Origin of the sequence: Saccharopolyspora hattusasensis (assembly GCF_050972075.1) — a bacterium.
Lineage (GTDB): Bacteria > Actinomycetota > Actinomycetes > Mycobacteriales > Pseudonocardiaceae > Saccharopolyspora > Saccharopolyspora hattusasensis.
On the sequence record NZ_JBPCDC010000001.1, the window covers coordinates 3,282,459 to 3,336,999 of the forward strand.

A 54,541-nucleotide genomic window follows, 5' to 3' on the forward strand; every position below is an offset into this window, starting at 1 on the left:
GCGGGCGGCGCGCGGGTGATTTCCATCCCGGGGCACACCGATGGGAGCATCGCTGTTTATTTGTCAAAGAGCCGAATTCTCTTCACTGGGGACACGATCGCCAACGTTGGCGAGCTGATGCTCGGCACGTTCAACGTGGATCGCGCGCGGACCATCGAGTCGTTCCACTGCCTCGCCGAACTCGACACCGAGGTCGCCTGCTTCGGCCACGGGGAACCGATCAGCAGCAAAGCCGGTGCGGAACTCCGTGCAGTGGCGCAAAAACTCACGACGTCGCCCACAACAGTTCGGCCTTCACCGAAACGACACCTCCCTACAGTTGCTGGTCATGGACACCATGACGCCCGGCAACGACGCCCGAACCAATAGCAGTGCTGCGGTCGACCACGTGACCATCGCGCCGAGCATCCTGTACTTCGGGACGCCGGTCGTGCTGTTGTCGACCGAGAACTCGGACGGCACGGCCAACCTCGCGCCCATGTCGTCCGCATGGGCGCATGATCAACTTCCCGGCACCCGAGCAGGCGTCCGCCGTTGAGCGGCTGGCGCCCCTGACCGGCCGGAACCCGGTTCCGGACCAAAAGCGCGGCGTGTTCCGCTCCGAGCCGGAAAAGTTCGGCGCCGCCGGACTTCGCCCGGAGCCGTCCGACCTGGTGCACCCGCCCCGCGTCGCCGAGTGCCCGGTTCAGCTTGAGGCCCGGGCGACTCGGGTGCAGGCAGATGCCGCCGAGAACTTCCGCATCATCGAGGCGCAGGTGCTGCGGGTGCGCTGCGACCCACGCCTCGTGGTTCCCGGCACCCACCACGTCGACCCAGCGGAGTGGGGCCCGCTGATCTATAACTTCCGCCACTACTTCGGGCTCGGCCGGGAATTGGGGCACAGCTTCCGTTCCAGACCCCGCGGCCAGAAGCGGAGAACACCCAGTCGTATCCAGTGTTTCGCGCGCACGAGGCGGAGCGCTCAGGCCGCGATCTCTGCCATTTCGCTGATCGCCTCCTCCACCATTCGCCTGGTGTGCCGCAGTTCCCGGCTGTCCAACGCGTCCCGCAGGGCGCGCAGATCCCTTTCGGTGACCGGTCGTGGTCGGCCCAGCTTGTCGAGGCTTTTCAACAAGCCCAGCTCGGCCAGCGCGGCACCGCGCGGTTCGTTGATGGACCGGAACATGTTCTGCGCATCCCGGTAGGTGCGTGCGGCCTCCCCGTACCAGCACGCGCGGAAGAGGACATTGCCGCGCATCTTGCGGTTGTAGGCCAGGGCGCTGGTCAGGTCCATCCGGCGGCAGATCTGCTCGGCCCGCGACAGCAGGCGCAGCGCCTCGTCGTGCTCCCCGCGTAACGACATGACGTCCGCCAGCCCCCGCAACGCCCAGGCGAGGCCCCGCTCATCCCCGCCCGCTTCGGCGATCTCGGCGGCCTCCTCGAACCGCCGCCAAGCGGAGTCCAGATCGCCCGCGTTGCGGTCGAGCTGCGCCAGGCCTTCCAATGCCCACACCGTGTGCCGGCACTCGCCCCGCCGACGGGCCTCCGCCAGCAGCTCCTCGTGGAGCACGCGGGCCTCCTCGTAATCCCCCCGGATCCGCAGCGTTTCGGCGATTCCGGCGACCGAATAGCCGTACGCGATCAGCTCACCGGCCTTCTTGGCCAGGTCCCGCGCGGAGCTGAGCCAGCGCACCGCGGCGGTCATCTGCCCGCGCTGCCGGGCCAGGGTGCCGCCGCTCCACAGCGCCCACGCCATCGCGCCCTGCTCGCCCGCGTCGCGGGCCGCCCGGTAGCTCGCACGCCACGCCGCGTCCGCCTCGTCAAGCCGGCCGAGGCGCCGGTACGCCTCCGCAACCGCCAGGCGCGCCTGCGCGAGCTCCAGCCCGGAGCCCTCGTCCACCGCCTGCGACTCGCGTTCCAACGCCGCCGCCAGCACGTCCTCGTAGGCCGTGTTGACCGACATGTCCCGGAGCTGCCCTTGGTACTCCGGTGCGAACGCCTTCCCGTACATCTCAAGCCACCTCGCCATTCCTGCCGCTCTGGTGCTCAAGACGCACCAAGTCTGGATTGCGGCCGTGCCCTCCGCCGGTCCCCTGGAGCGGAGGGCACGGGCCTTTTCGTACCCCCGAACGACATCCAAGTTACGGCTCGGCGGGGGTCCGGCGGCTCAGCCGAATTGGCAGCCCAGATCAACCGATCGGCCAGGAAAGAAGCAACCACTCCTAGTACTTTTGGCCGAGATCGACGTCGGTCAGGAACGATCCGAATGGCCGGGACGTTCGGCGGGTGGCAGCTGGCAGGCCGGGGTGGCACCAGGCAGTCGGAAGCGGTTCGCCGCGACCCACCGATACGCCCGATCAGCCAGCAGCCGCAGCACCGGGGCGGACATGCCCCAACCGAGCACCGGCCACGGCGCGCGGCACTCCTTGAGCAGCTCCGCGACCGCGGCCGCGCCGCCGAACACCCGACCGGACGTGGCCACCCACAGCACCTCGTGCCGGGCCCGGTCCGCGGTTGTCCGCATCGCCGCGAGATCTGCCTCCTGCCAAGCCTGGATGCGTATGCGGACCGGCAACCGCTCCGCAAGCCGCACGCTACGCGTGCAGAACCCGCAGTCGCCGTCGTAGATCAACACCGGCAGCTCACTCATGGCCTCGCGTGTCCCTTTCCACCGGGCCCGCCAGGTGCGGCGGGTGCACCCACCAACAACGGTCGCAAACGAGGCCGGTTTCGGCACAGCGGGTATGTGTTGCCGAGCAGCATCAGTGCGGTGATCATCCTGGTGAAGCGGAAGTCACGTCGAGCAGCAGACCCCCCGGGGGCGGTTTCGGAGCTCCGCTGCGCGACGCTGGCGCCGGAGCGCGAATCCGCGGATCAACCCGGTCGGCCGGGAAGTCCCAGCCGACCGGTCGGCGCTCAGTCCAGGTCGTCGTGGCGCATCAGCAGGCGACCGGCCTCGGTCAGCGAGCCGGACAGAGACGGGTACACCGAGAACGTGTTCGCCAGGTTGTCCACCGTCACCTGGTTCTGCACCGCGAGCGCGATCGGCAGGATCAGCTCGCTGGCGTTCGGCGCCACCACGACGCCACCGACGACCACGCCGGTCTGCGGGCGGCAGAAGACCTTCAGGAAACCGCGCCGCAGGCCTTCCATCTTCGCCCGCGGGTTGGTGGCCAGCGGCATCATCACGGTCCGCGCGGGCACGTCTCCGCAGTCGATCGCCTGCTGGCTGATCCCGACCGTGGCAATCTCCGGGTGCGTGAAGACGTTCGCCGCGACGGTCTTGAGCTTGATCGGCGTGACGCCTTCGCCGAGCGCGTGCCACATCGCGATGCGGCCCTGCATGCCCGCCACCGATGCCAGCAGCAGCAGACCGGTGCAGTCGCCTGCCGCGTAGACGCCGGGCACGTTGGTCCGCGATACCCGGTCGACGGGGATGTAGCCGCCGCGGTCGGGCTCGATGCCCACCCGCTCCAGGCCGATGTCGGTGGTGTTCGGCACCGAGCCGACCGTCATCAGCGCGTGGCTGGCCTCGACCTGTCGCCCGTCTGCGAGGTGGATAAGCACCCCCGAGTCGGTGCGCTCCACCTTCTCCGCCCGGGCGTGCTTGACGACCTCGGTGCCGCGCTCGGCGAAAACCTCTTCCAGCACCGCAGCGGCGTCCGCGTCCTCGTGCGGCAGCACCCGGTCGCGGCTGGAGATCATGGTGACCTTGACGCCCATCTCGGTGTACGCGGAGGCGAACTCCACACCGGTCACACCGGAGCCGATCACGGCCAGGTGCTCAGGCAGTTCGGGCAGGTCGTAGAGCTGCCGCCAGGTCAGGATCCGCTCCCCGTCGGGCTCGGCGCCCTGGAGGATGCGGGGCGTGGCGCCGGTGGCGATCAGGACGACGTCCGCGGCCAACTCCTCGAAGCCGCCGTCAGCGAGGTCGACGCCGATGTGGTGGACGGCCATGCCCTTGGTCGGGTTGGTGAACCGCGCGCGGCCGGGCAGGATCTTCACGCCCTCGCGGCGGACCCTGGAGCGGATGTCGGCGGACTGCGCGAGCGCCAGGCCCTTGACCCGGCCGTGCACGACCGCGACGTCGACGTCGGAGTCCTCGCTCTTGGTGCGGATGCCGAGATCACGCGCGTCCCGGAACGCGGAGCGGGCGCCCGCGGACGCGATGAAGGTCTTCGACGGCACGCAGTCGTAGAGCACGCACGCCCCGCCGAGGCCCTCCGGCTCGACCAGCGTGACGTCCGCCCCGTTCGAAGCCGCGACCAGCGCCGCCTCGTAGCCCGCGGGGCCGCCTCCCATGATCACGATGCGGGTCACTTCGCGCTCCTCCTCGGTCCGCCTGCCTTGTGGGCGCCGAACTCACCGTACGCTGCGACAAGTCCAGTCATTTCGGGTGGTACCGCCCGAGTTGACCATCGTGGCGCAGACCACCCGCGGTCATCCCGCGGGGAAGACGTGATCGGCCCGGACGTCACAGTTACCCACATTCGTGACGTAGTCCGCTCCGCCGCACGGGCTGTCGATCGCTACCCTGTTGGGCGTGCCTCTGTACGCCGCGTACGGATCCAACATGGATCCGGCCCAGATGATGAAGCGCGCCCCGCACTCCCCGATGGCGGGAACGGGCTGGCTGGTGGACTGGCGGCTGACCTTCGGCGGCGAGGACTACGGCTGGGAAGGGGCCCTCGCCACGATCGTCGAGCAGCCGGGTTCGCAGGTTTTCACGGTGCTCTACGACGTCAGCCCGGAGGACGAGCAGCAGCTCGACAACTGGGAGGGCGCCGAGCTCGGCATGCACAAGAAGCTGCGGCTGCGGGTGCAGACGCTGGACGGATCGGTGCTGGCCTGGCTGTACGTGCTGGACGCCTACGAGGGCGGGCTGCCGTCGGCGCGTTATCTCGGCGTGATGGCCGATGCCGCCGAAGCGGCGGGGGCTCCCGAGGACTACGTCGAGAAGCTGCGCAAACGGCCGTGCCACAACGTCGGCCCGTGAACACCGCGTGACGTCCACCCCGAATATCACGTCTCACGTGTGATAATCACTCCGGTTGCACACGTGCGGTGAGGGGTGTCCGTGGCCGAGAACGGCGGCATGCCGGTCAACCAGCAGGACCGGCGTGAGCAAATCCGCCAGGAAGTGCTGGCCAGCGGGTTCGTCCGAATCGAGGGGCTGCCGCCAAGCACGGCGTCAGCGGGATGACCATCCACCGCGACCTGGACGTCCTCGAACAACAAGGTTGGCTGCGCAAGGTGCGCGGCGGCGCGACATCGACGCCGACCGCGCTGCTGAGACCTCGGTGCGGGCCCGGATCGCCGACGCGGCCGACGAGAAGGCCCGCATCGCCAAGCACGCGGTGCGACTCGTTTCGCCTGGTCAAGTGGTTGCGCTCGACGACAGCACCAGTGCGCTGGCGGTCGCCGAACGGCTTGCCCCGCTGGGTCCGCTCACCGTCGTGACGAACTTCCTCTCCGTGATCAACCTGCTCAGCGGCGAACCCGGCCTGCACCTGATCGGACTCGGCGGCGACTACCAGCCGCCCTACGACGCGTTCCTCGGCCTGCACACGGCCAGCATGGCCCGCACGATGCGCTCCGACGTGCTGTTCATGTCGACCACCGCGGTGGTCGAGGGGCACTGCCTGCACCGCTCGCAGGAGACGATCCAGGTCAAGCGCGCACTGATGGAGACCACTGGCAAGCGGGTGCTGCTGGATCACTCCAAGTTCGACCGACGCGCCGTGCACGAGTTGGCGCCGTACCGCGGAACTCCAGCCACGCTGAGTCGTTCCACATCGCGGTAGGACACGTCAGCGTTGGCACGGTGGCGGAGCACCAGGGGCAGACGCGATCGAAGCCCGAGTCGCCGAAGCTCACAACGAGTCGTGCGGGACGGCGGGTTCGTCTTTAGGGCCGCTGACGACGCGACCTGGCATCGCGACATGCTCACCTTCACCGCCCCACATGGCCCCGGCCAGCGGTGGTGACATCGCCTGGACTGCACGCATCGTCGCGGTCCTCGAAGAGGACGAGCGGATCCGGTCCGATTACCAGTTCCCCGGGTCGATCGCACCGCGGGAGCGCGAAAACCCGTGCCATTGCGAAGGATTTCCTGCGTCGACTCGGAGAAGGAGATCCGGACGGATCGCCGAGCGGTTCGCCGAGCAGGTCGACTGGGTCCTGGGCTGCCGGCCTGCGGTCATCCGGCGGTGCCCTGGATCCGGGCCTCACCGCCGCCGAAGCCCTCGCCGAATCCTGATCAGGTCGCGGAGATCCAGCCCCGGGTGCGGAGCTCGTCGAGGAAGCGCCGGTAGCTGTCGTCCAGTTGGGGCACCTCCGCCGGCACCGGCTCGACGAGTTCGCCCCCGGGCACCATCGCGGCTGCCGCCGTGCTCAGGTCCGGGTAGACCGAACCGCTGGCCGCCAGCAGCGCCGCACCAAGCGCGGTTCCCGCGCCTCGGACGCGCAGCACCGGGGCGTCCAGGACCGACGCCCGGATCCGGCACCAGGCAATGCTGCGGGCGCCGCCGCCTGCGGTGCGCACGGCGCCTTCCGCCGGGGCACCGAGCTGGGCCAGCCGCTCCAGCGCGAGCCGCTCGCAGAAGGCGACGCCTTCGAGGCGGGAGCGGTACTCGTCGATCCGATCCTTCGGCGCGCCCAGCACGAACCGAGTGGCGTGCTCGGCGACGAACGGGAACCGCTCCCCCTCGCCGCGCAGCGGGTAGTTGACCACGCTGGCCGGTCCCCGCTCGGTCGCCGCCGCGTCCAGGCTCGGCAGCTCAGCGGTGTCCAAATCGGACAGTGCGGAGCCGCCGATGTTCGCCGCGCCGCCGGGCAGCCACATCCCGTCCGGGTGCAGGTGGCTGTACACCGCACCAGCCGGGTCGTGCACGAGTTCCTCGGCAACTCCCTTCAGCACCAAGGTTGTCCCGAGGACCGTCACGAAATGCCCGACGTCGACTGCTCCGCAAGCCAGCTGACCCGCGCAGCCGTCGGTCATCCCGGCGCGCACCTCGCAGCCGACCGGCAGGCCGGTCTGCGCCGCTCCTCTCGCGTCGACGGCGCCAAGCACCGCCGTCGGGCGCACGACCTCCGGCAGCAGGCGGTCCGGCACGCCCAATGCCTCGAAGATCTCGGTCTCCCACTCGCCTGCCACGGCGTCGTAGCCGCTCTTCAGTGCGTGGCTGGAGTCGGTGGCGACGGGGTGCCCGACCAGCTTCCAGGCGATGAGGTCCGGGGGGTGGCAAACCAGCGCTGTGCCGTCCGGGAGGTGCCGCGCCAGCCAGCCGATCCGGGCCAGCCCGGAACCCGCCGACGGGGTGATCCCGGTGCGCCGCCAGCGGTCCGCGCCGACCTCGGCGGCGATCCGCGCTTCCGCTTCGGCGCGCCGGTCGTCGTACATCAGCGCAGCGGTGAGCGGTTCGCCGTCGCCATCGACTGGGACGACCGTGCCCGAGGTCGCCGAGATCGCAAGCGAGCGGATCTCGGTGCTGCGCGGCCCCAATGCCGTCGTGCATTCGGCGAGGCAGTCGCGGACCGCGGGCCACCAAGTGGTCGCGTCCTGTTCGGAGCGTCCACCGCGCGACCGCACCGGCTGCGGCAGTGGCCGGGACGCCGAGGCCACCACCCCGCCGGCCGGATCGTGGACCTGCACCCGGACGTTGGCGGTCGCGACGTCGACACCCGCGACTAGTTCGGTCATCGGCGAGCCGCCAGCGCGGTCGAAAGCTGTTCGCTCATCGGGCCTCCTGCAACCTCTCCAAGGCATCGGGCAGTTCGGCCAGCGAGTACACCGCCACATCGGGTTCGGCGAACTGCTCCGGCGTCGGTTCCGGCGGAGCTTCGCCGCGCACCACCCACACCGTGCGCAGCCCGACGCGGTGCGCGCCGCGCACGTCCGTGTCGAGGCGGTTGCCGACGTGCGCCGCGTGCTTCGGCTCAACGCCGGCTTCCCGCAGGGCGTGCTGGAAGATCCGCGGGTCCGGCTTCTCCGCGCCGACGACCTCCGAAACCGCCCAGATGTCGATGAAGTCGGCCACGCCATCCCGGCGCAACGCGTCCACGACGACCGCCCGCTGGTTGGCCACGACCGCGAGTTTGTAGCGCCCGGCGAGCTGCCGCAGCGTCGGGAGCACGTCGGGGTGCAACGCCGATGGCGGGTACTCCCAGTAGCGCTCGGCGCGGTCGGACAACCGCTGCCGGTCCTGCGCGGTGAGGAACCGCTCGGCGACCGCGGTGCGCAGGGACCCGCCCTGGGTTTGGCGGCGCTCGTCGTAGACCTGCTGGAACTCGGCTTCCTCGATGCTCCGGCCGTCTTCGGCCGCCAGTTCGCGCGCGGCACGCAGCAACGCGTCGCGGTAGGCCTTGTCGTCGTAGATGGGGCCGCCGACGTCGAGCAGCACGAGTTCAATGCGGTCGGCTCCCGATTCGGAACGGGGTTGATGCGGCACGTCGCGTCCTTCCCGGTCGTGGTCCGCAACGGGGACCTTGGTGTCACGTCCCATCGCCAAAATAACATCAATCTTGAAATTTTTAACACTCCAGGCTGTGATATTTACGGGTCGAGTCGACCGAGTCGACCGAGTGCCGTCCGAGCAGGGTCGACACCTCCGGCATGGCGGGGGTGTTCGCGGTTATGCGGATCTCGAGGAGCGTTTCGGTAAGCGGGACGCCGTGAGTGTTTTTGGGTGCTATGGCACCCAAAAACGCTCACGGGTGTTCTTCCGTCACGGGCACCCGGGCGACACCAGCACCAAGGACAGCGGGCACTCCACACCGTGGTCACAAGACCATGCTGGACCGAGGTGCCCAACTCGTGTTGTTCCCAGATCTCCACGACCGTTCGGGAGATCACCGGATCAGTCCGGCTTCGGATGACATGACCAATAATGGCCACTCACCCTAGGAACGGTTGCCGGTCGTCCGCACCACCGATGAACAGGCCGGGGCCCGGGGCGCGGCCGGGACCGCGCACGCGCTGCTGGCGGGGCGCGGCATCAGCGAGGTGGCCCGCGACCTGGTCGGGACATCCGATCCGTTGCACCCAGGCGAGGCCAACCGCGCTTTACGACGACGCCTACGCGCGGTTCGCCGGAGTGCGCGAGGCCGCCCAGGCAGCCGGTCGGTTGCGGCGCGCGAGTTGATGTCCGGGGGCTCATCGCGCACCTCCGACCAACTCGCCGCGCGGCCTCGACCAGGCGAGCTGGAGCAAGGCGGCGGCCTGCCGGGTGCCCCGGCGATCTCTGCGCCGAGCGAGCCGTTCGGCGACGAGCGCCCGAAAGCGCTCGGCGGTGTCGCCCAGCTGGGCTAGCGCCTGTTCAAGGCAATCCAGCGCTGGGCGCTGCTCGCCGGTGCACAGCAGCTCGCAGATGGCGACGTCCAACGCCTGGGTGCGCAGTCCGTCGAGCTCGACGACGTCGCACTCCCGGACCCATGCCTGGTGGATGACGAGGTCCGGCTGGGAGCGGAGTTCGCGGTCGTAGGGGATGGTCACGTGCACAACACCGCCGGCTGCGGAATCGCAGCCGTGCATCGCCGCCGCAGTCGCGCCGGACAGCACGGCGTGCGGCCCGGCGCGCAGCAGCGCGGCAGCTGCGCGGGTCAGCTGGTCGTGGACTCGGGCGGCCGGGATGACCACCCCGTACCAGGGCTCCACCCAGTCCCCTTCGTCGAGACCGGCCGCGAGCTCGGCGCAGCCGAGCACCTGCTCCGCGTCGCGGTGGGTCATGGCACCGTGCAGCGAAGGCCAGCTGCCCGGGCCGTCGTGTTCGGCGGCCTCCGGCGGCCGCACTTCGGGGGAGATGATGTTCGCGGTCATGCCTTTAAAGAGGCGGGAACCCCGCGAACAGATACAGCCGCGACCGGATACACCTCAATCAGGTGGAATCGGCCGGGATCATCAGGACTCCGGCGAAGCGGCCCGGAGCTCGTAAACCCAGTGCGTGCCGTCGGCGTCGACGGCCAATCCGCCGCCGGTGATCCCGGCCAGCTCACCGGTCCCGCGCAACGGCATGATGGTGAAGAACTCCTTGCTGCCGTTGCTGCGGTCGCTGCGGGAAGTGGTCGCCGAGTGGGCAAAGTTGAACGCGCCCTCGCGCCCCGCGGCCTCGCGCCTCGCGGCCCCGCGGCCTCGCGGCCCCGCGGCCTCGCGGCCTTGCAAAGAAAAGAACCCTCGAAGGACTCCATCGCCACGTAGGTACCGGCGGGCCCTTCGCCTGGTCAAACGCGGCGGTGAACAGCGTCGCCGAGCGGCCGACGAACACGGCCTCCCGGTGGGTGGGAGCGGAAGGCCGTGGCGGTCAGCGTTCCAGGCTGGTCAGGGCGGTGTTCACCATTGCCCTGATGCCCACGAACAGCGCTCGCTCGTCCAGCGCGAACGTCGGCTGGTGCAGGTCCTTGACCCGACCGACCCCGGAGTGCACGCCCAGCCGGGCGAACGAGCCCGGCACGTGCTCCAGGTACCAGCCGAAGTCCTCGCCGCCGGACGACTGCGGCGTGCTGGCCAGGGCGTCTTCGCCGAGCCCCGCCGCGATCCCGGCCCGGAACACCTCGGTGCTCTCCGCTTCGTTGACCACCGGCGGCACCCCGCGCCGGTGCTGCAGGTCGAACCCGACGCCGAGGGGTGCCAGCAGGCTGTGCACGAGTTCGTGCACCAGCGGCTCCAGCTTCGCCCAGGTGTCGCGGTCGCCCGTTCGCAGCGTTCCGGTGAGCACGCCGTCCTGCGGGATGGCGTTCGGCGCCTCCCCCGCGTGCACCGCGCCCCAGGTCAGGACGGTCCCGGTGCGCGGATCGACCCGGCGCGACAGCAACGTCGGCAGGCCCGTGATGACGGTGCCCAGCGCGTGCACCAGGTCCGCGGTCAGGTGCGGGCGCGAGGTGTGCCCGCCGGGCGAGGTCAGCCGGAGTTCCAGCAGGTCGCTCGCCGAAGTGATGGCCCCGACCCGTGTTCCGACCTGGCCCACCAGCAGCCGCGGGTCGCAGTGCAACCCGAAGATCCGGTCCACTCCGTCGAGTGCGCCGGCGGCCAGCACGTCGAGGGCGCCGCCGGGCATCACTTCTTCGGCTGGCTGGAAGATCACCCGCACCCGGCCGGACAGGTTCGGCGCGACGGCCAGCGCCAGCGCGGCACCGAGCACGACCGTCGTGTGCGCGTCGTGCCCGCAGGCGTGCGCAACACCGTCCACTGTGGATGCATACGGCAGTCCGATGGCTTCGGTCAGCGGCAGCGCATCGATGTCGGCCCGCAGCGCCACAGTGCGCTGACCGGGCCTGGTCTCGCCGCCGATGTCGCAGACCAGGCCGGTTCCCACCGGGAGGATCCGGGGGCGCAGGCCGGCCCGGGTGAGCCGCTCCGCGAGGAACGCGGTGGTCTCGTGCTCGGCGCGGGAAAGCTCCGGATAGGCGTGGATGTGCCGTCGCCAGGCCACCACACGGTGCGCGTTCTCGTCCAGCCAGGCATCCAGCCAGGACGGTCCACGACCAGCACCGAGGTCGTCCACGGCGGATTCCACCCTGGACATGGTGCTGCCGATGGGCGCACTCGGCCCGTCCACACCCGCCGCGACGAGGGTGCCCCGGGCGACGGCGGAGCGCTCCGCCGCATCCCAATCCACCTCTTCCACCGCAGAACCACCGTTCCGGGACTGGCCCGGCTCCGGGCCACGAGAATCCACCACGGTCACGCCACGCCTCCCGACGCGCAGAACTCTTCCGACTAACTCCGACCGGACCGGTCGCGCACGGCCGCCAGCAGGCGATCTCGTTGCGCGCCGTCCAATGCGGCGGCCACCGCGGTCCAGGCCATCGCCACTGCCCCGTCGAGCACCGCTCCATCCGCGGCCGGGGTCGCGCAGGCTGCGGCGAATTCCGCCTGGTGGTTGACCGCGTCGCCGCAGTCCACCGCGATCATCGGATGGATCGCGGGCAAGGCCTGGGTCACGTTGCCCATGTCGGTGCTGCCGATTACCCGGCCCTGCTCTTCGCCCCGGTCGAGCGGTTCGCGCCCGAGCTCGGTGATCGCGCGGCGGTACGCCTCCGACAGCCATCCATCGGGGCTCAGCTCCGCGTAGACCGGGGAGATCTGCACGACTTCGTGCTCACATCCGGTCGCCGTCGCACCCGCCTCGAAGCAGGCCCGAATGCGGTTCTCCAGGCGCTGCAGGGAGCGCGCTTCGGCAGCACGCAGGTTGTAAACCGCCGCAGTGTGCGCGGGAACGATGTTCGGTGCCGCGCCACCTGCTGTAACGATACCGTGCACCATCTGCCTCGGCTCCAGGTGCTGCCGCAACAGGCCGATGGCGACCTGCGCGACCGTCAGCGCGTCGGCCGCGTTGCGGCCGAGTTCCGGGGCCGCCGCGGCGTGCGCCTCGCGCCCGGTGTATCGGACCTCCAGGTCGGTGATGGCCAGCGAGGCCGGGCGGCAGACCTCTTCCGGACCCGGGTGCACCATCATCGCCAGGGCGACGTCGTCGAAGACGCCGCGTTCCAGCATCAGCACCTTTCCGCCGCCGGTCTCCTCCGCCGGGGTCCCGATCAGCCGCACCGTGACGCCCAGGTCGTCGGCGATCTCTGCCAGCGCGAGCGCGGCTCCGACTCCGGCGGCGGCGATGACGTTGTGCCCGCAGGCGTGCCCGACCTCGGGCAGCGCGTCGTACTCAGCGCAGATGCCGACGACCAGCTCGCCGCTGCCCGCCTCGGCGACCAGTGCGGTGTCCAGGCCGGCGACCGGGGTTCGGACGGTGAAGCCGTGCCGGGCGAGCAGGTCGGCGACCTTGGCGGCGCTGCGGTGTTCGGCGAACGCGAGCTCGGGCTCGGCGTGGATGCTGCGGGAGAGCTCGACCAGCTCCGCTTCGTGGCGCTGCACCGAGGCGCGGCAGTGGGCGTGCGCTGCGGCGGAACGTTCGGCATCGGGGCGCGGGAGCGGGGTGGTTCTCATTTGCGCCCATCCTGCATCATCCGGATCCGGGGCGCGGGCTCGATGCGCGGCCGGGAGCCCACCGGTACCCACACTGCGACGAACGGGTGGCGCCGATTCGGCAGTACCGAAGAATTCGAGTCCCGGCGATATTTACATATTGTTAATCGAATGCGCCGGCAACAACCCGGGTCGGCTGCCGAGGCGGGTCCCGCGGTCTGGGCAGTGTCCGAGGTCACTTCGAGCGACCGTACTCGCGCGATCTCCAGGAAAAGGTGTGGGCCGACACCGGTCGGGGGGCTTCCCGGTGCCGGCCCACGTCGGTGGGGGGCTAGATACCCCTTGGCTGGTGCACTGGAGCCGCCGTTACCCCTGGCGGGGCCGGGTCCGCGCACGCGGCCAGTTGTGAAAATCCCACAGGTTCGGCGCTAGGTCTAGTCCATGGCGAGAATTGGCACGAAATAATCCCGCAAAGAACCGACCACCCCGCCAGGTTTTATCGCCTTCTGCTACTTCTTCCACTTGACGAAGAAGACGGACTTCTTCCTCAGCTTGCGGGATAACAGCACGAGCGCGATCAACACGACGCCGGTGACGCCGATGGCGAGGCGCTGCCGCTCGTCGGTCGGCGGCTGGGCGGATGGAGCGGGCGGCGGGCCCGGTTCCTGGGCGAGCACGACCACCGGCGCTTCGGTGGGCGCGGCTCCGCCCTCCGCCAACGCGGGCGGTGCGAACAAGAGGAACAACGTGATCGCGAGGCCAGCGAGCACGCGGCCGGTCCGCCACATTATGGCTCCACACCCTTCTAACGCCGCGTCCGTTGACCACACAGTCAGGCGGTCACCCATGCAGGTCTATTTGATCATATTCGACTCCGAGAGTGATCAGTCCCGCGCGAATTGTGCCGGATTGGCGCAGCGCGACACGCCTGCGTACCACCTGGGTCAGCGAACCCGCCGCTCCCGCTCGATGCGGTCGCCGAGCTCGTCCACCACCAGGGTTTCCCGGTCGATGCTGTCTGCGCGGTACGCCGCCCGGCCGACGAGCTGCGCCAGCACCGGCGCGGTGAGCATCTGGAACAGGCCGACCAGGATCAGCCCCGAGGCGTAGATGAAGTCGAGCTGCACCGCGGTGCCGATCAGGATCAGGATCAGCCCGAGGGTCTGCGGCTTGGTCGCCGCCTGCAGCCGGGCCGTCACGTCCGGGAAGCTCAACACCCCGATCGCGCCGAACAGGCAGGACAGCGCGCCGCCGATCAGGCACACCGCGGAGAACACGTCCAACCAGCTCATCGGTACGGCTCCTTCTTCTCGATCAACCGCGCCGCGCTGACCGAACCGATGAAGGCCAGCAACGCGAAGGCGGCCAGCAACGCGATGTTCGAGCCGTCGCCCAGCCAGCCCATACCGACGCAGGTCCCCGCGACGGTCAGCGTGACGAACACGTCGACCGCCACGATCCGGTCCAGGGTGGTGCGGCCGAGCAGCAACCGGACGACCACCAGCAGGCCGGCCACGCACAGCAGGCCGACGGTGATCGCGAAGACCCAGGCCATGCTCACCCCTCCTGTCCGCTAACCAGCGCCAGCTCGTTCGCCGAGCCGACCGCCTGCACCACCCGCCGCTCCAGCGCCAGCACGTCGCGCCGCACCGATTCGACGTCCTCGACCCGCATGCCGAGCGCGTAGACGTAGCAGATCCGGTTGACCCGGTCGATCTGCAGGACGAACTGGCCGGGCGCCAGCGAAACCGCGTTGGCGACCATCGCGGTGATGTGGTCGGAGTCGGTCCGCAGCGTCACCGCGACGATGCCCGACTTCGCGTTCGGCCCGTGGCGCAGCGCCTGCCACGACACTCGCGCCGTGGAGCTCACCAGGTCCCAAGCCAGGTAGCCGACCAGTTGCAACAGCCGCAGCGGCCGCACCTTGATGTTGGTGCTGATCGGCGGCAGCGGGAACACGGTGGACACCAGCAGCGCCACCACCAGGCCGAAGAACAGCGTGCCGAGGTCGAAGGTGCCCCAAAGCATCACCCAGACCAGGGTCAGCCAGGCCACCAGCGGTAGCCGTTGCACGAGCCGCCGCCGGCGACCGATCGCCTGCTCACTCACTGGCGACACCTCCCAGCACCGCCGTCCGATAGGTCTCGCCGTGCATCAGGTCGGTCGCCGCCCGCCCGCTGACGTCGGCCAGCGGACCCGCCACCACGGCGATCACCACGCTCGCCGCCACCAGCACCCCGCTCGCGAAGACCATCGGCCGGTTCGACGTGGCAGTGCCGACGACAAGCTCGTCGGTGGGATCGGGGTCCGGCTCCGGCGCCTTGACCTGGCCCCAGAACGCCCGGGTCCACACCCGCGCCATCGCGTACAGGGTGAGCAGGCTGGTCAGCACCGCCCCGCCGGTCACCGCGTAGGCCGTCCAGGTGCCCGCGCCGGCACCGGCCTGCAGCAGCGCCAGCTTGGCGACGAAGCCGGAGAACGGCGGCACCCCGGCCAGGCTCAGCGCAGGCAGCGCGAACAACACCGCGATCAGCGGCGCGGCCTTCGCCAGCCCACCCATCCGGGTCAGCGCCACGGTGCCGGTGTGCCGCGTGATCAAACCGCTGACCAGGAACAACGTGGCCTGCACGGTGATGTGGTGCACCACGTAGAGGATCACGCCGGTCAGCCCCACCACGTCGTATACGCCGAGCCCGAACAGCATGTACCCGATGTGGCTGACCAGCAGGAACGACAGCAGCCGGTTGAGGTCGTTCTGCGCCAGCGCGCCCAGCGCGCCGACGATCATGGTGATCAGCGCGATGCCCAGCATCAGGTTCCAGCTCTCGGAATGGCTGAAGACCAGCGTCTGGGTGCGGATCAGCGCGTAGATGCCGACCTTGGTCAGCAGTCCGGCGAAGACCGCGGTGACCGGCGCGGGCGCGGTCGGGTAACTGTCCGGCAGCCAGAAGTGCAGCGGCACCATCGCCGCCTTCACCCCGAAGACGATAACCACCAGCAGCGCGAGCGCGACCTGCAGCCCGTCCGGCAGTTGCCGCACCTTCTCGCCCAGGTCGGCCAGGTTGACCGTGCCCGTGGACGCGTACACCAGCGCGATCATCGTGATGAACAGCAGCGACGAGGCCAGGCTGACGATCGTGTAGGTCATGCCCGCCCGGATCCGGGTGGCCGTGGTGCGCCGGGTGATCAGCACGTACGACGAACTCAGCATGATCTCGAACGCGACGAACAGGTTGAACAGGTCGCCGGTGAGGTACGCCAGCGACACGCCCGCGCACAGCATCAGGTACATCGGGTGGAACGTGGTGCTGGAGCGCTGGCGACCGTAGTCGGTGATGCGCTGGCCGATCGAATAGATCAGCACCGCGAAGGTCACCACCGACGAAACGACCAGCAGCAGCGCCGAAAGCCGGTCGGCGACGAGGGTGATGCCGAACGGCGCGGGCCACGCGCCCATCTGCAGCACCACCGGGCCGTAGCGGTCCGCGACGTAGAGCAGCACGGCCGCGTCGACGATGATCCCGCCGAGCACCAGGAGCCCGAGTGCGCGCTGCAGGTCGGCGAACCGACCCAGCGCCAACGACAGTCCAGCAGCGGCCAACGGCAACAACACGGGCAAGGCCACCAGGACTGTCACTGCGTGGCCTCCTTCGCCAGTTCTTCGGTGCTGTCGTCCTCGGACTCGGCGAGGCGGCGCTCCATCCGCTGGATGCGCCGGTCCTCCACGTCGTCGCGGACCTCGTCGTGGCCGAGCAGCGTCCACGACCGGTACGCCAGCGCCAGCAGGAAGGTGGTCAGCGCGAAGGTGATCACGATCGCGGTGAGCGCCATGGCCTGCGGCAGCGGGTCGGCCATCTCGTCCGGCGGGGTGGTACCGATCATCGCGGCGCCGGCCGGCGGGCCGCCGGCGGTCTGCAGCAGCAGGTTGGAGCCGTGGCCGAGGATCACGATGCCCAGCAGGATCCGCATCAGCGAGCGCTGCATCAGCAGATAGAAGCCGACCGAGTACAGCACGGCGAGCACGACCGCCATCGTCAGGTTGACCGTCATCGCTGCCCCCTGGCCGCCGCTTCGACGTCGGCTTCGATGCCCGAGCCCAGGGTGCGCAGCAGGTCCAGCACGACGCCGACGATCAGCAGGTAGACCCCGCTGTCCAGCAACACGCTGGAGACGAACTTGATCTCACCGAGCAGCGGCACGGTGAACTTGTAGATCGCAGTCTCCAGGATCTGCCCGCCGAAGAACAGCGGCAGGAACGCGGAGCCGGTCGCGATGGTCATGCCGAGGCCGATGAGCACCGGCGGGCGCATCGAGACGACGGCGCTGTCGTCCATCCGGCCGCCGGCGAGGTAGCGCAGCACGAACGCCTGCCCGGCGACCAGGCCGCCGCTGAAGCCGCCGCCGGCCCGGTCGTGCCCGGCGAACAGCAGGTAGATCGACAGCACCAGCACCGTCGGGAACACGATCCGGGAGGCCAGCTCCAGCAGCACGGTGCGCTGTGTCCCTTCGCGGGGGAAGCCGGACAGCAGCCAGCGTTCGCTCGGGGCGTCCCAGCTCGTCCAGGCGGGTTTGGGCTTCGTCGGCGATGTCATTCGCGCACCTCCTCCTGCTGCTGCTCGGCAAGGGCCGGGATCTTGACCCGCGTCGCCGGTGCCACGCGGGTGCTGCGTCTCCGCCGTTCGTGCCGGGACGCCAGGATCAGGCTGGCGACGCCGGTCGCCGCGACGGCGAGCACCGAGATCTCGCCGACCGTGTCGAAGGCGCGGAAGTCGACGATGATCGCGTTGACCACGTTGGTCGCGCCGGCGCCCTTCTCGGCGTTGGCGATGAACTCGGCGCTGGCCTCCGACGGCGCCTGCCGGGCCGCGCCGAAGACGACCGCGGCCAGCGAGATGAACACTCCGGCCGCGCCGGCGATGATCGCCTTGGGCACCCGCAGCGCCCGCGTGGTCCGCGTTTCGGACTGGGTGAAGCGAACCGGCAGCCGGCGCAGCACGAACACGAACGCCACCAGCGTCAACGTCTCGACCAGGAACTGCGCCAGCGCAAGGTCCGGGCCACCGTCCACGATGAACAGCCCACCGATGCCGTAGCCGACGACGCCGACCAGCAGCACCCCGGTCAACCGGCGGCGCGAGCGCAGCACCGCGATCGCCGCCACGACCACCACGATCCCCAACGGGATCTGCAGGAGGTTGTCGTAGAGGCGCAGGTCCGCCGGCACGCTGGCACGCATTAACAGCGCCGAGCCGGGGATCGCCAGCACGGTCAGCAGGATGATGCCGAGGTAGGTCGGCAGCGAACCGACCTGCAGGCGACCGGTGACCCCGACCGCGATCCGCTCCAGCAGAGCCATGATCCGCTCGTACCCGCGCTGCGCGTCCAGCAGGCGCGGCAGCTCGTTGCGCAGCGCGGTCAGGCGCGCCCGCCCAAGGTGCAGCACGACACCGCCGGTGACCGCGATCGCCGACAGCAGCAGCGGCAGCGTCAATCCGTGCCAAAGTCCCAGGTGGTAAGGGTTGTCGCCGGGCGGGAAGGCGCTGGCGTAAGCGCTCGCGAGACGGTCGGCGATCGGGAACCCGATGCCCAGGACAACGCCTGCGAGCGCGGGCAACCCGGCGGGCACCAGGGCCTCGAAGCCGGCCGGCTTCGCTTCGGTCGGCGCGATGTCCCGTTTCGCCGCGAAGGCGCCCCAAAGCAGCCGGAGGCTGTAGGCGACGGTCAGCATCGAGCCGACCACCAGCACCATGTCCACCAGCAGTTCCGGCTGCGTGCCGCCGAGGAAAGCGCTGAACGCCGCTTCCTTGCCGACGAAACCGAGCATCGGCGGCAGCCCGGCCATCGACGCCGCGCCCAGGGTCGCGATCCCCGCCAGCCACGGCATCCGGCGGCCCAGCCCGGACAGCTCCCGGATGTCGCGGGTGCCCGCCTGGTGGTCGATGATGCCGACGATCAGGAACAACGTGGCCTTGAACAGGCCGTGCGCCAACAACATCGTGGTCCCGGCGACCGCCGCCGTGTAGGTACCGGTGCCGAGCAGCACCATCAGGAAGCCGAGCTGGCTGACCGTGCCGTAGGCGAGCAGCTTCTTCAGGTCGTACTCGTGCAGCGCCCGCCAGCCGCCCAGCAGCATGGTGGCCAGGCCGAACACCACGGTCGGCAACCACCACTGGGGCATGCCGGTGAACACCGGCCCCAGCCGGGCCACCAGGAACACACCGGCCTTGACCATCGACGCGGCGTGCAGGTACGCGCTGATGGGCGTCGGCGCCACCATCGCGGCGGGCAGCCAGTTGTGGAACGGCAGCTGCGCGGACTTGGTGAACGCGCCGACCAGGATCAGCACCGCTGCCACCGCGACCGAGGTGCCGCCGGGCGGCTTCGCGATCAGCTCGGAGATCCGGTAGGTGCCCGCGGACTCGCCGAGCACCACGAAACCGAGCAGCATCACCAGCCCGCCCAGGCTGGTGATCATCAGCGCCTGCAGCGCCGACCGCCGCGACTCGCGGCTGATCCCGGCCTGCCCGACCAGCAGGAACGAGCAGATCGTGGTCAGTTCCCAGAAGACGTAGACGGTGATCAGGTGGTCGGCGAAGACCAGCCCGAGCATCGCGCCCGCGAAGGCCAGCAGCAGCGGCGCGGAACGCCTCGCGGCACCGCCGCCGCGGCTGAAGTACGCGTCGGAGTAGATCAGCACCAGCGCGCCGATGCCGGCCACCAACACGGTCATCAGCAGCGCGAGCGGGTCCAGCCGGAAGCTGAACTCCAGTCCGATCAGCGGCGCCCACGCGACCGTCTCGGTGATCACCTGCCCGGCCAGCACCGGTTGCGCCTGCGCCAGCACCCACACCAGCGCCGCCGCCGGCGGGACGGCCGCGGTCAGGAACGCGGCACGGGTGCTGCGCCGGGCGAGAAACGGGAGCGCGAGAGCCACCAGCAGGTGCACGATGACGAACGCGAGCAAAGGCACCTCCTCGACGCCGATTGGTCGTGGTCACCCGGACCCGCCGACACCCGGCCACCGGGATTGTTCGCCAACGCCACCGCAGACGCACCGCGACGAACGATGTCGGCGGCGTGCAAACGCTGCGAATATCGGCTTGAGGAAGGCTCGGGCCACCGATGCACAGCGAGGTCCGATCGGAGCCCAACTTATCCGAAACGCCCCAGTCCGAGCCAATCCGCCACCGGCGGCGTATTGGCCGCTCGGAGGCCTTTTTTCGTTGCGACGAAATGACCTTGGCGACATCCGGGGAGGCATCGCCGCGACCGTCGGCGTGGGATTGTTCACTTTTCGTAACGCCGATACCGCCACGCTGGGTGATCGTCTCGGGGTGCCGGGTAATCGTCCCAGCTGAGCAACGATCCTTGCCGGTTCCGCCTCGCCCCTCCTGCCGACCATGGAAAATATGGCCGTGCCCACGGATAGCTACGAGCCCGACACCCTGGCCGGCGCCGGCCGGCTGATCGCGGACCGGTACCGCTTGGACAGCAAGCTCGGCGGCGGTGCGATGGGCACCGTGTGGTCCGGCACGGACGAGCTGCTGCGCCGCCAGGTGGCGATCAAGGAGGTCAAGCTCCCGCCGGGGATGCCGGACGAGGAGGCCGCTGAGCTGCGCGAGCGGGCGCTCCGGGAAGCCCGCGCCATCGCCGTCCTGTCGCACCCCAATGTCGTGACGCTCTACGACGTCGCCCGCGAGGACGGCGAACCGTTCGTCGTCATGGAGCTGGTGCCGTCGCAGAGCCTCGCCGCGATCCTCGGCAAGCACGGCGCGCTCGACGACCACCAGCTGGCGATGATCGCCGACGGCGTCGCCTCCGGGCTGGAAGCCGCGCACCGGGCGGGCATCGTGCACCGCGACGTCAAACCCGGCAACGTGCTGATCGGCGACGACGGCCGGATCAAGGTCAGCGACTTCGGGATCTCCCGCAACATCGCCGAGCACACCATCACCAGCACCGGCATCCTGCTCGGGACCCCGGCGTTCATCGCGCCGGAGGTCGCCGCGGGCGAAGCCGTCACCGCCGCCGCCGACCTGTGGGGGTTCGGCGCGACGATGTTCGCCGCAGCCGAGGGGCACACGCCCTACGACGTGCAGGACGATCCGCTGGCCACCGTGACCGAGGTGGTGCGCGGTCCCGTGCCGGTGGTCACCAGGCCAGGCCCGATCGGCGACATCGTCCGGGGCCTGATGGTCAAGGACCCGACGCAGCGAATGCCGTTGACCGAAGCGCGCCGCCGGATCCAGCACCTGCTGCCCGAGCCCGGGAACCGCCCGTTCGCGATGCTGCTGGACCCGGATGCGCCGACGGTGAAGGTGCGGCAGCTGGTGTCGTCGTCGCCGCCGATGCAGCAGCCCTCGATCGGACCTGGCTCGGTGCCGCTGGCCCAGGATCCCGGCCTGCCGCCGTTCGCGTTGAAGGATCCGCCGCCGCAGGCGCGCCGCAGGTCGCCGTGGGCGGTGCTCGCGCTCGGCGTCGTCGCGGTCGTGCTCTTCGCCGCCGCACTGGCCGGGGGTTTCGCCGCGACCCGGCTGGCCGCGGGCGCGTCGGTGCTGCCGGATTCGGTGCCGCCGCTGGTCAAGCCCGGTCAGTTGTACCTGATCACGCACCACGACATCGCGAAACACACGGCCGCCCCGAACGCCGAGGAGTTCAGCATCAAGGCCCCGGGCGATCCGGGCTGGCGGCTGTTCCACAGCGAGCGCAACGACTTCGCCAACAGCGCGGTGGTGTCGTTCGTGTCCCCGGACGGCACCACGGAGATCGCCGTGCAGCGCTACGGCGGTTTCTTCCGCTCTGGCAAGGAGATGTCGGACTACGAGGCGGCGCTGCAGAACTCCGCCGCGGGTCCGTCGGGGGTCGCCGTGGAGTCCGCCGTTCCCACCGGCCAAGACCAGCAGCGCCTGAGGTACCGGACGACCGAGAAGTCGCTGATCGGCTCTCCCACCGAGGGGCGGCAGCTCGGCACCACCGCGGAGTTGATCCGCCACGGCAACGACCTCTGGATCGTGCGGGTCACGGTACCGAGCCGCCAGGCGCGGACCAGCGAACCGATCCTCAACCAGATCCAGCCGACCCTGCACATCGGTCCATGAGGATGTTCCCGCAGCCCATCTGCCGTGAGCTGCGGGAATGTCCTCATCGGACGTCCAGGCCACCGAACACGATCCGCAGGGTCCTCGCGAGTTCGCCGTGCCCTGCGTGTTCGTGCTCCGGGTGCGGGACCACCGCGTGGTCGAACCCGCCGAGGAGTACCTGGAGTACCTGCGGGGACGGCCAGATCGTCGAATCCCGCGACTACGTGGACCACTTCGCCTTCGCCGAGGCCAGCGGCGTGCTCGACTCGCTCCCCGCGGGCTGAAACGCCGCCGAGCGGCTCGGCACGGACTAAGCTGCGCGCCCGTGACGCCTACGACGACTTCTGACCCGTCCGCCGCCGCTAGCGCGGCCGCCGCCAAGCTCGCCGAGATCACCGGCATCGACCGTCACGACATCGTCGTGGTGCTCGGTTCCGGTTGGCAGCCTGCCGCCGAGGAGATCGGCCGGCCGGCCACCGAGCTGAGCATGTCCGACCTGCCGGGCTTCGCCGCGCCTGGCGCGATCGGGCACAGCGGCAAGATCTGGTCCGTGCCGGTAGGCGACAAGCGGGTGCTGGTCACGCTCGGGCGGACGCACCTTTACGAGGGCAAGGGCATCGAGCCGGTGGTGCACGGCGTGCGGACCGCGGTCGCCGCCGGGTGCCGGACCGTGGTGCTCACCAACGCCGCCGGCGGGCTGCGCGAGGGCATGCAGGTCGGTCAGCCGGTGCTGATCAGCGACCACGTCAACATGACCGCACGGTCGCCGCTGGTCGGCGCGAACTTCGTGGACCTCACCGACCTTTACTCGCCGCGGCTGCGGGAACTGGCCCGCGGCATCGACTCCTCGCTGGAGGAGGGCGTGTACGCCGGGCTGCCCGGCCCGCATTTCGAGACGCCGGCGGAGATCCGGATGCTACGCGGGCTCGGCGTCGACCTGGTGGGTATGTCCACGGTGCTGGAGGCCATCGCGGCCCGCGCCGAAGGCGCCGAGGTGTTCGGGCTGTCGCTGGTGACGAACCTGGCTGCCGGGCTGTCCGGGCAACCGTTGAACCACCAGGAAGTCCTGGACGCGGGCCAGGCTTCGGCCAGCCGGATGGGCAAGCTCCTGCGCTCCCTGCTGGAAGCCGCGTAGGGGCAGCTTTCCGGGCTCGTCCCGAGTGGCGGTGCGGGTGGCGGTACCTCAGATGCCGTCCGGACTCCGGGATCACCGATTCGTGCATGCCCAATACGCGGATTCAAGGACCGAACCGGCTTACGAGCCGACGCCGCAGCGCCCAGAATCACTGACGGAACCATTCATGATGCAACGGAGCTCTGGAGGCGGCGTGACGCTGGATGCGCAGGTGCGCGAGGCCGCTCGGCGCTGGATCGCCGACGACATCGACGCGCGAACGCAGGCCGAGTTGCAGCAGTTGCTCGACGCCGACGCCCCGCAGCTCGCGGACCGGATGTCCGGCATGCCTCAGTTCGGCACCGCAGGCCTGCGCGCGGCGGTGCGCGCGGGTGCGAACGGCATGAACCGCGCCGTGGTCGTGCGCACGACTGCGGGCCTGGCGGCCTGGTTGACCAAGCACGGTCACGCCGGCGGTGTCGTGGTGGTCGGTCGCGACGCGCGGCACGGCTCGGAGGACTTCGCCGCCGACGCCGCCGGTGTGCTGGCCGCCGCCGGTTTCGACGTGCGGATGCTGCCCGAACCGCTGCCGACGCCGGTGCTGGCCTACGCCGCCCGCGCGCTGCACGCGGTCGCGGGCATCCAGATCACCGCATCGCACAATCCGCCGCACGACAACGGCTACAAGCTGTACTTGCAGGGCGGCATTCACCTGGTGAGCCCGACCGACACCGAGATCGAGGCGGCGATCGCCGCGACTCCGGCGGCGAACGCGGTGCCGCGCGAGGAAAGCTGGTCGATCTGCGGGTCCGCACTCGACGACTACCTGGCACGGGTGTCGACGCTGCCGCGCGGCAACGCCCGCAGGCTCCGGATCGTGGCGACCGCATTGCACGGCGTCGGCGCGCAGACGCTGCTGCAGGCATTGCATCGCGTGGGATTCGACGACGTGCGCCTCGTTGCGTCCCAAGCGAAACCGGACCCGGACTTCCCCACCGTCGGCTTCCCGAACCCGGAGGAACCGGGGGCGACCGACGCGCTGCTGGAACTGGCCGCCGAGGTCGGGGCGGACCTGGCGATCGCGCTGGACCCAGACGCCGACCGGTGCGCGCTCGGTGTCGAGGACGACGGCGCCTGGCGGATGCTGCGCGGCGACGAAACCGGCGTCCTGCTCGCCCAGCAGATTCTGTCCACACTGGACTCCGACAGGGATCCAGACCCGTTGGTGGCGACCACGATCGTTTCGGCGACCATGCTGCGCTCGATCGCCGCCGAGTTCGGCGTCCGCTACGACGAGACGCTGACCGGGTTCAAGTGGTTGGTGCGCGCCGGTGACGGCGCCGGAACCGGACTGGTCTACGCCTACGAGGAAGCGCTCGGGCATTGCGTCGATCCGGACGCGGTGCGTGACAAGGACGGCATCTCCACCGCCGTCCTGGCCAGCGACCTGGCCGCCACTGCGAAAGCATCCGGGCGCAGCGTTCCGGAGCTGCTCGATGCGCTTTCCGCGAAGCACGGTGTGCACCAGACCGGCCAGGTTTCGGTGCGGGTCACGGATCTGAGCGCAATTCCGCGAATCATGCGGCGGCTCCGCGAACAGCCGCCGACCAAGCTCGCGGAGACCACTGTGGACGTGGACGACCTGTTGCCAGGAACCGATGCCCTGGTGATCACCGGGACGGGTGGGCTGCGCGTCGTCATCCGCCCGTCCGGGACCGAATCCAAGCTCAAGTGCTACCTGCAGGTAGTCGAGCACGTCGGCGAACTCCCGCTGGCGGCGGCGAAACAGCGGGCCGCGGACCGGCTGGACGCGCTGAAGCAGGCGGTTTCCGATCTGGTGCGGGGGGACTGACGATGCCGAGACTGCTGATCGTGCACCACACGCCGTCGCCGGGCATGCAGGCGATGTTCGAGAAGGTCGTCGCGGGCGCCACGACCGACGAGATCGAGGGCGTCGAAGTGGTGCGGCGAGCGGCGTTGAGCGCCACCGCCAGCGACGTCCTCGAAGCCGACGGCTACCTGCTGGGCACCCCGGCGAACCTCGGCTACATCAGCGGCGCGCTCAAGCACTTCTTCGACACGATCTACTACCCGTGCCTGGATTCGACGATCGGTCGGCCGTACGGCTGCTACGTGCACGGCAACGAGGGCGTGGAGGGCGCGCTGCGAGCGATCCGGTCGATCACGAAGGGTCTGTCGTGGCAGCAGGTGGCGGAACCGGTCACGGTGCTCGGCCAGCCGGACAAGGATGCGCTGGAGGCCTGCTGGGAACTCGGCGCCACCGTCGCGGCCGGGCTGATGCCCTGAACAGCCGCGACGACGTTTCCGCGCTCACATCGACCGCGCAACGGCGCCCCGTCCGGAGCTGGCGGGTGGCGATTTCGCGCGAAATCGCCACCCCCACCGCGTGCCGGGCGGCGATTTCGCGCGAAATCGCCGTGTTCCGCGACCAACCCCAGTTGATCTTGGTCCGCCCGGTCGGAGTAACCTGATCGTGTCGTCGGGGCGCGCCCCTTGACGGCAGTGGGGCGCCCCGGGCAAAGCCCGCCTTCCCTCATCAACGTGCGATGTTCGGGGCGCCCCGCACCTCGCTCATGGTAATCGACCGACCGGTCCGAGCAGCTCAGCAGGTCGATCGAGGAGAACTGCGCAGGACTCCGGCAGCATTTGTCCAGCCGCAGGGGTTACCCTGCGACAGTGAGTGAGGAAGCGATCCGACTCGAACTCGACGACTCCGGCGTCTCCGTGGATCTCCCACAGCCCCCCGGTCCGAACGATCAGGTTCAGGGCGTTCCCTACCGACCTGTCGAGTTCCGTGACGACGACCTGCCGGCCGCCCTGGAGCGGTCCGCCCAATGGCTTCGCGAAGCCCAGAACTGGCTGGGTGAACCCATCGATGTCATCGCAGTCCACCTGGACTACGACGATCGCGAAGGCGTCCCCTACTACGACCTCAAGTTGCTCTGCAACGAAGAGGATCTAGCAGGAGCACCGATCGCCCTGCGGAGATTGCAGAGCGGCGCCGTCGGCTGAGACCTGCGGCACGTACCGCCGTGGTCGGCCGACCACGGCGAGCAGTGCCGGAAACCAACGGACCTCGGCCGCAGAACCGAACGAATTGATCGCGATGGCCCGCCCGGCCCCCGGGCGGGCCATCGCCGTTTACAGCTCAGCACCGGGACCCCGGGCCACATCACCGCGCCAACAACGCGCGGCGGGAAACCACAGTTTCAACTGAAACTGTGCAGCCATCGCCCGCGGCCGCCACCCTCAGCGGCGAATCACATTGCGCGCCACGGATTCGCGCACCGACGGGAAAGTTCAGACCTTGGGCTTGGCCCAGCGCTCCAACTGGTCCGCCACTTCGGGGAGTTCTCGCTGGTCGCGGCCGACCTCGCGGACCAGCACCAGGGCCGTCTCGTCGTCGGCTTCCACCCACCAGCCGTTCACGTCGCACATCGCCACCGCGGCCACCCAGCCCAGCCGCCAGTTGCCCTCGGCCAGCGGCCGGGTGCGCACGATCGAATCCAGCAACGCGGCCGACTTCAGCCACAGCGTCTCGTAGGCGGGTACGCCGAGAACCTTCGCGCGCGGGCGGTACGCCGCCGCGTCTAGCAGTCCGCTGTCCCGCACCAGCAGATCGCCGTCGGCCACAGCCGTCGCGAGCAGGAGCAGGTCGGACGTGTCGAGATATACGGTCACCGGTCAATAGTTGATCATGCAGGACCGAGCTTGTCCAACAAGCCCTGATATCGCGGCAGGACGCGTCGCATGACGTCGTCTAGCTGCTGTTCCTTCTGCTGCCGCGCCCAGCGCTCCGCTAGCGCGCTGCGCACGACCTCCTGCTTGGACCGTCCCTCGGCCGCCGCGAGCTCGGCGAGCCGCTGGTTCTCTTCCTCGGTGAGGCGCAGGGTCATGGCCATGCGGTAGATGGTATCGCGCTGATACCACTCGTCAAAGGCGATACTTTCGGTCGATGGCGAGACCGCGAGCGCACGACGAAGCCCTCCGCACCCGCCTGCTGGACCGGGCCGGGGAGCTGCTCTCCGCGCACGGCCCAGAAGGGCTCAGCCTGCGCCGGCTCGCCGCGGACGTGGGCACCTCGACCACCGCGGTGTACTCCCTGCTCGGCGGCAAGCCGGGGCTGGTCCGCGAGCTGTACGTCGAGGGGTTCCGGCGGTTGTGCGACCGGATGGAGCGGGTGGCTCGGACCGGCGACTCGGAGCACGACCTGACCGCGCTGGGCCACGCCTACCGGGACAGCGCGCTGGCCAACCCACACTTCTACTCGATCATGTTCGGCCACGCGGTGCCCGACTTCACCCCCGACGAGCAGGCGTGGGAGCAGGCGCTGCGCAGCATCCAGCCGCTGCGGGACGCCATCGGCAAGGGCATCGAGGACGGGGAGCTGATCGACGCCGACCCGGCCGAGGTCGTCTTCGCGGCCTGGGCCCTGGTGCACGGCCTGGTCTCGCTGGAGCTGAGCGGTTCGGCGCCCACCGAAGACGAGCGCAGCGCCCACTACGACCAGGCACTGCGCAATGGTTTCGCCGGTTGGCGGCGCTGACCCCGAAGCGACGGGGGGTTCCTCCGGGGCCAGCGCGTCGTGAGCCTCCAGGCCTGGTCAATGGCCACGAGCGCCCACGACTGCCTCCGGGTCGTGCCGGTTCTCGCCCGGTGCAGGGGCGTTCGGGGTTCCGCCGCCCGCACCGCCGCGCGGCACGCTCCGAAACGTCCTCAGCCGAGCGCGTTGTGGATGGCGGTCATGAGTTCACCCTCGGGGGTGTCGCCGTCCATCGACCAGACCATCGCGCCGCCGAGGCCTTGCTGCTTGAGGTACTCGACCTTGCGGGTGATCTCGGCCGCGTCGTCGAAGGTCCAGAACGTGGTTCCGTCGTAGAGCCAGGCGAAACCGGCCTTCTCGTCGCGGTGCAGGGTGAACGAGCCGGCCTTGGCCTTGAGCACCTTGTAGTCCTCGAAGCCGGCCTCGTACTTTGCCGGGGCGGGACCCGTCGAGCTCTGGAACAGGCCGTTGTTCTGGTTCGGCACCCCAGTCCAGCCGCGACCGTAGAACGGCACGCCGAGCACTAGCTTGTCGTTCGGCGCCCCGGCTGCACGCCAGGCCTTGACCGTCTGGTCGATGCTCCACTTCTCCGGCGACGGGTCGCCATCGGGGCTGAAGATCGCCGACTGGTGGTTGGTCGTCGGGTCGTAGGCGCCGTGCAGGTCGTAGCCCTGGATCGTGCCGAAGGTGAGCAAGTCGAAGACCTTCGGCATCTCATAGCCGGCCTCGATCTTCTTCGGGTCGGCGGGCAGGAATGCGCTGATGTCGTAGGTCTTGCCGAGCTCCTGGCCGACGTCGTCGAGCTGGGTGCGCCATTCCTGCAGCAGCGCGGTGTAGTTCTGCTTGTCCGCCGGGTCGACGACGTTGCCGGGGCCACCCTCGGAGGCCGGCCACTCCCAGTCGAGGTCGACGCCGTCGAAGACGCCCGCGGCGATGCCGTCCCCGCCCTGCGGTTCGCCGATCTTCGGCAGATTGCCGCGGATCCACATGTCGATGCAGGACTTGACGTGGGCGGCGCGCGATTCGGGGGTCGCCGCGGCCGCGTGGAAGTTCTTCGACCAGGTCCAGCCGCCAAAGGAGATGTAGACCTTCAGGCCGGGGTGCTTCGCCTTGAGCTGCTTGAGCTGGTTGAGGTTGCCCGCCAGCGGCTGGTCGTAGGCGTCGGCCGTGCCGTTGACGGTCTGCTCGGCGGTGAAGCGACGCTGGTAGTCGGCCCAGGCGTCGCCTTCGCCGGCCTGGTTGACCTGGAAGCACTTGCCGCCGGCGTCGAGGTTGCCGAAGGCGTAGTTGAGGTGAGTCAACTGCCCGGCGGCACCGGAGGTGTCGAGGTTCTTGACGAAGTAGTTGCGGTCGTAGATCGACCACTGGGTGAAGTAGCCGACCTTGCGGGCGGCGGCCTGCGGCTGGGGGGCGGCCGGGGTGTCTGCGGCCCCGGCCGGGGCGGCCAGCGCGGGCAGCCCCAGCGCGAGGATCGCGGCGAGCAACACCGGCAGTCGGAACGGGAAGCGGCGTCTTACGGACATGGCGACTCCTGCGTCATCGTGGGATCGCTCAAGATGGTTTAGACCATATTCGGATTAGGTCTAGACCAGATAGCGCCCGTTTGGCCGCAAGCCGCTGCTGCGGGCGGCTCACGACAGCACCCGCGGCGAGCACCCCACGAATCCCGGAAATCCCAGGTAGGACCGGCCGCGACACGACGTGCCGAGGCATCTCCAGGGCTTCCAGCCTTAGGAAAAACCGGGAAATTCCCGCTGCGGCGCGGCAGCGGCGTTCCCGACTTCGGGCAAATCGGGAACGCTCATCCTCCGCGCGATCTTGGAGTCGTCAGACCGCGCCGTACTCGCGGTCACCCGCGTCGCCGAGGCCCGGGACGATGTAGCCCGACTCGTTTAGCCGCTCGTCGACGCTCGCGGTCACCACCCGCACCGGCAGCCCGGACTCCTCGAGCCGGCGCACGCCCTCCGGGGCGGCCAGCGTGCAGATCGCCGTGACGTCGGTGGCACCGCGGTCGGTCAGCAGGCTGATCGTGTGCACCATCGAGCCGCCGGTGGCCAGCATCGGGTCCAGCACGAACACCGGACGCCCTGCGAGGTCGGCGGGCAGCGACTCCAGGTACGGCGTGGGCTGCAGAGTGGTCTCGTCCCTGGCGAGGCCGACGAAGCCCATCTGCGCTTCCGGGATCAGCCGGTGCGCCTGGTCGGCCATGCCGAGACCGGCCCGCAGCACCGGAACCAGCAGCGGCGGGTTCGCCAGCCGGTAGCCGTTGGTGCGCGCCACGGGCGTGTGGATGGGCTCCACCGCCACCTCGGCGCCCCGCGTCGCCTCGTAGATGAGCATCAGCGTCAGCTCTTGCAACGCGGCGCGGAACGCGGCGCTGTTGGTACGCGCATCGCGCATTGTGGACAGCCTTGCTTTCACCAGGGGGTGGTCCACGACCCGTACATCCATGACCGACAACAGTAACCGCCAACCCTGGGCGACACGTTGCCGCTGCTCAACAACGTGTCCACGGTCGCACCCGACCTCAGCCGGGCGTCAACCCGCCGTCACCGTCAGCAATTTCCATTGAAATCGAAGGTCCAATTTCAATGGAAATTGCGGGTTGTCCACAGTCACCGGTGCGTCGCGGCCCGACACGCCGGAGGCTGTGGACTACGAGCGTTATTCAGGCAGCGTGATCACCTCAAAATAGAGCAACGACCCCAACCGGGGTAAGATCGTTTTCTCCCAAAGAAGACGACTTAAAGGTAGGGCCGTTGCGTTATCAGCCTACTACAGGGCTTGCTACTGACCAGATCGAGGAGCTTGTCGTGCGTATCTGGCAGATCGTCCAGTGTCGCGGCAAGCAACCGTGGCCTCTGACAGTGGGACTATATCGGGCTGTCGTGATCACTTTGGTGTATGTCCGACAGAATTTAAACCAGGCAGCTGTCGGCGATTTATTCGGCCTCAGCCAGCCGACTGTATCGCGGATCTATCGAGGGATTCTCCCCTTGATCGGGGAGGCATTATGTCTGCACATTCCAGATCTCGAGGATGCCATCCGTGGCCGACTCGTCCTGGTCGACGGAACCGATGTCCCGACCGGCAACCGCGCTGGTCACGAGGTCAACTACTCCGGCAAGCGCCGCCGCGCAGGCCTCAACATCCAGATCGCAGCAGATACCGATGGTGACCTGTTGGGAATATCCGCGCCGATGCGCGGCTCGATTCATGACCGCAAAGCATTCGACGAGTGCGGTTGGGAAGGTCAACTCTCGGACACCCCTACTATCGCCGACCCCGCATACCAAAGGGACTCACGCGATCACTCCACGCAAGAAACCCAAGGGTGGTGAACTCTCCACAAACGACAAGGCGAACAACAAGACCATCTCCTCAATACGCTCTGCCGTCGAGCGATGCATCGCCCACGTAAAGAACTGGAAAATACTCGCCACCGGCTATCGGGGACGCCTCGCCGAACTGCCTACCATCATCCGCATTATCGCAGCGCTCGAATTCTACCGCCTTGGGTAGTAACGCCCGTGAATAACGCTCTACTTCTTCGATTTCAATGGAAATCGAAGGTCCGATTTCCATTGAAATTGCGCCGGAACCTGGCGGGGGCGTCAGTGCGGGGTGGCGGCGATGCCTTGGACTAGGATGTCGAGGCCAAAATCAAAGCGCTCTTCCTCGTCGCCGGACATCAGCGCCGGGAGCATCGAGACCATCGTCGGGAACCGGTCCGCCGGCAGTTCCGAGAAGTATTGCTGGACCATTTCCATCCGTTCGATCCGCTCCGCATCACTGAGGCCGAAGTCCGCGCTGCGTTCCATGGCGACCGCCGTGCCGAACAGGGCGAGGATGTCGACGGCAGCCTGGAGCAGATCCGGCTGGTCACCGGCGTGCCCGGGCTGGACGTCGAGATCCTGATGACGGACACCACGGTGGCGACCATGCGGGTGGCCGACCGGTTCAGCTCCGGGCGGGTGCACCTGGTCGGCGACGCCGCGCACACCATGCCGCCACAGGGCGGGATGGGCGGCAACACCGCGCTGATGGACGGCTTCTACCTGGCGTGGAAGATCGCCGCGGTGCTCCGGGGCGAGGCCGGGCCGGGACTGCTCGACAGCCACGACGCGGAGCGACGGCCAGTCGGCGAGCTGATCGCGGAGAACCAGTACCGGAACGCCATCGTGCGCAACCGGCCCGACCTGGCCCGAGAAGGAGACGCGCCGCCGATCGAAGACCCGGCAGTGCTGCTGTTCGGCTACCGGCACAATGGCGCGCTCGTCCGGGAGCCCGGCGACGAGGGCGAGCTCCTGGAGGACGCGACCCTTCCGACGGGCCGCCCGGGCTCGCGGGCCCCGCACGTACGACTGTCCACACCAGATGGAGAGCTGTCCACGATCGACCTGTTCGGCCGGAGTTTCGTGCTGCTGACCGGATCCAGCGCGTGGGCCAGGGCCGCCGATGAGGTCGCCGCCACCCTGGAGGTCCGGCTGAAGCCGCAACTGATCGGTGGCGAAGTCACGGCGCCTGGACCGGGCCGTACGGGGTCGACGCGGACGGGGCCGTGCTGTTCCGCCCGGACCGCTTCATCGCGTGGCGCAGCCAGGGACCCGGCACCGCCCCCGACCTGGAGAAAGCCCTCCGCGCGGTCCTCGACCGCTGAAAGCCGCGGGTGGGTGTTGCAGTTTCGGATGAAACTGCGAACCAACACCGTCAGCTCGGGGCCTGGTTCGACGCCAGTTCCCTGAACAGTTCCCAGGTTCGGCGCTCGTCCCCCGCTGAACCGATCGCGGTCTGGGTAAACGTCCGCCAGATCTCCAGCGGCCGGACGACCGACGACCTCGACACTGAAGCCGTTGCCCCGGCCGCGTGCGCCTTCGACATGCTGCGCACCGGCCTCGACGACGTCTGCGACCAGGCGTGACGGGCACCTCTGGGCAACCGAGGAGGCTGTGTTCGGCGAAAACGGCTGAACCGAAGTACTAGATCAGTCTCGATCCCCGCCGTTCGTCCGCCAGTAGCCGTCACCAATCGATCACGTTCCGTGATGGGCTTAATTTTGCAACAGGCTCCGGGTTGCTCGAAGGTGCCCTTCACCGCGTCCTGCTCACGGGTGCAGGACGACCTTGGTGTAGCCCTCGATGCGTTGGTCGAACTTCCGGTAGGCGTCCGGCGCCTCGGACAGGGACAGCTCGTGGGAGACGACGAAGCTGGGCTTGGCGCGGCCCGCGATGATCATGTCCCGCAGCTGCCGGTTGTAGCGCTTCACGTTGCACTGCCCGGTGCCGATGACCTGGCCCTTCTCGAACATCCGGCCGATCGAGACGAGCAGCATCCCCTTCTTTGCCTCCTCGCTCGGCCCACCGGGGTCGGACGGCACGTACAGGCCCGGCACGCCCAGCCGGCCGGTCGCGCGCACGGTGTCGATCAGCGAGTTCAGCACGACGGCCGGTTCCTCCTTCGAGCCGTCGCCGACCTGCGCCTGGTAGCCGACCGCGTCGACGCCCTTGTCGGTGCCCTCGCCGTTGGTCTGCTCCTTGATCATCTCAACCGGGTCACCCTTGGAGAAGTCGATCGGGATGGCCCCGATCTCCTCCGCCTTCGCCAGCCGCTCCGGCACGCGGTCGACGCAGAACACTCTCGCCGCGCCGCGCAGCAGCGCCGAGTAAGCGGCCATCAGCCCGACAGGTCCGGCCCCGTAGACGACGACGCTCTCGCCTGGCGAGACCTGGGCGAGCTCGCAGCCGTGGTACCCGGTCGGGAAGATGTCGGCCAGCAGCACGAAGTCGGCCTCGTGGCTGCCGTCGGCCGGCAGCGTCAGGCAGTTGAAGTCGGCGAACGGCACCCGCAGGTATTCGGCCTGCCCGCCGGTGTAGGGCCCCATCGCGACGTAGCCGTAGGCGCCGCCGGCGAAGCCGGGGTTGACGGTCAGGCAGAACCCGGTGTTGCCCGCCATGCAGTTCTTGCAGAACCCGCAGGCCACGTTGAACGGCATCACGACCCGGTCGCCGCGGTTCAGGCTGGTCACACCGGAGCCGACCTCCTCGATGATGCCCATGTTCTCGTGCCCGAATACGATGCCCGGTTCGGCAGCCGTCCGGCCCTCGTACATGTGCAGGTCGGAGCCGCAGATGGCGGTCGAGGTGATGCGCACGATCACGTCGTTGGGGTGCCCGAGCGTCGGCCGGTCCACCTCGTTGATCGCGACCGAGAATGGTTCCTGGTACACGACTGCTTTCATCGTTGACCACCTCCGGGTGGAAGACGCGCGAAATCCATCTGCATGCCGACCAGGGACTACCCCGAGCGGGAAGACCTGAGACTCGGACGGGCGTCACCCGAACGAGGGTCCTACGGGGAGTTGCCGGAACTTCACCCACCTGCGGGTGATCTTCGGCTAACTTCGATCAAGTCCGCAGGTGCGAGTTCGGGGGTTCCGGGTCATGACACTGCTGGTCAAGATGCCGCTGGACGACGGCTGCGAACTGCTCATCGAGGCCGCAGACGGTCAGGGCGCGATCCCGGTCGGCGGCGCCGGGAAGGTCGTGCAGGCTTCCGAGACCGTGCAGAAGGCGATGGGCAGCATCCGGTCCGCCGCCGAGGCGGTGCTCGGCGAGCTGCGCGCGATGGAACAGCCGCCGTCGAAGATCAGCGTGCAGTTCGGCATCAAAGTCACCGGGGAAGCCAACCTCGCGGTCGCCAAGTCGACGGGCGAGGCCAACTTCAACGTCTCCGTCGAGTGGAGCGACTCCAAGTCGAGCAAATGACCGGCCTGGCGGCCGATCCGCTCGACCCGGCGGTGGTCGCGAGGGCCAGACCGTCCTGGGCGCGGGGTTCCTGGCCGCACCGGGCGTGGTCGCCACCTGCGCCCACGTCGTCGGCGGAGCGACGCCGGTCGCCGATTTCCCGTTGCTGGGCAGCCACGACCACGCCGTCGAAGTGCTGTCGCAGGACGACGACCTGGACGTCGCGATCCTGCGGCTGGCGAACGCACCATCGGGGGCGCTGCCGGTTCCGGCCCGGATCACCGGCGACGTCCGCGACCACCGCTTCCGGACCTTCGGCTTCCCGCGCGACATGCCGGACGGGATCTGGGTGACCGGCCGCCTGGTCGGCGCGCAGGGCCCGGGCCGCATCCAGATGGCGGTCGACCCGGACCGCTGGCGCATCAAACCGGGCTTCAGCGGAGCCCCGGTCTGGGACGAGGAGCTGCGCGGCATCGTCGTGATGGTCGCCACCACCTCGGCCCGCAGCGGACCACGGCCCACCTGGTACCGACGACGGCGCTCGGCGATGCCTGGACGACCCCGGACCGCAACCCGTACCGGGGTCTGCAGCCGTTCCGGGAAGAAGACGCCGCCCTGTTCCACGGCCGCGACGACGAAGTCGACGAGTCCGAGGGTGGCCGGAGCCATTACGGGCCGATGCTTCCGGCCGATGCCAACGGGATCGAGTTACCGCGGGGTTCACCAACCGTGTCATCGCGCACTCTAGCGACAAGCTGGAGGGCTCCTCCTACACGCGGCACGACGCGCCCGATCGCGGCGCGTGCCTCGTCGACGGTGATGACTGGATCTACGTGTCAAACTCCGAGATCGAGCCCGGCGGCGGGGTCGGGGCAATGCGGTTCGACGTAGGCGGCAACATCGTCGACGCCTACCGGATCCTGGAGGACACGCGGCGCAACTGCTCGGGCGGCGCAACCCATTGGAACACCTGGCTTTCCTACGAAGAGGTCGGCTACGGGTACGCGTTCGAGACCGACCTGCGGGGCGCCGGGGAAGCGGTGCGCGGGACGCGATGGGCAGCTTCAACCACGAAGCCGCGGCGTGCGACCCGGTCCGCAAGGTGATCTCCCTGACCGAGGACGAGCCTGATGGCTGCTTCTACCGGTTCCGGCCGAACAACTGGGGCGACCTCGGAGCGGGTGGACTGCTGGAAGTGCTGGTCGCAGGCGAGTAAACGTCGGGGCAGGTGACTTGGGTGGAGGTCCCGGAGCCAACGCCCGCCGAACGTGACACGCCGACCCGCGAGCAGGTCACCGAGGCGAAGCACTTCGGCGGCGGCGAAGGCTGCTACTACGCCTCCGACAGGTGTTGGTTCAGCAACACGGGCGACAGCCGGGTCTGGCAGTTCAACGTCGCCGACGATACGTTTGGACTCGCCTACGACGGCGGCGGCTGCCTGGGTGCCGTTGACACCTCACCGGGAGCGCCGTCGGCGACCTGTACGTCGCCGAGGAGGGCGACAACATGGAGATCTGCATCATCACGCCGGACGACATAGTGGCCCCGATGCCGCGGGTGAACGGTTACGACTCATCCGGGCTGACCGGTCCGGCGTTCAACCCGGCCGGTGACCGAATGTACTTCTCCTCGTAGTACGGCCGGTCCGGCGAGTTCTCCGACGGCGACACCTACGAGATCACCGGACTGTTCCGCCGCTAGATGCACGTGAGTACTTCTTGTCGCTATAGCGCCATGCCTTTATTCAGGACATCGTGAACAGTTGATGTTTCAGGACATCGTGAACACTGACCGGCCTGTCGGCGTGATCATCGGGTGTTGCCTGGTGATCGTGCTGGGATGGGCAGAACAGGGTTTTCGGTGGATCCCGAGTTCGTCGCCGCGGTCGCGCGGGCCGCACAGGGCGAGAAGATCAACATTTCGCGGTTCTGCCGCGAACATGGTGTGTCGCGGGGTGTGTTCCACAAGTATGTGGCCCGGTTCCGCGCCGAGGGTGCCGAGGGGTTCACCCGCCGCAGCACCGCAACCCTGCGAAAGTGGCTGGCCAAACAACCCGCACCCGAAACTCTCGAGGCGCTGCAGCACCTTCTGGACCTCTACCGCCAGGAGTACAACAACCGGCGTCACCAGGGCATCGACGGCCAGACACCACAACAACGCTACGACGCCACCACCAAAGCCGCGCCTACCGGCGGCCCTGCCGCCAGATCCGGCATCACCCACCGCCCCGTCTCCACCACCGGCGTCTTGGCCTTCTCTGGCTGCTCCATCGTGCTCGGCCAAGCCTGGGCCGGGCACACCACCACGATCTACTGGCAGGGCGACCGCGTCACCATCGTGATCAACGGCACCGTCGCCCGCCAGCTCACCCTGGACAGATCGGTACGCTACCAACGCCTCACCAACCACAACCTGTCCACGACGTGATGAAACACATCTGTTCATGAACTCCTGAAACATGACATGTCGCTATAGCGCCAATGCCGCTTAGCCTATTTTGATCATGATGCTGTGGGGGTGAGTTGGATGCTGGGCGGGCTGTCGTGGCGGGTTCCGGTGTCGGTGGGTTTTTTGACTCGGTAGGCGTTGTGGCGGCCGCGTTTGATCACGCGGGGGTAGCTGCGATGGCGGCGGCGGGGATTGAGGTTGCGGGCGGCGGTGATGTCGGAGGTGATAGCGGCCAGAGATCGTTTCTGGTGTTCAGGGGGAAAAAGCCGCCGGATCGGCGATCCGGCGGCGGACGATGCGGACGGTGCGGGTGAATTTGACCCGGTCGGGGTCGATGTCGGCTTCGGTGGCCGCCCGGCAGATCAGCGCGCTGATCGCGTAGTGGGTGAGCAGGTAGCCGTAGAGCTCCTGGCGGACCATGTCGGGGCTTTTCGACCGCAGCACTCTTCCCGGTCCGCGCAGGACGGTTTTGATCTGTCCGTTGGCGGTTTCGTGTTATCGGGTAAGGCCAGCGGGTTGCCCCGCTGGCCTCCCCTCAGCACTGCCCGTGCGGCTTTCACCGCGAGTCAGCGCAAGCAAGCCGCGAGGGCGGTGTGGGAGTGCAGGCTGTGCGGCTGCGCTGGCGAGCGAGGAGTTCGCGCTGGCAGGCCGCGTGGACGAGGCGGGTGTGGTCACCGTCTGGTGAGCTGGGCCGTCCGTGATGGGTGAGGTAGTTGGCGTTGATCGCCCGTCGGACGACGTGCTGCCACCACCGTTCCCATTCGTGGGGGGACTGCGGTTGGTCGGCGGTCAGGATCGGTCCCCGGCAGATCGGGCAGCGGCCGTCCTGCTTGGTGAGCAGGCGCAGCGTGTAGCTGTCCAGCGGGGGTTTGACGCGCCGTCGCCGGTTGGCCCAGTACTCGGCCAGGGCAGGGTCATCTGGGGATGCCGCGCCCTTGACCATGGTGTGCCGGACGATGCCGGTCCAGGAGGGTTTCGCCAGGTAGGTGCCGCTGGCGGCGTCACCGAACACCCAGCGATCGTTTCTGAACTTGTTGTATTTGCCGAAGTAGCGGGCCACGATCCATTTCTTCGGCTTGTTGGCGTGGCTGAAGGTTGCCCACTTGTAGCAGAGCACCCACAGATAGTTGTCCAGACTGGAAAATGTGCTGGACGAGACCACGCCCCGGTAGTAGGCCGTCCAACCCCGGGTGATGGGGTTGATCCTGGCGATGACCGCAGCCGCGTTCGCCCCGCGCAGGGCGCGGAACTCGGTGCGGAGCCGTTCCCGGATTCGCTGGACAGCCGCTTTCGATGGTTTGATCAGCAGCTTGCCGTGATACCGCCTGATGTTGAAGCCCAGAAAGTCGTACCCATCATCATCGATGTTTACGATCTTGGTCTTTTCCTCATTGAAGCTGAGACCCCTGGGTGCCAACCATTCAGCGATTCTGGCCTTGATTTCCTGTGCCTGCCGCTGGCTGTGGCAGAGTGCGACCAGGTCGTCGGCGTACCGAATTACCATCGGTGAGCCCGGTTTGATTTTCCTCGCCTCGCTGGTGCCGGCGGGGTAGTATTGGACTCCGGCTGCTGTTTCCAGCCCATGCAGAGCGACATTCAGTAGGAGTGGGCTGATCACGCCACCCTGGGGTGTGCCCTCATCGGTTGGCGTGAACCCTTTTCCTTCCTCGATCACACCGGCTTTCAGCCATTCCCGGATCAGGTCCCTGGCCGGGAAAGACCCGAGTGCTTCCAGTAGCCGGTTGTGGTCGATCTTGTCGAATGCCGCTGCCAGGTCCGCGTCCAGAGCCCAGACCCGCTTGGTCTTGGCGGAACAGCAGGTCTGGAAGATCGCCCCGATCGCGTCATGGCAGCTTCGCCCCGGTCGAAACCCGTAAGACTTGGGTTCGAACTGGGCTTCCCACTCAGCTTCGAGTGCATTACGGACCCTGCCTTGATGGCAGCGGTCCGCGATGACCGGAATTCCGAGCGGCCTCAGCTTTGCACGGTTTCCCGCCTTGGGTATATAAACCCTCTTCACCGGCCGGGGACGCCAGGTTGCGGCTTCGCGATGCACCCGCACCGCCAGCTCCATCCTGGCCTGAGGAGTCAAGGCGACCTCCGCATCGACCCCGGCGGTTTTGCGTCCCGCGTTCAACTGCGTCGCTTGCCGCACGCTGACCAGCGTGTTGCTCCAGCTCCGCAGCATGAGTTTCTGCAGGTTCCTGACCGTGGCCAGGGAACCCTCCCGCGCCGCCTTGAAGATCCGCTGCCGTAGCCGCCGTACGTTTTCCTCGTGCAGGCGCCAGTCAATGGCGGCCCAGTCGAGGGTCACGTCCTTGGGTCCGTTCACCATCGGTGTCTAACTTGTCCTTCGGTTCCAGGGTTTCGGCTGCTTGTCTTCAAAGGCTCACCTGCCCACGTCAGCGCCTCTTTCAAGGCCCGGGCACCAGGCCCGGTATCCGGCCAGTTATCCAGTGGCGGCGGCCGGGAGGTGCCGTCGTGTTGCCGCTGGTTTCCTGTTGACTTTCGTCCACCGCCACCAGGGTTTCTCCCGATGACGATGACGCCGTTATCGGCATGACCGGCTTTTGCTTCTTGGGCATCTTGTTCCCGGCAGAGGATTCCGCCTTCCTCGCGGTTGGCCTACCTGCCCGCCCCCAGGCGATCAGGACTCTGCCGGGGTTTCCATGTTCCGCACGTGTGAGATGCGGCCGGGGTGGGTGCCTCCTATACTCCGGGGCGGTGGTGTCCTCCCGATCAGCGCTGGGTCTCCGATCGGCACCTGCCGTTTCTCAACGGCCAGCCCTGTCATCCGCCTGACACATTCCACCGGCGGAAGCCACTATTACGAAGCATGCGGAGATTCACCTACATTCACCCGTCCGGCCTTCTCCTCGCCCGCTGCCGCTGGGTGGAACAGCAGCAGCTTCGGCTTTTACCCTGGGCTTCACACCCCGCGGTTACCCACGACGCATGCCAAGGCGGAGACGATCCCGCGGACACTGGACCGGATCACGTCTTCACTAGGGGAACCTCCAAACAACGTGACCACTCACATCGTGCGACCTCACGTCGCACCCCAGCGGTCGTGGTAGCTCTCGGCCAACGCCGCCGCCGGCGCTGCGGTGGGGTCGGTGATAGTGGTGATCAGCCGGATCAGTTCGCCCTTGCCGTTGCCGTCGCGGTCGGGCACCGTGTATTCCACGACCCGCACAATCCTGGCCTGATCAGGAGGGAGATCCTCGCCGCGGGCGGCGGCGTCGATGAGCGCTTGCCGTGCCCTGCCCCGGATTTTCGCCTCGATCAGCACCGAGCGGTAGGAGCCGTCATACAGCGATCCCAGCACCGGCAGCCTCGTGTTGGACTTGACGCGCCACAATAGTTCCGCACCCGTGTCAGCCGCGGTGCACCAGTCCTGCCAGGTGTAGAAGTTGCGGTCGGCGATCAGCAACCAGCCAGGCTGCAGGCGCCCGTACAACCGTCTCGCCAGGGTCTGTTCCCCGCTGCCCTTGCCAGTGACCCCACCGATTTCAGCGTCCACCATCGCATGCGAGCCGCACTCGCTGACCGACACCACACGGACCTTCGGAAACGCCGACCGGCTCTCCCCCGAGCCGCCGTATCCGAACTCCGCGCCGTTGGCCTTGGTGTCCGGTGCATCCCACTCGAACCCGTCGATGGCCATCAACCGCCACGGCCCGAGAAACGCACCCCGGGTCAGCTCCCCGGCCACCGGGACCGCGACCCGGGCGAACAACTCCGCAAGCGGCTCGGCCCCCAACCGCTGACGAGCCTGGGTGATCCCACCCGAAGTAGGCAGACTCCACTGCTGATCCCAGCAGCCCCACGCCGCCAGCGTATCGGTCAGCCGGGCCGCGACTTCCTCATATTGATCGGGAACTTATAGGTGTGATCTTCGTTGTTCTGGCATGATCGCTGGTGTGCGGGACGCGCGGAGGTTGTCGCCTGAGGCGCAGGAGGATTTGCGGCGCAGGGTGGTCGCTGCTGTTCATGGTGGGATGAGTCAGGTCGAGGCGGCCCGGGTGTTCGCGGTGGCCCCGCAGTCGGTGTCCAGATGGGTGCAGGCGTGGCGGAAACGTGGCTCGAAGGGTCTCACCGGGCGTCGCCGGGGTCGCAAGCCCGGCGAGCAGAAAGCGTTGAGTGCCCGCCGGCAGCGCAAGCTGCGGTATGCGGTGGCCGAGCACACCCCGGCCACGTTCGGGCTGACCGGCCTGGTGTGGACCCGCAAGACGGTGGCCGAGCTGATCCGGGTGCGTCACGGCATCGTGTTGAACCTGCGCACCGTCGGCAACTACCTGCGTTCCTGGGGATTGTCGCCGCAGAAACCGATCCGCAAGGCCTATGAACAGGACCCCGAGTCGGTGCGCCGATGGCTGGAGGAGGACTACCTGGCCATCGCCGCCCGCGCCCGCCGTGAGGGCGCACTGATCCTGTGGCTGGATCAGACCGGGATCCGTTCCGATGCCACCGTGGCCCGCACCTGGGCACCGGCGGGCCAGACACCGGTGGTGGGCAAAACGGGCAAACGGTTCAGCGTGAACGCGATGTGCGCGATCGGGAACAAAGGCGAGCTGTACTTCACCGTCTACACCGGCTCGTTCAACGGCAAGGTGTTCCTGCGGTTCCTGGACCGGCTGACCCGCCATCTGGACCGCAAGGTCCACCTGATCGTTGACGGACACCCCGTCCACCGCCGCAAGACCATCCAGCAATGGATCACCAAGCACGCTGAGGCGATCGAGATGCACTTCCTGCCGGGATACAGCCCCGAACTCAACCCCGACGAGATACTCAATGCCGACCTCAAACGCACCGTTTCCACCAGCACAGCCCCGAAAACCCGCGACGAGTTGAAACAAGCGGTACGTTCCTTCCTTCACCGCCTCCAGAAGCTGCCCGACCGAGTTCGCTCCTACTTCGGCAAACCCGAAGTTCGCTACGCCGCCTGACATCACACATTTGCCACCCGGATCAATAATCCTCCGTGGCGAACAACGCCATCGCCATCACGAAATACACCATGACGTGCGGCGGAAGCTTCCCATCCGAGCGCTTGGCCTGCCGCCCCGCCGCGACGATCACTTCATCGACCACATCCCGAGGAACCGACGAGGCCAGCACCCCCAGCGAAACCAGATCCGTCAACCGGGCACCAGCCACCACGCCATCATCCACCACACCCGAGATCATCCCCGTCACCAAGGGCAAGATCAACTCAAGCTATTGATGCGCAGGGCAAATATGTGATGTCAGGCGGCGTAGCGGACTTCGGGTTTGCCGAAGTAGGAGCGAACTCGGTCGGGCAGCTTCTGGAGTCGGTGGAGGAAGGAGCGGACCACTGTTTCCAGCTCGTCGCGGGTTTTCGGTGCTGTGCCGGTGGACACGGCGCGTTTGAGGTCGGCATTGAGGATCTCATCGGGGTTGAGCTCGGGGCTGTAGCCGGGAAGGAAATGCATCTCGATGTCCGAGCGGTGTTCGGTGAGCCACTTCTGGACGGTCTTGCGGCGGTGGACGGGGTGTCCGTCGACGATCAGGTGGACCTTACGGCCGTGATGGCCGGCCAGGCGTTTGAGGAAGGGGAGGAAGACCCCGGCGTTGAACGACCCGATGTAGACGGTGAAGTACAGCTCGCCCTTGTTGCCGATCGCGCACATGGCATTCACGCTGAACCGCTTGCCTGTCTTGCCCACCACCGGCGTTGTGCCTGTCGGGGCCCAGGTGCGGCCCACAGCGGCGTCCGAGCGGATCCCGGTCTGGTCCAGCCATAGCACCGTCGCGCCTTCGCGGCGGGCGCGGGCGGCGATGGCCGGGTAGTCCTCTTCCAGCCACACCCGCACCGCTTCGGGATTCTGCTCGTAGGCTTTGCGGATCGGTTTCTGCGGTGACAGCCTCCAGGAACGCAGGTATTTGCCGACCGTGGTCAGGCTCAACACGATGCCGTGCCGTACCCGGATCAGCTCGGCCACGGCCTTGCGGGTCCACACCAGGCCGGTCAGCCCGAACGTGGCCGGAGTGTGCTCGGCCACCGCATACCGCAGCTTGCGCTGCCGGCGGGCACTCAACACTTTCTGCTCCCCGGCCTTGCGGCCCCGGCGACGCGCGGCAAGACCCTTCGAGCCGCGTTTTCGCCACGCCTGCACCCATCTGGACACCGACTGCGCCGACACCGCGAACACCTGCGCCGCCTCGGCCTGGGTCATCCCACCATGGACAGCCGCTACCACCCTGCGCCGCAGATCCTCCTGCGTCTCAGGCGATAACCTCCGCGCATCCCGCACACCAGCGATCATGCCAGATCAACGAAGATCAGACCTTTGAGTTCCCGATCAATAAGCGGCATTGCGCTATAGCGCCAGAAAGTAATCACGGGTCCTGACCAGGGGAAACCCGGCCCCAGCTCGATGTCGACAGGGCACGGGGGTGTTCGTCGATGCCCCACAGGAGCCGGTGGCGGCCCACGTACTCCGCCACCGGTTCCTCTGGCCACCGCATCTCCTCCTCCGGCGGAAGTTCTTCCGCGGTTTCCATTGAAACTGTGGGATCCTCGAGACCTGCCGCAGTTTCAATGGAAACCGCGGGAATCCTGGGGCCAGCCGCAATTTCGCGAGAAATTGCCCATCCCCCGGGTGAACGTCAATTTCTCGCGAAATTGACACGACTCCGGGTGAACGCCGCCGGGCGTTCACGTGGTGGGGATGCGGGTGAAGGGTTTGCGCCACAGCAGGGCATAGCGCCAGAAGAGGCGGCGGCGTACCTGGGCCCCGGGGAGGATTTGCGCTGCCGCGACGTGGATTTCGTGCTGACGCAACAACCACGGGTGGTAGTGAGCGTTGTGATCCCAGACCAACGCCCGAGGCAATCGAAGCCTGATCACACTCGCATGGTAACGATCATCTGGCTGGGCAGTTTTACCTGAAACTGCCCAGCCTGGCCCCCACCGTTCGCGTTTCAGCCCGCGTGGACCGGGCGAACCGCCGGGCCACCGACTGATCACTCGAACGGGCGCATTCGGAGCAAATGCGGGATTCCAGCGCGGTTTCGGATTCCTAGTCCGAGCTGTAGAGGTCCGGATTGCCAGCAAGCGCGGCCACCATCGCCGCGCGTGAACAAACGCCTAGCTTGATGAAAATTCGCCGCATGTGGGCGGAAACCGTGTAGAGGCTGATGTCCAGCACCGCCGCTATCGAACGGTTGGTGTAGCCGAGGCCGACCATCCGCGCGATCTCCCGCTCCCGCGGGCTGAGGACCTCGTCGACCTTCGGCACAACCGGCAGCAACAGGCAGCGCATGCCGAGCTCCGTCATGTCCAGCAACGGTTTTCGCCCCACCCTGGGCGATCCGTCGAGCTCGCCGACCCGCCGCACCAATGCGCGCACCAGGTGCTGCACCAGTTCGTCCGAACCGAGGTCGTCGCGCCGCTCCGGCCCCCGCCACGGCGGTTCCGGTTCGGGCGATCCTCGGTGGATTCGCGGAATTGACGCGGCAGTCGAATCATTCGGCATGTACCGGCCTCCCCAGTCCCGGCCGCGGACGGCGGATCGCGCCGCCTCACAACGGCCCGTTCCCCCTTCGCAGGCCGGTCACGGTTTCGCCGCGGCGCATACCAGCAAAGCCAACATCGACCGTCCGCGCATCGTCGATTCGAGTGACATCCAGGTCAACTAACCCGGACGGTGGGCACTTGAACGTGCGACTAGCACCCGAATGCTCGCTTGCCTTGGACTGTTCGCACGCGCTCACCGACGGCCGGCTCCCGAAAACGCCGCCGGACGCGGTGCAGGACAGGAGGATCCGCCATGAGTCGCTACCGAGCCGTCGACGGCGAGCTGGAGGACGAGCTGGCCCGCGAACTGGAGGACGAGTTCGAGGATGAGGACGAACTGGAGGACTTCGCCCAGGAGTTCGAGGACGAGCTGGAGTTCGAGGACGAGTTCGAAGACGAGCTGGAGGGCCTGGTCCGCGAACTGGAGGACGAGCTGGAGCTGGAGTTCGAGGACGAAGACGAGGACGAGGACGAACTGGAGGCCGAGTTCGAGCAGCTGGTCCGCGAACTCGAAGCCGAGTTCGAGGACGAGGACGAGTACTTCGCCGACCCGGTCCGCCGCGTCTACTCCGACGCCGAGACGATGGCCAAGCTCGCCTTCGAGGCCGAGCGCGCCGAAACCGAAGCCGAGGTCGAAGGTTTCCTGGGGGCGCTCGCACCGCTGGCGATGAGCCTGGCGCCGAAGGTCTTGCCACTGGCCAAGAAGTTCGCTCCAAAGATCATCAAGGGCGTCACCTCGATCGGCAAGAAGTTGTGGCGCAGCCCCACCACCCGCAAGATGGTGCGCCAAGTGCCCAAGATCGCCGGGCGCACGGTGCGGGACATCGGCCACCGCTACGCGAACGGGCAGAAGGTCACCGGCCGGCACATAGCCCGCTCGCTGGCCGGGCACACCGCCGACGCCATCGGAGGCGGCCGGGGCCGACGTCGTCGCTCGGCCAACCGCCGGGGACGCAGGCCCGCCGCCAGTCCGGTCCGCCGGACGAACCGGGCGACCCAGGTCCGCCGGGCGCAGGCCGCCCGCTCGAGGACGGCCCGCGCCCGCAGCGCCGGCAAGGCCCGTAGTCGGGGGAAGGGCCGTGGCCGCCGTCGCTGAGCTGCGGTCGGCGCCGGCGCGCGCCCGGCCGACCCGGCGACTCGATCGCGGAACAGAACGACTGCTAGCCGACTGGGTGCGCATCCAGGCCACCAACGTCGAACGGCACCTGGGCGCGCTGCGGCCGTTCAGCTGGGCGGAGTTCGGCGACCCGGCCACCGGGCCCAGCCGGGCGCACCTGGTGGCCGTCAACGAAACCATGTCCACCCTGCGAGAACCGCTCCACGAAGCAACCCGCGCGGTCCGCCGCGCGGCGGAAGCCGCCGCGGCGCATCCGGATCCGCGCCGGTTGCGGGCCCTGCTGGACGCGAAGTCCCGGTCGCAGCGCTGGGTGCGTGACACCGAGCGGCTTTGGGACTTCTACCTGGAGCTGTTCAACCAGCGGCAGAGCACGTTCGCCCCGTGGCTGGTGGCGGCCGACCGCATCGCCCTGGACTGCTATCAGTACGCCTACCTAGGGATCGGGCGCTGGCGTTCGATCCCGACGCCGCCGCCATTCTGCTACCTGGAACCCAGCCACGGCCCGGCGACGTCTCGGCGCGGCATCCCGCTGCAACGACTGAGCAACCGGCTGAACCCCTTCCCGCTGATCCAGCTGCCCTACCACCGGCTGGTCAACCCGTGGACGCTCGGCGCGGTGCTGCACGAAGTCAGCCACAACCTGCAGAACGACCTCGGGCTGGCGAGGGCGATCCCGATGCAGGTCGCGGCCAGGTTGACCGAGCTCGGGCTGCCGCCCGCGGTTGTGTCGGTCTGGGTGCGCTGGAACCGGGAGACGTTCGCGGACCTGTCCGGCCTGCTGCTCGGCGGGCCGCTGGTCGTGGGCTCGCTGTTCGACGTGATCGCGCGGGACCGGCGGCAGACGATGAAGTTTCGGCGCGCGGCGGTGCATCCCGTGCCCTACCTGCGCGGGAAGCTATCGATCGAGCTGCTCGCCCGGATGGGCTTCGCGGAGCGCGCCGGGCAGCACGCGGGGGCCTGGCGCGCGATGTACCCGCGGGCCGAGCTGCCCGGCGCGCCGCGGGCGCTGCTGGCGACCGCGGACCGGGCGATCCCGGCGGTGGTGGACGCGATGTGCTTCACCTCCTTCCCGTCGCTGGGAAACCGCAGCCTGTCGCGGGTTCTGCGGTTCGAGCCGAAGGAACAGCGGATGATCGAGGAGGCCGCCGTGCGATTAGCCGACGGCGTGTCACCCGGTGTGGTGCCGGAGAGGTTCCTGATCGGCGCCGTCCGGCACGCGCTCGAACAGCGGATGGCACCGCCGAAGCGGTTGGTGCGGTTCTTCATGGAAGAGCTGGGGAGGCGAGCGCGATGACCTTGCGCGGCGAATTCCCCGTCTTGGCGAGGGAACTCCGGCGGTTCGCGGCCGCGTGGCGGGCGCTGGAGGTCACCGTGGTCGAGGACCGCCCGACCGGCGAGAGCCCGGCGGTGTCGGACCGGCTCGCCGAGGTCGTCACCGACGGCACCGCCGACCTGCAACCGGCGCTGCGCGCGGTTCGAGACCGGGTCGACGCCGATGTCCTCCACACCACGGCGCTGGCGCTGCTGCGCATGCAACGGCGGCTGGACGACGAATTCCGCTGCCACCACGCGGCAACGGACCTCGCGCGAGCGGTGCAGTGGCGCGGGCCGGAATGGCTCAGTTGGGCGCGCAGCATCCGGTCCGGTGTGGACGGTCGTGTGGATTCGTTGCGCAGCACGGAGGACACCATGCTGCGGTGTTGGCGCGAGACAGCCGAACTCGCGGTGCGGTTCGGCATCAAGGGGAACTGCGAGGGCAGGCGATGAGCATCACCAACGACGGCCGTGTCAACGACGACCGGGGCGCCGCGCTGCCGCCGGCCCAGGACATCGACAGCGCGTATCCGCTGATCACCCGGCACGACCCGCCGTGCTGCGAGCGCCCCGGCGACATCGCGAACAAGGCGATCTGCGACGTGCTGGGCTGGAAGTGGCGCGACGGCGACACCAAGGGCTTCACCGCCGCGCTGACCGGGAGCTTCGAGCTCAAGCGCGTCGAGGGACACACCGAAGCCAAGTGGACGCCACGCGGCTACGCGATCCAGGCCGACCTGGGTGCGGTCACCGGCGGGCAGGCGTCGCTGGCCGCGCGGGCACGCAGCGCCATCAAGGACGCGACCGCGCTGCTCGACTCGCTGAAGCCGCTGCGAGCGGGCTCGGATCCGGAGAATGGCGAGGGATTCCGCAGCCTGGTGCGCCACGAGCTGGAGGAGATCCGCAAGGAGCTGGAGAGCCCGCTGCTGCGGGTCCCGCGCGTGGATCAGCTCTTCGTGCTGCTGCTCGGGAACCCGGGATCCGCGGTGGACCCAGACCTGGTGCGCGGGCACCTCGGGGAGCTGCGCAACGAGTTCGGGCTGATCGGCGGCCTGGTCAACACCATCGAAGAGGAGCGGGTCCAGACCTCATTCATCACGCTCGTCGACTGGGTGCTGTCGCTGTACCGCGGCTGGCTGGACGCCCGCGGCCGGATCGACCCGTTCGCGCAGCCCGAAACCGGGCAGGCGCCGTTCTTCGGCCCCGCTGTCGTGGCGCTGTCCCAGCTGCTTTCGGCCGCCGCAGTGCAGACCGAAGAGCTCGTCGCGGCGTTGAGCTCGGTGAGCATCCACCGCGGCGACCGCGAGGTGCTGCGCATCCCCGATCCGGACGGCGGCTCGATGTCGCTCGGCGGATTGCTGCGCTGGACGCACGACTTCACCTGCTTCGAAGGCCGCAAGCTGATCGAAGTCGCGGGAAAGGACGGCGTGGACAGCGCGTTCCTGCAGGTCGCCGAGCGGTTGGAGCGGCTCGTCGGCAACCTGCCCAGGCGCTCCGACGACGACAAGCAGGACGTGCCGGGCAACTACCGGGCGACGTTGCCGCCGGGGTTCTTCAGCTTCCGGGTCCAGCGCGCGGTCGACGAACTGCACGACCACCTGCAGGAGATCGTGCGGGTAGCCCGGCCGATCCGGCACGGCGCGAAGCCCGCCGACCCACCTGGACCGCCTGCACCATCTGCACCGCCTGCACCGCCTGCACCGCCTGCACCGCCTGCACCGCCTGCACCGCCTGCACCGCCTGCACCGCCTGCACCGCCTGCACCGTCTACACCACCTGCACCGCCTGGACCACCTGGACCGCCTGCACCACCGCCGGATTCTGGGCCGAAACCACCGGATCAGCCGCCGCCCGGAACCGCGCCCACCGATCCCCCGCCGGTGGGGCCGAGCGCACCGGCCGTGGCACCCGCGCCGGCAACCACCACTACGGCTGCCCCGATCTCGACGACCGATCCCGCGGCCAAGCCGCGCAGCCAGCGCAAGCGTCCCGAGCCCAAGCCCGCCCCGCGGCCGGAATAGCGGTCCGCCCGCGCCCCGCACGGAGGAATGATGGCCACCGAAAAGCAGTACCGGGAACTGTTCGACCGGGTCGCCGCGCTGCGCAGACAGGTCGCCGGCAACCTGTCGAACGAGCTGGGCAGCAATCCCCAGGTCGGCGAGGCGATCCTCAAACAGATCGACGACATGCTCTTCGCCGTCGAAACCGAGGCCCAGAACGAGCCCCGCCCGGCCGACGGCGGCTTCGCGCAGCTGGTGGGCCTCGGCGACGAGTCGGCCGGGGACCTCGGCGCGACGCGCATGCCGCACGGCATCGAGACCTACGACGAAACGATCGCGTCCGAACGCATCCTCGCCGTCGGCGACCTCTACTACCTGTACCAGCACGAGAGGATCGGGTTCTTTCGCGTCGTGCAGAAGATGCAGGAGCTGTTCCAGCGCGGCACGATCCGGCTCTCCGACGGGCCGGGCGCGTTCGGGCTGTACCGGTTCGACCGGCGCGACGTGCTGCGCTACACCAAGCGCGACCGGATCAGCGCCTACCGGCGGGTGCTCGGCTACGGGCGCGGGCAGGGCTCGGCGAACTCGCGGCCGAACACCGACTTCCACCGGTTGTTCGTCCAGTTCAACAACCAGGTCGCGCTGTTCTGGCGGGACAAGCGGATCTCCGACGTCATCCGGGAACGGGCGCACGACATGGCCTTCGGCAGCATGGCCGTGGTGCGGCGCAGCGGCCTGGACCTGCGCAACAACCTGAAGTTCACCTCCTACGGCCACCTGAACGTGCTGCGGGTGGAGGTCATGCAGCTGCTGGAGGAGTGCTTCCAGATCCTCGACGCCGAGGACGTCAAGGACCTGTTCGGCGCCGCGAACGCGTGGGATGTGGTGGACGAGGTCCTGATCCGCTACTTCGACGATAAGCTGGTCACCTCGCCGCGGCAGCGAATGGCGGTGACCGGCCGCAACGTCCTGCGCTGGTTGGCGGCGCCGCACATCCTGGAAACGACGCGCTCGGAGTTCGAGGCGCTGCTGCTGGAGATCGCGGAACCCGCGGAGGAGTGGATCACCTCGGCTCAGTCCCTGCGCCTGGCGGACCGCACGGGCTCCAAGCAGCTGCTCCCGTGGGACCGCCAGCAGCCGGCAGGCGTCGCGACGCCGTCCCGGGGCGACCGCCCGGAACCGGGCCGCAGCAACCAACCGGCCCTGGCCCGCCGAGCTCGCCTCAACGGCCACCCCAGGTGACCGCCGGACCCCAGTTCAAGACCCGTGAGCGCTTTTGGGTGCCATAGCCCCCAGAAGCGCTCACGGGCATCGTCCTGCGCGAATACCCGGGTGGAGCGCCCGACCAGATGAAATCCACGCCGCGTGGCGTGATCACTCCAGTCGCAGCGGCGGTGCGGGGTTGGCGCTTAGACTCCGGGCATGGCACAGTCGCCACCCCTGTCCGAGCTCACCGAGCTCGCCATGTCCGAGCTCGCCGGTGCCATCCGGGACGACCGGTCGTTGCGCCGGTTCCTGCACGGCCTACCCGGCGTCGACCAGGTCGGGTTGGAGCAGCGGGCCGCCGGCCTCGCGACACGGAGCATCAAGAAGGGCGCGAAGCGCTGGGCGATCGACACCGCGATCTCGGTGATCGACCTAACGACGCTGGAAGGCGCCGACACCGAGGGCAAGGTCCGCGCGCTGTGTGCCAAAGCCCGCCACCCCGACCCGGAGCGGCCGGACACCCCGCAGGTCGCGGCCGTCTGCGTCTACGCCGACATGGCCGCCACCGCGGTCCGGGCCCTCGACGGCACCGGCATCCAGGTCGCCTCGGTCGCGACGGCGTTCCCGTCCGGCCGCTCGGCGCTGGCGGTGAAGCTCGCCGACGTGGAGTACGCCGTGGCCGCGGGCGCCGACGAGATCGACATGGTGATCGACCGCGGCGCGTTCCTGGCCGGCCGGTACGGGCAGGTCTTCGAGGAGATCCAGGCCGTCAAGGCCGCCTGCGGCGACGCGCACCTGAAGGTCATCCTGGAGACCGGCGAGCTCGCCACCTACGACAACGTGCGCCGCGCATCCTGGCTCGCGCTGCTCGCGGGCGGGGACTTCATTAAGACTTCCACCGGCAAGGTCTCCCCGGCTGCGACCCTCCCGGTGACGCACCTGATGCTCCAGGCGGTCCGCGACTGGCGGGATTCCACTGGGCAGCTGCGCGGCGTCAAGCCCGCGGGCGGGATCCGCAACACCAAGGACGCGATCCGCTACCTGGTGGCCGTGCACGAGATCGCCGGCCCGGAGTGGCTGACCCCGAAACTGTTCCGATTCGGCGCGTCCAGCCTGCTCGGCGACTTGCTGATGCAGCGGCACACCCAGCTCGACGGCCACTACAGCGGCCCCGACTACGTGGCGGTGGACTGATGATCGATAGCCCGTGGGAGTACGCACCGGCGCCGGAGTCACGGGACATCGCGAACCTCAAGCCCAGCTACCGGATGTTCGTCGACGGCAAGTTCGTCGACGGCGGCGGCGAGCCGCTGAAGAGCATCAACCCGGCCACCGAGGAACCGCTGGCCGAGGTCTCCAGCGCTTCGGTGTCCGATGTGGACGAAGCGGTCCGGGCGGCGCGGCGGGCCTTCGACGACACCTGGTCGACGATGCCGGGCAAGGAACGCGCGAAGTACCTGTTCCGCATCGCCCGGCTGATCCAGGAACGCGGCCGCGAGCTCGCGGTGCTGGAGTCGCTGGACAACGGCAAGCCGATCAAGGAGTCGCGGGACGCCGACATCCCGACCGCCGCGGCGCACTTCTTCCACCACGCCGGCTGGGCCGACAAGCTTGGCTACGCCGGCTACGGGCCCGACCCGCGGCCGCTCGGCGTCGCCGGGCAGGTCATCCCGTGGAACTTCCCGCTGCTCATGCTGGCCTGGAAGATCGCCCCGGCGCTGGCCTGCGGCAACACCGTGGTGCTAAAGCCCGCCGAGACGACGCCGCTGACCGCGCTGGTGTTCGCGGAGATCTGCCAGCAGGCCGGGCTGCCGCCGGGCGTGGTGAACATCGTGCCCGGCGCCGGTGACATCGGCGCCGCGCTGGTCGCGCACCCCGGCGTCCACAAGGTCGCGTTCACCGGCTCCACCGAGGTCGGCAAGCAGATCCAGCGCAGCGTCGCGGGTTCCGCCAAGTTGCTGACGCTGGAGCTCGGCGGCAAGGCCGCGAACATCGTCTTCGACGACGCCCCGCTCGACCAGGCCGTCGAGGGCATCGTGAACGGGATCTTCTTCAACCAGGGCCACGTCTGCTGCGCAGGCTCGCGGCTGCTGGTGCAGGAGTCGATCGCCGACGAGCTGCTCGAGAAGCTGCGGATCCGGGTCCAGACGTTGCGGGTCGGCGACCCGCTGGACAAGAACACCGACGTCGGCGCGATCAACTCCGCCGAGCAGCTGGCCAAGATCACCGAGCTGGCCGCTAGTGGCGACGCCGAGGGAGCCCAGCGCTGGACCAGCCCGTGCCCGCTGCCGGAGAAGGGGTTCTTCTTCTCCCCCACCGTGTTCTCCGACGTCCAGCAGTCGATGCGGATCGCCCGCGAGGAGATCTTCGGGCCGGTGCTCTCGGTGCTGACCTTCCGCACCCCGGCGGAGGCCATCGCCAAGGCCAACAACACCCCGTACGGCCTGTCGGCCGGGATCTGGACCGAGAAGGGGTCCCGGATCCTGTGGGCGGCGCAGCGGCTGCGGGCCGGTGTGGTGTGGGCGAACACCTTCAACCGGTTCGATCCGACCGCCCCGTTCGGCGGCTACCAGGAATCCGGCTTCGGCCGCGAAGGCGGACGCGCCGGTTTGGAGGCGTACCTCGATGTCTGACAACCGCACCCCGGAGCGGCTAGCCGTGGCCAAGACCTACAAGCTCTACATCGGTGGTTCGTTCCCGCGCTCCGAGTCGGGCCGGGTGTACCCGGTGCACGACCGGCAGGGCGCGTTCCTGGCCAACGCCGCGCACGCGTCCCGCAAGGACGTCCGCGACGCGGTCGCCGCCGCGCGCAAGGCGTTCGGCGGCTGGTCCGGCGCTACGGCCTACAACCGCGGCCAGGTGCTGTTCCGGATCGCCGAGGTGATGGAAGGCCGACGCGAGCAGTTCGCCGCCGAGATCTCCGCCGCGGAGAGCCTGTCCCGCAAGCAGTCGCGGTCCACTGTGGATGATGCCGTGGACCGGATGGTCTGGTACGCGGGCTGGACCGACAAGATCTCGATGGTGCTCGGCGCCGCGAATCCCGTTGCGGGGCCGTACTTCTCGTTCAGCATCCCGGAACCGACCGGCGTGGTGGGAGTGCTCGCGCCCCCGGATTCCTCGCTGCTCGGCCTGATCAGCGTGGTGGCCCCGGTGATCGCGGCCGGAAACACCTGCGTCGTGGTCGCCAGCGCGGACCGGCCGCTGCCCGCCGTGACCTTCGCGGAGGTGCTGGCGACCTCCGACGTGCCAGGGGGCGTGGTCAACGTCCTGACCGGTCAGGCCGCCGAACTCGCCCCCTGGCTAGCCGCCCACGCCGACGTCAACGCCCTGGACCCGACTGGCGCGCCAGAAGAGCTGCGCGCCGAGCTCGCCAAGACGGCAGCGGACACGGTCAAGCGCGTGCTGCCGGTGCGCGGCGAACCGGACTGGACCCGGGAGCCGGACCTCCAGCGCCTGCGCGCCTTCACCGAGGTCAAGACCGTCTGGCACCCGGTCGGCACCTGACAATCGTGAGGTCCGCAATTTCAATGGAAATTGGACCGACCTTCGATTTCAATGGAAATTGCGGACCTCGACCGCCGTGTCCTTGACAGTAGGCCACGCGCACTCGCGATCGGGTCCGCGGGTTGGGTGATCGTTCGTCCGTGGCCGGGCGAGTCGAATCAGCTGATCTGCCAGTCGAGTCGGCCGTCCTCGGTCACCGTCGGGTAGCTGTGGCCCGCCGGGACTCCCTCGGTCAGGGCCCGGTGGACGTCGGCGAGCATCGACGTGACGTCCTTCCACTCCGGCCTCAGCACCTGGGCCGCCTCCTGCTCCCACTCCAGCACGCAGCCCGCCAGCGGTCCCGGCCGCAGGTCCACCACGAGCTCGTCCGCGAAACCATCACCGGCGATCGGGATCCACGACGGGTGGAAGCTGGAGCCCGGCGAGCCCGCGTAGTAGTCGCAGGCCGGCCGCTCCCACTGCGCCGTCCAGTTCTCGCGGTGATCGCGCCAGGACTGGAGCGCCTGCGCCGCGCTGTAGGGCGTGTAGAAGGGTGGCAGGACGTCGGCCAGCACATCGGTGCCGGTGCCACCGCAGCACGTCCACAGCTCGCGCAGTTCGGCGGGCAGCTCGACGGCGAACTCTGCCGCCAGCTCGGCGAGGTCGGGCGTTTCGGGGGGACGCAGGGCGGCTGCGGTGACCGGGGCGTGCTCCGCCAGCCAGAGCACGATCTTCGTCCACAGCTCCGTGACATCCATTCCGACCATGATCGTCGGGAACTCACCAGACCGGTACCGCCAACCGGGACCCGACAGCCGGGTGCGGGCCGTCACTACGCCGAAGGGCCCAACTCTGCTTGGGCCACAGCTGCGCATCCGAGTGATGATCGTTACGAACTGTTCCGTCGAACGTTGCTTTCGAGGGGCTCGATACGGTGACAGCCGGACCGGGGAACACGCTGTGAACGCGGAGCCCGTAGGCTTCCGCGAGGTCTGGTTCGGTGACCGGAGGTAGAGAGATGGCGCAGGACATCG

Annotated in this window: 62 protein-coding genes and 1 pseudogene (3 of these 63 cut by a window edge); 31 read left to right on the forward strand and 32 right to left on the reverse strand. The window is 68.7% G+C overall.

Translation table 11 applies throughout. The features are described 5' to 3' along the window. Positions 1-19, forward strand: partial view of an MBL fold metallo-hydrolase gene (locus ACRXBZ_RS14895; protein ID WP_433879635.1) — the final stretch only. The gene continues 410 nt to the left of window position 1, outside the view; 19 of the gene's 429 nt are visible here — the last part of the coding sequence; its start codon lies off the left edge, out of view; its stop codon occupies positions 17-19. Further along, positions 1-369, forward strand: partial view of an MBL fold metallo-hydrolase gene (locus ACRXBZ_RS14900; RefSeq protein WP_433879636.1) — the 3' portion only. It extends 12 nt beyond the left edge of the window; only the last 369 of its 381 coding nucleotides appear in the window; the start codon falls outside the window, past its left edge; it ends in the stop codon at positions 367-369. The genes ACRXBZ_RS14895 and ACRXBZ_RS14900 overlap by 31 nt, the downstream gene beginning before the upstream one ends. 19 nt (positions 370-388) lie before the next feature. Beyond that, positions 389-538: a hypothetical protein gene (locus ACRXBZ_RS14905; protein ID WP_433879637.1), complete on the forward strand. Its 150-nt coding sequence runs from the start codon at positions 389-391 to the stop codon at positions 536-538. Positions 539-961: 423 nt separating this feature from the next. On the opposite strand, the gene ACRXBZ_RS14910 is transcribed toward ACRXBZ_RS14905, so the two are convergent. The 3 genes from ACRXBZ_RS14910 to ACRXBZ_RS14920 all read right to left on the reverse strand — a co-directional run bounded on the left by ACRXBZ_RS14910 (position 962) and on the right by ACRXBZ_RS14920 (position 4,299). Beyond that, a complete protein-coding gene (locus tag ACRXBZ_RS14910; RefSeq protein WP_433879638.1) occupies positions 962-1,990 on the reverse strand; it encodes a tetratricopeptide repeat protein in 1,029 nt (342 codons plus the stop codon). Positions 1,991-2,230: 240 nt separating this feature from the next. Then, on the reverse strand, positions 2,231-2,629 hold the full coding sequence (locus tag ACRXBZ_RS14915; protein WP_168585317.1) for a thiol-disulfide oxidoreductase DCC family protein: 399 nt from the start codon (positions 2,627-2,629) through the stop codon (positions 2,231-2,233). 266 nt (positions 2,630-2,895) lie between these two features. Beyond that, a complete protein-coding gene (locus ACRXBZ_RS14920; protein ID WP_168585318.1) occupies positions 2,896-4,299 on the reverse strand; it encodes an NAD(P)H-quinone dehydrogenase in 1,404 nt (467 codons plus the stop codon). Positions 4,300-4,522: 223 nt separating this feature from the next. On the opposite strand from ACRXBZ_RS14920, the gene ACRXBZ_RS14925 reads away from it, so the two are divergent. The 3 genes from ACRXBZ_RS14925 to ACRXBZ_RS14935 all read left to right on the forward strand — a co-directional run bounded on the left by ACRXBZ_RS14925 (position 4,523) and on the right by ACRXBZ_RS14935 (position 5,783). Next, the gene (locus tag ACRXBZ_RS14925) at positions 4,523-4,975 is read left to right on the forward strand and encodes a gamma-glutamylcyclotransferase family protein (protein ID WP_010315748.1); all 453 of its coding nucleotides are present in this window, start codon (positions 4,523-4,525) and stop codon (positions 4,973-4,975) included. A gap of 81 nt (positions 4,976-5,056) precedes the next feature. Beyond that, positions 5,057-5,182 (forward strand): hypothetical protein, encoded by a 126-nt coding sequence (locus ACRXBZ_RS14930; protein ID WP_433879639.1) that lies wholly within the window; start codon positions 5,057-5,059, stop codon positions 5,180-5,182. A 37-nt stretch (positions 5,183-5,219) separates the two neighbouring features. Continuing rightward, positions 5,220-5,783: a DeoR/GlpR family DNA-binding transcription regulator gene (locus ACRXBZ_RS14935; RefSeq protein WP_433879640.1), complete on the forward strand. Its 564-nt coding sequence runs from the start codon at positions 5,220-5,222 to the stop codon at positions 5,781-5,783. A 69-nt stretch (positions 5,784-5,852) separates the two neighbouring features. On the opposite strand, the gene ACRXBZ_RS14940 is transcribed toward ACRXBZ_RS14935, so the two are convergent. The 15 genes from ACRXBZ_RS14940 to mbhE all read right to left on the reverse strand — a co-directional run bounded on the left by ACRXBZ_RS14940 (position 5,853) and on the right by mbhE (position 19,856). Continuing rightward, positions 5,853-5,987, reverse strand: a complete 135-nt coding sequence (locus ACRXBZ_RS14940) for a hypothetical protein (RefSeq protein ID WP_433879641.1) — start codon at positions 5,985-5,987, stop codon at positions 5,853-5,855. A gap of 251 nt (positions 5,988-6,238) precedes the next feature. Further along, positions 6,239-7,681, reverse strand: a complete 1,443-nt coding sequence (locus ACRXBZ_RS14945; protein ID WP_433879642.1) for an FGGY-family carbohydrate kinase — start codon at positions 7,679-7,681, stop codon at positions 6,239-6,241. 34 nt (positions 7,682-7,715) lie between these two features. After that, on the reverse strand, positions 7,716-8,483 hold the full coding sequence (locus ACRXBZ_RS14950) for an HAD family hydrolase (protein ID WP_433879643.1): 768 nt from the start codon (positions 8,481-8,483) through the stop codon (positions 7,716-7,718). A 650-nt stretch (positions 8,484-9,133) separates the two neighbouring features. Next, complete coding sequence (locus tag ACRXBZ_RS14955) at positions 9,134-9,796, reverse strand: hypothetical protein (protein ID WP_433879644.1); 663 nt, start codon at positions 9,794-9,796, stop codon at positions 9,134-9,136. Positions 9,797-9,877: 81 nt separating this feature from the next. Beyond that, a complete protein-coding gene (locus ACRXBZ_RS14960; protein ID WP_433879645.1) occupies positions 9,878-10,138 on the reverse strand; it encodes a DUF3224 domain-containing protein in 261 nt (86 codons plus the stop codon). Positions 10,139-10,277: 139 nt separating this feature from the next. Next, complete coding sequence (locus tag ACRXBZ_RS14965) at positions 10,278-11,498, reverse strand: amidohydrolase (protein ID WP_433883883.1); 1,221 nt, start codon at positions 11,496-11,498, stop codon at positions 10,278-10,280. Between the two features lie 194 nt (positions 11,499-11,692). Continuing rightward, positions 11,693-12,913 (reverse strand): M20 family metallopeptidase, encoded by a 1,221-nt coding sequence (locus ACRXBZ_RS14970; protein ID WP_433879646.1) that lies wholly within the window; start codon positions 12,911-12,913, stop codon positions 11,693-11,695. A gap of 488 nt (positions 12,914-13,401) precedes the next feature. After that, a complete protein-coding gene (locus ACRXBZ_RS14975) occupies positions 13,402-13,680 on the reverse strand; it encodes a hypothetical protein (RefSeq protein WP_168585322.1) in 279 nt (92 codons plus the stop codon). 156 nt (positions 13,681-13,836) lie between these two features. Beyond that, entirely contained in the window at positions 13,837-14,184 is a 348-nt protein-coding gene (gene mnhG, locus ACRXBZ_RS14980; protein WP_168585323.1) for a monovalent cation/H(+) antiporter subunit G, read from the reverse strand. Beyond that, the gene (locus ACRXBZ_RS14985; protein WP_168585324.1) at positions 14,181-14,447 is read right to left on the reverse strand and encodes an MrpF/PhaF family protein; all 267 of its coding nucleotides are present in this window, start codon (positions 14,445-14,447) and stop codon (positions 14,181-14,183) included. The genes mnhG and ACRXBZ_RS14985 overlap by 4 nt, the downstream gene beginning before the upstream one ends. Positions 14,448-14,449: 2 nt before the next feature. After that, positions 14,450-15,001, reverse strand: coding sequence for a Na+/H+ antiporter subunit E (locus ACRXBZ_RS14990; RefSeq protein ID WP_246868866.1), 552 nt, complete (start codon positions 14,999-15,001; stop codon positions 14,450-14,452). Continuing rightward, positions 14,994-16,529, reverse strand: a complete 1,536-nt coding sequence (locus ACRXBZ_RS14995; RefSeq protein ID WP_433879647.1) for a Na+/H+ antiporter subunit D — start codon at positions 16,527-16,529, stop codon at positions 14,994-14,996. Before ACRXBZ_RS14995 ends, ACRXBZ_RS14990 begins: the two co-directional genes overlap by 8 nt. Then, positions 16,526-16,942, reverse strand: a complete 417-nt coding sequence (locus ACRXBZ_RS15000; protein ID WP_433879648.1) for a Na(+)/H(+) antiporter subunit C — start codon at positions 16,940-16,942, stop codon at positions 16,526-16,528. The genes ACRXBZ_RS14995 and ACRXBZ_RS15000 overlap by 4 nt, the downstream gene beginning before the upstream one ends. Then, complete coding sequence (locus ACRXBZ_RS15005) at positions 16,939-17,484, reverse strand: MnhB domain-containing protein (RefSeq protein ID WP_433879649.1); 546 nt, start codon at positions 17,482-17,484, stop codon at positions 16,939-16,941. The genes ACRXBZ_RS15000 and ACRXBZ_RS15005 overlap by 4 nt, the downstream gene beginning before the upstream one ends. Further along, positions 17,481-19,856 (reverse strand): hydrogen gas-evolving membrane-bound hydrogenase subunit E, encoded by a 2,376-nt coding sequence (gene mbhE, locus ACRXBZ_RS15010; RefSeq protein WP_433879650.1) that lies wholly within the window; start codon positions 19,854-19,856, stop codon positions 17,481-17,483. Before mbhE ends, ACRXBZ_RS15005 begins: the two co-directional genes overlap by 4 nt. 445 nt (positions 19,857-20,301) lie before the next feature. Here mbhE and ACRXBZ_RS15015 point away from each other — a divergent pair, with 445 nt between their 5' ends. The 5 genes from ACRXBZ_RS15015 to ACRXBZ_RS15035 all read left to right on the forward strand — a co-directional run bounded on the left by ACRXBZ_RS15015 (position 20,302) and on the right by ACRXBZ_RS15035 (position 26,119). Beyond that, positions 20,302-21,990, forward strand: coding sequence for a serine/threonine-protein kinase (locus ACRXBZ_RS15015; protein ID WP_433879651.1), 1,689 nt, complete (start codon positions 20,302-20,304; stop codon positions 21,988-21,990). 307 nt (positions 21,991-22,297) lie between these two features. Further along, positions 22,298-23,107: a purine-nucleoside phosphorylase gene (locus ACRXBZ_RS15020; protein WP_433883884.1), complete on the forward strand. Its 810-nt coding sequence runs from the start codon at positions 22,298-22,300 to the stop codon at positions 23,105-23,107. A gap of 169 nt (positions 23,108-23,276) precedes the next feature. Further along, positions 23,277-24,938, forward strand: coding sequence for a phospho-sugar mutase (locus ACRXBZ_RS15025; protein ID WP_433883885.1), 1,662 nt, complete (start codon positions 23,277-23,279; stop codon positions 24,936-24,938). A gap of 2 nt (positions 24,939-24,940) precedes the next feature. Continuing rightward, positions 24,941-25,393, forward strand: coding sequence for a flavodoxin family protein (locus tag ACRXBZ_RS15030; protein WP_433879652.1), 453 nt, complete (start codon positions 24,941-24,943; stop codon positions 25,391-25,393). A 390-nt stretch (positions 25,394-25,783) separates the two neighbouring features. Further along, positions 25,784-26,119, forward strand: coding sequence for a hypothetical protein (locus ACRXBZ_RS15035; protein ID WP_168585332.1), 336 nt, complete (start codon positions 25,784-25,786; stop codon positions 26,117-26,119). A 288-nt stretch (positions 26,120-26,407) separates the two neighbouring features. Here the strand turns inward: ACRXBZ_RS15035 and ACRXBZ_RS15040 are convergent, their stop codons facing one another. Together ACRXBZ_RS15040 and ACRXBZ_RS15045 are read right to left on the reverse strand one after the other, a co-directional pair. Further along, positions 26,408-26,788 carry a type II toxin-antitoxin system death-on-curing family toxin gene (locus ACRXBZ_RS15040; RefSeq protein WP_433879653.1) on the reverse strand — a complete coding sequence of 127 codons (381 nt, stop codon included), beginning with the start codon at positions 26,786-26,788 and terminating at the stop codon, positions 26,408-26,410. 14 nt (positions 26,789-26,802) lie between these two features. Continuing rightward, positions 26,803-27,009 (reverse strand): type II toxin-antitoxin system VapB family antitoxin, encoded by a 207-nt coding sequence (locus ACRXBZ_RS15045; protein ID WP_168585334.1) that lies wholly within the window; start codon positions 27,007-27,009, stop codon positions 26,803-26,805. 53 nt (positions 27,010-27,062) lie between these two features. Between ACRXBZ_RS15045 and ACRXBZ_RS15050 the strand changes: the two genes are divergently transcribed. Continuing rightward, positions 27,063-27,653 (forward strand): TetR/AcrR family transcriptional regulator, encoded by a 591-nt coding sequence (locus ACRXBZ_RS15050; protein ID WP_433879654.1) that lies wholly within the window; start codon positions 27,063-27,065, stop codon positions 27,651-27,653. A gap of 170 nt (positions 27,654-27,823) precedes the next feature. Here ACRXBZ_RS15050 and ACRXBZ_RS15055 read toward each other — a convergent pair whose 3' ends face one another. Next, positions 27,824-29,173, reverse strand: a complete 1,350-nt coding sequence (locus tag ACRXBZ_RS15055; protein ID WP_433879655.1) for a glycoside hydrolase family 18 protein — start codon at positions 29,171-29,173, stop codon at positions 27,824-27,826. Positions 29,174-29,477: 304 nt separating this feature from the next. Further along, positions 29,478-30,101 (reverse strand): uracil phosphoribosyltransferase, encoded by a 624-nt coding sequence (gene upp / locus ACRXBZ_RS15060; RefSeq protein WP_433879656.1) that lies wholly within the window; start codon positions 30,099-30,101, stop codon positions 29,478-29,480. Between the two features lie 362 nt (positions 30,102-30,463). Here upp and ACRXBZ_RS15065 point away from each other — a divergent pair, with 362 nt between their 5' ends. Next, positions 30,464-30,991 (forward strand): transposase family protein, encoded by a 528-nt coding sequence (locus ACRXBZ_RS15065; protein WP_433879657.1) that lies wholly within the window; start codon positions 30,464-30,466, stop codon positions 30,989-30,991. Beyond that, a complete protein-coding gene (locus ACRXBZ_RS15070; RefSeq protein ID WP_433883886.1) occupies positions 30,960-31,172 on the forward strand; it encodes a transposase family protein in 213 nt (70 codons plus the stop codon). Before ACRXBZ_RS15065 ends, ACRXBZ_RS15070 begins: the two co-directional genes overlap by 32 nt. A 92-nt stretch (positions 31,173-31,264) precedes the next feature. Here the strand turns inward: ACRXBZ_RS15070 and ACRXBZ_RS15075 are convergent, their stop codons facing one another. Continuing rightward, on the reverse strand, positions 31,265-31,471 hold the full coding sequence (locus ACRXBZ_RS15075) for a TetR/AcrR family transcriptional regulator C-terminal domain-containing protein (protein WP_433879658.1): 207 nt from the start codon (positions 31,469-31,471) through the stop codon (positions 31,265-31,267). Between ACRXBZ_RS15075 and ACRXBZ_RS15080 the strand changes: the two genes are divergently transcribed. Next, the gene (locus tag ACRXBZ_RS15080; RefSeq protein ID WP_433879659.1) at positions 31,403-32,395 is read left to right on the forward strand and encodes an FAD-dependent monooxygenase; all 993 of its coding nucleotides are present in this window, start codon (positions 31,403-31,405) and stop codon (positions 32,393-32,395) included. The genes ACRXBZ_RS15075 and ACRXBZ_RS15080 overlap by 69 nt on opposite strands. Positions 32,396-32,754: 359 nt before the next feature. On the opposite strand, the gene ACRXBZ_RS15085 is transcribed toward ACRXBZ_RS15080, so the two are convergent. After that, complete coding sequence (locus ACRXBZ_RS15085; RefSeq protein ID WP_433879660.1) at positions 32,755-33,888, reverse strand: glutathione-independent formaldehyde dehydrogenase; 1,134 nt, start codon at positions 33,886-33,888, stop codon at positions 32,755-32,757. Positions 33,889-34,090: 202 nt separating this feature from the next. On the opposite strand from ACRXBZ_RS15085, the gene ACRXBZ_RS15090 reads away from it, so the two are divergent. The 6 genes from ACRXBZ_RS15090 to ACRXBZ_RS15115 all read left to right on the forward strand — a co-directional run bounded on the left by ACRXBZ_RS15090 (position 34,091) and on the right by ACRXBZ_RS15115 (position 36,820). Further along, on the forward strand, positions 34,091-34,414 hold the full coding sequence (locus ACRXBZ_RS15090) for a CU044_2847 family protein (protein ID WP_168585340.1): 324 nt from the start codon (positions 34,091-34,093) through the stop codon (positions 34,412-34,414). A 70-nt stretch (positions 34,415-34,484) separates the two neighbouring features. Continuing rightward, on the forward strand, positions 34,485-35,141 hold the full coding sequence (locus tag ACRXBZ_RS15095; RefSeq protein ID WP_433883887.1) for a S1 family peptidase: 657 nt from the start codon (positions 34,485-34,487) through the stop codon (positions 35,139-35,141). An 85-nt stretch (positions 35,142-35,226) separates the two neighbouring features. After that, positions 35,227-35,499 carry an alkaline phosphatase PhoX gene (locus tag ACRXBZ_RS15100; protein ID WP_433884146.1) on the forward strand — a complete coding sequence of 91 codons (273 nt, stop codon included), beginning with the start codon at positions 35,227-35,229 and terminating at the stop codon, positions 35,497-35,499. After that, entirely contained in the window at positions 35,448-35,609 is a 162-nt protein-coding gene (locus ACRXBZ_RS15105) for an alkaline phosphatase PhoX (protein WP_433879661.1), read from the forward strand. Before ACRXBZ_RS15100 ends, ACRXBZ_RS15105 begins: the two co-directional genes overlap by 52 nt. Positions 35,610-35,899: 290 nt before the next feature. Next, positions 35,900-36,028, forward strand: coding sequence for a hypothetical protein (locus tag ACRXBZ_RS15110; RefSeq protein WP_433879662.1), 129 nt, complete (start codon positions 35,900-35,902; stop codon positions 36,026-36,028). A 225-nt stretch (positions 36,029-36,253) separates the two neighbouring features. Beyond that, positions 36,254-36,820, forward strand: a complete 567-nt coding sequence (locus ACRXBZ_RS15115) for a helix-turn-helix domain-containing protein (protein WP_433879663.1) — start codon at positions 36,254-36,256, stop codon at positions 36,818-36,820. A 273-nt stretch (positions 36,821-37,093) separates the two neighbouring features. Here the strand turns inward: ACRXBZ_RS15115 and ACRXBZ_RS15120 are convergent, their stop codons facing one another. From ACRXBZ_RS15120 to ACRXBZ_RS15130, 3 genes and pseudogenes are all read right to left on the reverse strand, one after another. Then, the gene (locus tag ACRXBZ_RS15120) at positions 37,094-37,285 is read right to left on the reverse strand and encodes a hypothetical protein (protein WP_433879664.1); all 192 of its coding nucleotides are present in this window, start codon (positions 37,283-37,285) and stop codon (positions 37,094-37,096) included. A gap of 112 nt (positions 37,286-37,397) precedes the next feature. Further along, positions 37,398-39,176 carry a group II intron reverse transcriptase/maturase gene (gene ltrA, locus ACRXBZ_RS15125; RefSeq protein WP_433879290.1) on the reverse strand — a complete coding sequence of 593 codons (1,779 nt, stop codon included), beginning with the start codon at positions 39,174-39,176 and terminating at the stop codon, positions 37,398-37,400. Positions 39,177-39,890: 714 nt separating this feature from the next. Then, positions 39,891-40,703 (reverse strand): annotated as a pseudogene (locus ACRXBZ_RS15130) (IS4 family transposase); the annotation flags it as partial. Between the two features lie 49 nt (positions 40,704-40,752). Here ACRXBZ_RS15130 and ACRXBZ_RS15135 point away from each other — a divergent pair. Further along, positions 40,753-41,793 (forward strand): IS630 family transposase, encoded by a 1,041-nt coding sequence (locus tag ACRXBZ_RS15135; RefSeq protein ID WP_433879665.1) that lies wholly within the window; start codon positions 40,753-40,755, stop codon positions 41,791-41,793. A 22-nt stretch (positions 41,794-41,815) separates the two neighbouring features. Here the strand turns inward: ACRXBZ_RS15135 and ACRXBZ_RS15140 are convergent, their stop codons facing one another. The 4 genes from ACRXBZ_RS15140 to ACRXBZ_RS15155 all read right to left on the reverse strand — a co-directional run bounded on the left by ACRXBZ_RS15140 (position 41,816) and on the right by ACRXBZ_RS15155 (position 44,346). Next, a complete protein-coding gene (locus ACRXBZ_RS15140) occupies positions 41,816-42,034 on the reverse strand; it encodes a transposase domain-containing protein (protein WP_433879666.1) in 219 nt (72 codons plus the stop codon). Between the two features lie 59 nt (positions 42,035-42,093). Further along, complete coding sequence (locus tag ACRXBZ_RS15145; RefSeq protein ID WP_433879667.1) at positions 42,094-43,134, reverse strand: IS630 family transposase; 1,041 nt, start codon at positions 43,132-43,134, stop codon at positions 42,094-42,096. A 73-nt stretch (positions 43,135-43,207) separates the two neighbouring features. Further along, the gene (locus tag ACRXBZ_RS15150; RefSeq protein WP_433879668.1) at positions 43,208-43,372 is read right to left on the reverse strand and encodes a hypothetical protein; all 165 of its coding nucleotides are present in this window, start codon (positions 43,370-43,372) and stop codon (positions 43,208-43,210) included. 518 nt (positions 43,373-43,890) lie between these two features. Further along, entirely contained in the window at positions 43,891-44,346 is a 456-nt protein-coding gene (locus ACRXBZ_RS15155) for a helix-turn-helix transcriptional regulator (RefSeq protein ID WP_433879669.1), read from the reverse strand. A gap of 294 nt (positions 44,347-44,640) precedes the next feature. Here ACRXBZ_RS15155 and ACRXBZ_RS15160 point away from each other — a divergent pair, with 294 nt between their 5' ends. From ACRXBZ_RS15160 to ACRXBZ_RS15195, 8 genes are all read left to right on the forward strand, one after another. Then, complete coding sequence (locus tag ACRXBZ_RS15160; RefSeq protein WP_433879670.1) at positions 44,641-45,483, forward strand: hypothetical protein; 843 nt, start codon at positions 44,641-44,643, stop codon at positions 45,481-45,483. Further along, on the forward strand, positions 45,467-46,798 hold the full coding sequence (locus tag ACRXBZ_RS15165) for a hypothetical protein (protein ID WP_433879671.1): 1,332 nt from the start codon (positions 45,467-45,469) through the stop codon (positions 46,796-46,798). Before ACRXBZ_RS15160 ends, ACRXBZ_RS15165 begins: the two co-directional genes overlap by 17 nt. After that, positions 46,795-47,271, forward strand: coding sequence for a hypothetical protein (locus ACRXBZ_RS15170; RefSeq protein WP_433879672.1), 477 nt, complete (start codon positions 46,795-46,797; stop codon positions 47,269-47,271). The genes ACRXBZ_RS15165 and ACRXBZ_RS15170 overlap by 4 nt, the downstream gene beginning before the upstream one ends. Next, positions 47,268-48,839, forward strand: coding sequence for a hypothetical protein (locus ACRXBZ_RS15175; RefSeq protein WP_433879673.1), 1,572 nt, complete (start codon positions 47,268-47,270; stop codon positions 48,837-48,839). Before ACRXBZ_RS15170 ends, ACRXBZ_RS15175 begins: the two co-directional genes overlap by 4 nt. A gap of 30 nt (positions 48,840-48,869) precedes the next feature. Beyond that, positions 48,870-50,060, forward strand: a complete 1,191-nt coding sequence (locus tag ACRXBZ_RS15180) for a hypothetical protein (RefSeq protein WP_433879674.1) — start codon at positions 48,870-48,872, stop codon at positions 50,058-50,060. 180 nt (positions 50,061-50,240) lie between these two features. Next, positions 50,241-51,218 (forward strand): deoxyribose-phosphate aldolase, encoded by a 978-nt coding sequence (deoC, locus tag ACRXBZ_RS15185; RefSeq protein WP_433879675.1) that lies wholly within the window; start codon positions 50,241-50,243, stop codon positions 51,216-51,218. Beyond that, entirely contained in the window at positions 51,218-52,657 is a 1,440-nt protein-coding gene (locus ACRXBZ_RS15190) for an aldehyde dehydrogenase family protein (RefSeq protein ID WP_433879676.1), read from the forward strand. The genes deoC and ACRXBZ_RS15190 overlap by 1 nt, the downstream gene beginning before the upstream one ends. After that, positions 52,650-53,528, forward strand: a complete 879-nt coding sequence (locus ACRXBZ_RS15195) for an aldehyde dehydrogenase family protein (RefSeq protein ID WP_433879677.1) — start codon at positions 52,650-52,652, stop codon at positions 53,526-53,528. Before ACRXBZ_RS15190 ends, ACRXBZ_RS15195 begins: the two co-directional genes overlap by 8 nt. Positions 53,529-53,686: 158 nt before the next feature. Here the strand turns inward: ACRXBZ_RS15195 and ACRXBZ_RS15200 are convergent, their stop codons facing one another. Beyond that, entirely contained in the window at positions 53,687-54,265 is a 579-nt protein-coding gene (locus ACRXBZ_RS15200; protein ID WP_433879678.1) for an SMI1/KNR4 family protein, read from the reverse strand. A gap of 260 nt (positions 54,266-54,525) precedes the next feature. Here ACRXBZ_RS15200 and ACRXBZ_RS15205 point away from each other — a divergent pair, with 260 nt between their 5' ends. Continuing rightward, positions 54,526-54,541 carry the 5' end (the start) of a SatS C-terminal domain-containing protein gene (locus ACRXBZ_RS15205; protein ID WP_433879679.1) on the forward strand. Its footprint extends 1,211 nt past the window's final position, so only the first 16 of its 1,227 coding nucleotides appear in the window; the start codon lies at positions 54,526-54,528; the stop codon falls past the right edge of the window.

Excerpts from the sequence above, each read along its gene's own strand:
- ACRXBZ_RS14910 (WP_433879638.1), bottom strand. The coding sequence starts at position 1,990 with ATGTACGGGAAGGCGTTCGCACCGGAGTACCAAGGGCAGCTCCGGGAC.
- ACRXBZ_RS14915 (WP_168585317.1), bottom strand. The coding sequence starts at position 2,629 with ATGAGTGAGCTGCCGGTGTTGATCTACGACGGCGACTGCGGGTTCTGC.
- ACRXBZ_RS14940 (WP_433879641.1), bottom strand. The coding sequence starts at position 5,987 with ATGCGTGCAGTCCAGGCGATGTCACCACCGCTGGCCGGGGCCATGTGG.
- ACRXBZ_RS14945 (WP_433879642.1), bottom strand. The coding sequence starts at position 7,681 with ATGACCGAACTAGTCGCGGGTGTCGACGTCGCGACCGCCAACGTCCGG.
- ACRXBZ_RS14950 (WP_433879643.1), bottom strand. The coding sequence starts at position 8,483 with ATGGGACGTGACACCAAGGTCCCCGTTGCGGACCACGACCGGGAAGGA.
- ACRXBZ_RS14955 (WP_433879644.1), bottom strand. The coding sequence starts at position 9,796 with ATGACCGCGAACATCATCTCCCCCGAAGTGCGGCCGCCGGAGGCCGCC.
- ACRXBZ_RS14965 (WP_433883883.1), bottom strand. The coding sequence starts at position 11,498 with ATGTCCAGGGTGGAATCCGCCGTGGACGACCTCGGTGCTGGTCGTGGA.
- ACRXBZ_RS14970 (WP_433879646.1), bottom strand. The coding sequence starts at position 12,913 with ATGAGAACCACCCCGCTCCCGCGCCCCGATGCCGAACGTTCCGCCGCA.
- ACRXBZ_RS14975 (WP_168585322.1), bottom strand. The coding sequence starts at position 13,680 with ATGTGGCGGACCGGCCGCGTGCTCGCTGGCCTCGCGATCACGTTGTTC.
- mnhG (WP_168585323.1), bottom strand. The coding sequence starts at position 14,184 with ATGAGCTGGTTGGACGTGTTCTCCGCGGTGTGCCTGATCGGCGGCGCG.
- ACRXBZ_RS14985 (WP_168585324.1), bottom strand. The coding sequence starts at position 14,447 with ATGGCCTGGGTCTTCGCGATCACCGTCGGCCTGCTGTGCGTGGCCGGC.
- ACRXBZ_RS15000 (WP_433879648.1), bottom strand. The coding sequence starts at position 16,942 with ATGACGGTCAACCTGACGATGGCGGTCGTGCTCGCCGTGCTGTACTCG.
- ACRXBZ_RS15005 (WP_433879649.1), bottom strand. The coding sequence starts at position 17,484 with ATGACATCGCCGACGAAGCCCAAACCCGCCTGGACGAGCTGGGACGCC.
- ACRXBZ_RS15015 (WP_433879651.1), top strand. The coding sequence starts at position 20,302 with ATGGCCGTGCCCACGGATAGCTACGAGCCCGACACCCTGGCCGGCGCC.
- ACRXBZ_RS15025 (WP_433883885.1), top strand. The coding sequence starts at position 23,277 with ATGCAACGGAGCTCTGGAGGCGGCGTGACGCTGGATGCGCAGGTGCGC.
- ACRXBZ_RS15030 (WP_433879652.1), top strand. The coding sequence starts at position 24,941 with ATGCCGAGACTGCTGATCGTGCACCACACGCCGTCGCCGGGCATGCAG.
- ACRXBZ_RS15045 (WP_168585334.1), bottom strand. The coding sequence starts at position 27,009 with ATGGCCATGACCCTGCGCCTCACCGAGGAAGAGAACCAGCGGCTCGCC.
- ACRXBZ_RS15050 (WP_433879654.1), top strand. The coding sequence starts at position 27,063 with ATGGCGAGACCGCGAGCGCACGACGAAGCCCTCCGCACCCGCCTGCTG.
- ACRXBZ_RS15055 (WP_433879655.1), bottom strand. The coding sequence starts at position 29,173 with ATGTCCGTAAGACGCCGCTTCCCGTTCCGACTGCCGGTGTTGCTCGCC.
- upp (WP_433879656.1), bottom strand. The coding sequence starts at position 30,101 with ATGGATGTACGGGTCGTGGACCACCCCCTGGTGAAAGCAAGGCTGTCC.
- ACRXBZ_RS15075 (WP_433879658.1), bottom strand. The coding sequence starts at position 31,471 with ATGGAACGCAGCGCGGACTTCGGCCTCAGTGATGCGGAGCGGATCGAA.
- ACRXBZ_RS15085 (WP_433879660.1), bottom strand. The coding sequence starts at position 33,888 with ATGAAAGCAGTCGTGTACCAGGAACCATTCTCGGTCGCGATCAACGAG.
- ACRXBZ_RS15090 (WP_168585340.1), top strand. The coding sequence starts at position 34,091 with ATGACACTGCTGGTCAAGATGCCGCTGGACGACGGCTGCGAACTGCTC.
- ACRXBZ_RS15105 (WP_433879661.1), top strand. The coding sequence starts at position 35,448 with ATGGGCAGCTTCAACCACGAAGCCGCGGCGTGCGACCCGGTCCGCAAG.
- ACRXBZ_RS15110 (WP_433879662.1), top strand. The coding sequence starts at position 35,900 with ATGGAGATCTGCATCATCACGCCGGACGACATAGTGGCCCCGATGCCG.
- ltrA (WP_433879290.1), bottom strand. The coding sequence starts at position 39,176 with ATGGTGAACGGACCCAAGGACGTGACCCTCGACTGGGCCGCCATTGAC.
- ACRXBZ_RS15135 (WP_433879665.1), top strand. The coding sequence starts at position 40,753 with ATGATCGCTGGTGTGCGGGACGCGCGGAGGTTGTCGCCTGAGGCGCAG.
- ACRXBZ_RS15140 (WP_433879666.1), bottom strand. The coding sequence starts at position 42,034 with ATGATCTCGGGTGTGGTGGATGATGGCGTGGTGGCTGGTGCCCGGTTG.
- ACRXBZ_RS15145 (WP_433879667.1), bottom strand. The coding sequence starts at position 43,134 with ATGATCGCTGGTGTGCGGGATGCGCGGAGGTTATCGCCTGAGACGCAG.
- ACRXBZ_RS15150 (WP_433879668.1), bottom strand. The coding sequence starts at position 43,372 with ATGGAAACCGCGGAAGAACTTCCGCCGGAGGAGGAGATGCGGTGGCCA.
- ACRXBZ_RS15155 (WP_433879669.1), bottom strand. The coding sequence starts at position 44,346 with ATGCCGAATGATTCGACTGCCGCGTCAATTCCGCGAATCCACCGAGGA.
- ACRXBZ_RS15160 (WP_433879670.1), top strand. The coding sequence starts at position 44,641 with ATGAGTCGCTACCGAGCCGTCGACGGCGAGCTGGAGGACGAGCTGGCC.
- ACRXBZ_RS15170 (WP_433879672.1), top strand. The coding sequence starts at position 46,795 with ATGACCTTGCGCGGCGAATTCCCCGTCTTGGCGAGGGAACTCCGGCGG.
- ACRXBZ_RS15175 (WP_433879673.1), top strand. The coding sequence starts at position 47,268 with ATGAGCATCACCAACGACGGCCGTGTCAACGACGACCGGGGCGCCGCG.
- ACRXBZ_RS15180 (WP_433879674.1), top strand. The coding sequence starts at position 48,870 with ATGGCCACCGAAAAGCAGTACCGGGAACTGTTCGACCGGGTCGCCGCG.
- deoC (WP_433879675.1), top strand. The coding sequence starts at position 50,241 with ATGGCACAGTCGCCACCCCTGTCCGAGCTCACCGAGCTCGCCATGTCC.
- ACRXBZ_RS15190 (WP_433879676.1), top strand. The coding sequence starts at position 51,218 with ATGATCGATAGCCCGTGGGAGTACGCACCGGCGCCGGAGTCACGGGAC.
- ACRXBZ_RS15195 (WP_433879677.1), top strand. The coding sequence starts at position 52,650 with ATGTCTGACAACCGCACCCCGGAGCGGCTAGCCGTGGCCAAGACCTAC.
- ACRXBZ_RS15200 (WP_433879678.1), bottom strand. The coding sequence starts at position 54,265 with ATGGATGTCACGGAGCTGTGGACGAAGATCGTGCTCTGGCTGGCGGAG.